Consider the following 57,671-nt stretch of genomic DNA (forward strand, 5'->3'; position numbering starts at 1 on the left):
GCGCGGCGGCGGGGACGACGACGGGCGCGTCCCGGGTGGTGACCCGGGACGCGCCCGTCGCGGTGCTGCTCAGCCCTCGAACGGCTTCGCGGCGACGATCGTCACCTCGATCTCGCGCCCGTTCGGCGCGGCGTAGCTCGTCGTGTCGCCCACGGACTTGCCGTGGATCGACGCACCGAGCGGCGAGGTGGGGGAGAAGACCTGGATGCCCGTCGTGCCGGCCATCTCGCGCGAGCCCAGGAGGAAGACCTCCTCGTCGCCCGCGACCACGGCCGTCACGACCATGCCCGGCTCGACGACGCCGTCGTCGGGCGGCGTGCCGATCTGCACGGTGCGGAGCTTCGCCTCGAGCTCGCGGATGCGGGCCTCGTTCTTCGCCTGCTCCTCGCGCGCGGCGTGATAGCCGCCGTTCTCCTTGAGGTCGCCCTCGTCACGCGCCGCGGCGATGCGCTGCGTGATCTCGTCCCGGCGGGGGCCCTTGAGGTCCTCGAGCTCGGCGCTCAGGCGGTCGTAGGCCTCCTGCGTCAGCCAAGTGGCCGCGGTCGTGTCGGTCACGATCGCTCCTTCCTGCTTCCTGGTGCGTCCCGTCGGCGGCCCTCCGTGACCCCACGGCTCGAGGCCGCAGGCATCACCGGTCGGCGGTGTCTGGGGCGGGGTGTCGCCGTTCCGTCCGGTCGCGTCGACCGTCCGGTCCCGGTTCGTCGTGCCGTGCCGCGCTGGGAGCGGGCCGGACGCGACGAGGCGTGGGCGGCGTGCGAAACGCCCAGGATAGCAAGCGGTCGCGTCAGGGGGCGCCCGGCGCGTCCTCGACGGGGTCGCACGTCTGCACGCTCGCGCTCACGGCGAGCTCCGCGGTGGGGATGACGACGGTGACGCGCTGGGTGCGGGCGCCCGGGCCGATCTGCACGTCCTTGACGCCGACCTCGGCGTACGACTGCGACAGCGCACGCACACGGCACGACGCGGTGCTCTCCGGGTCCTTGGTGACCTCGAACGTCAGGTCGACCGTGTCCGCGCCGTGCACCGAGAACCCGATGGTCTTCCACTGCACGGGGTCGCGCAGCGCGCTGATGCCGATCCAGCCCACCACGACCGCGCCGACGAGGGCGGCGAGCACGACCGTGACGAGCCACGGGACGCGCGAGCGCTCGTCGGGGTCGTCGCCGTAGCGTCCCGCGGGCGGCGTGGGGCTCGCGGCGGGCGTGCTGGCCACGGGGGTTCCTCCTGTGTGGTCGGCGGACCGGTTCCGGGTTCGTGGGTGCCGTGCGCGATCATTGTCCCGTGCCCGAGCTGCCCGCCGAACCACGGCGCCCCCAGAACGTGACCGACACCTCGTCCCCGAGCGCTCCCGCCGGGTCGGCGTTCGTGCGCCGCACCGACGCCGCGGGTGAGCCGCTGCGCCTGATGGCGGTGCACGCGCACCCGGACGACGAGTCGAGCAAGGGTGCGGCGACCACCGCACGGTACGCCGCCGAGGGCGTCGAGGTGCTCGTCGTGACGTGCACCGGCGGCGAGCGCGGCGACGTGCTCAACGAGCGCTACGGCGAGGTGCCGGGCGGCATCGAGGGCATGCGTGAGGTGCGCCGGCACGAGATGGCCGCGGCCGCGGCCGCGCTCGGTGTGCAGCAGCGCTGGCTCGGCTTCGTCGACTCGGGGCTGCCCGAGGGGGACCCGCTGCCGCCGCTGCCCGAGGGGTGCTTCGCGCTCGTGGGCCTCGAGGACGCGAGCGCGCCGCTGGTCGAGGTGGTGCGCGAGTTCCGGCCGCACGTGATGACGACGTACGACCCGACGGGTGGCTACCCCCACCCCGACCACGTGATGTGCCACCGGGTCGCCGCCGAGGCGTTCGCGGCCGCGGGCGACCCCGAGCGCTACCGGGGCCACGGCGAGCCCTGGGCGCCGCTCAAGCTGTACTACAACCACGGTTTCTCGCTCGCGCGTCTGCGCGCGATGCACGAGGCGATCCTCGAGGCGGGCGGCGAGTCCCCGTTCGGGGACTGGATCGAGTCCCGCCAGGCGCGGGAGATCCCCGAGCGCGAGGTGACGACGCGCATCGAGTGCGCGGCGTACTTCGACCGGCGGGACGCGGCGCTGCGCGCCCACGCCACGCAGATCGACCCCGAGGGCTTCTTCTTCGCGGTCCCGCGCGAGGTCGAGCTCGCGCACTGGACGACCGAGGAGTACGAGCTCGCGGAGTCGCGCGTGCCGGTCACGCTCCCCGAGCACGACCTGTTCGCGGGGATCGCGGTGCAGCCGCTCGGCTCGCTCGCGCCGGCCGACGAGACGACGGGGACGGATCGATGAACGCGCTGGCGCTGGTCCTGGCCGCCACGCCCGCACCGAGCCCCAGCCCCACCGTCACGGCGGCCACCGGGGGCTCGCCGGGCTTCCTGGGCTTCGTGTTCACGTTCGGGCTCGCGGCGGTCGCGGTGCTGCTGTTCCTGTCCCTCACCCGCCACCTGCGGGTCGTCGACCGGCGCGCCAAGCAGCTCGAGGCCGACGAGGCCGCCGAGGCCGAGGCGCAGGAGCGCGGTGCGGACGGCGCGAGCGAGCCGGACGACGCGACCGACGGCACGCGGTGAGCGAGCGCCCCGAACCGCCGCGGCGGCCCGCGGTCCGTGTGACGATCGCCCAGGTCGCGGCGTCGGCGGACGCGGCGGCGAACGTCGTGGTCCTGCGTGACGCGTTCGCGCAGGCGCACCACGTCCGGGCCGACGTGCTGGTGCTGCCCGAGTACGCCTCGGCGTTCGACCCGGGCGGCGTGGGCGCCGAGCACGCCCAGCCACTCGACGGCCCGTACGTGACCACGCTGCGGGAGCGGGCGGCAGCCACGGGCGTCGCGGCGCTCGCGGGCGTGACGGTCCCGGGCGACGACGAGGACCCGCGCGCGGCGAACGTCGTCGTCGCGGTGGACGGCACGGGCGCGCTCGTCGGGACGTACCGCAAGGTGCACCTGTACGACGCGTTCGGCAGCCGCGAGTCCGACCGGCTGCGGCCGGGCCCGGCGGACGCGCCCCCGCTCGTCCTCGACGTCGCGGGCGTGCGGTTCGGCGTGCTGACGTGCTACGACCTGCGGTTCCCGGAGTCGGCCCGGCGGGTGGTGGACGCGGGTGCGGACGTGCTCGTCGTGCCCGCGGCGTGGGCGGACGGTGCGCTCAAGGCGATGCACTGGCGCACGCTCGCGACGGCGCGTGCGATCGAGAACACGGCCGCGGTCGTCGCGGTGGGCATGGCGGGCAAGGGCGTCGTCGGGCGCTCGCTCGTCGTGGGGCCGGACGGCGTGGTGGGCCTCGAGCTCGACGACGAGCCGTCGATCCGCACGGTCGACCTCGACCCGGTCGAGCTGCGCGGCGTGCGCGAGGCGAACCCGTCGCTCGCCAACCGGCGGTACGCGGTGGTGCCGGCGGGTCAGCGCAGCGAGTAGCTCGCGATCGACACGGCGATGTAGTGGCACGCGAAGCCGATGACGGTCAGCGCGTGGAAGATCTCGTGGAACCCGAAGTACCGCGGGCTGGGGTTGGGGCGCTTGGTGCCGTAGACGACCGCCCCCACGGTGTAGGCCAGGCCGCCGGCGGCGATGAGCCACAGGATCGCCGCGCCGCCCTCGCGGTAGAACTGCGGCAGGAACGCGACCGCGACCCATCCGAGGATCACGTACACCGGCACGTAGACCCATCGGGGTGCGGAGAGCCAGAACACGCGGGCGAGCAGCCCGACGAGCGCGCCGGCCCAGACGGCGATGAGCAGGTTCCGGGCGGTCGTGGCGGGCAGCAGGAGCACGGCCAGGGGCGTGTAGGTGCCCGCGATGATGAGGAAGATGTTGGTGTGGTCGAGGCGGCGCAGCACGCCCGCGACGCGCGGCGACCAGGTGCCGCGGTGGTAGACCGCGCTGGTGCCGAACAGCATGACGGCCGACAGGCCGAAGACCGCGGTGGACCACCGCGCGGCGGGCGTGGGGGAGAGCGCGACGAGCACGATCGACGCGGCGAGCACGAACGGTGAGACGCCGGCGTGGATCCAGCCCCGCAGGAGCGGCTTGACGCTCGCGGCGACCTGCTCGACCGCGCGTACGACGCCCGAGGTGCCGCTGGGGGCGGGGGTGCTGGCCATGGTGCCTCGCGTTCGTCGTCGGGAACCTACGACCCCGTAGGTTACGGCACCGTAGGTAGCGGTGTCGACCGCCTGCGCCGCACGGACGATCCTGCCTCACGCACATCGGCGGACGAGTACGGTTGACCGCGCCGGCACACCACGCCGCACCCGCCGGGCGCGAGCCCGGCCGGTACCGATCGCGACAGGAGAGCGCGTGCGCCTGCCCCATCCGCTGTACGGGCTGTACGAGCGCCGCCTCGCCGCGTCGCTGCCCTCGGACCGGATGCCGCGGCACGTCGGCGTGATCCTCGACGGCAACCGCCGCTGGGCGCGGTCCACCGGCAAGTCCACGCACGGCGGGTACCGCGCGGGCGCGGACAAGATCAGCGAGGTGCTCGCCTGGAGCGAGGACGTCGGCGTCGAGGTCGTCACGCTGTGGATGCTGTCCACCGACAACCTCAACCGCCCCGCCGACGAGCTCGAGGGCCTGCTCGTCGTGATCGACGACGCGGTGCGCGAGCTCGCCGCGACCCGCCGCTGGCGCGTGCAAGCGGTCGGCTCGCTCGAGCTGCTGCCCGAGCACACGGCCCAGGCGCTGCGCGACGCGCAGGAGGCGACGCGCGACGTCGTCGGGCTGCACGTCAACGTGGCCGTGGGCTACGGGGGCCGCCGCGAGATCGCCGACGCGGTGCGCGCCTACCTGCGGGACGCGGCCGACAAGGGCCTCGGGCTCGACGAGATGGCGGAGTCGTTCGACGTCGAGCACATCGCCGCGCACCTGTACACCAAAGGGCAGCCGGACCCGGACCTCGTCATCCGCACCTCGGGCGAGCAGCGGCTCGGCGGTTTCCTGCTGTGGCAGTCGGCGCACTCGGAGTTCTACTTCTGCGAGGCGTACTGGCCGGACTTCCGGCGCGTGGACTTCCTGCGCGCGGTGCGCGACTACGCCGTCCGGGAACGGCGGCTCGGGCGCTGACGCGCGCTCGCGGTTGCCCCGGACGACCCGCCACGAGCGGACCTCCCGCGGCGCCGTCACCCCGCCGGGTGGACGCCCGGCGAGGTGCAGGTGAACTTCGTGTTTCGGACGGCGCGTCGAGCCTGCGACCCGCGCGCGGCCGGGGTTAGCGTCACCACAAGGACGTCGCCCCGGCGTCCCCGGGAGGCCTAGCCCATGGAGCATCCGCTCCGGGAGGAGGGCCGGACCCGGCCCTTCGCAGGGTCGGACCGCCCTCGTCCCGCCGCCGCGAGCCGGCCCCCGCACCCCCGCGTGCGGGACACCGGAGCGCGACGCCTTCTGCGGCGCACGTAGCGCCGGAGGGAGCACGCCGTGGTCAGCAGCGCAGCTCAGCAGGGCCCCACCGGACCCGAGCCGGCCGGGCAGGACGACGCCCGCCGGACCCACGTCCTCGACACGTCCGTCCTGCTGTCCGACCCCAGGGCGATGTACCGCTTCGCGGAGCACGACGTGGTCCTGCCGGTCGTCGTCATCACCGAGCTCGAGGGCAAGCGGCACCACGCGGAGCTCGGGTACTTCGCCCGCTCGGCGCTGCGCCTGCTCGACGACCTGCGCGTCCAGCACGGCCGCCTCGACGAGCCGCTGCCCATCGGCGACCTCGGCGGGACGCTGCGCGTCGAGCTCAACCACACCGACCCGACGGTGCTGCCCGCGGGCTTCCGGCTCGGCGACAACGACACGCGGATCCTCGCGGTCGCGGCGAACCTCGCCGCCGAGGGTCGAGACGTGACCGTGGTCTCCAAGGACCTGCCCATGCGGGTGAAGGCCTCCGCGGTGGGGCTGCGCGCCGAGGAGTACCGGCACGAGCTCGCGGTCGAGTCCGGCTGGACGGGGATGGACGCGCTCGACCTCACCGAGCAGCAGATGGCCCAGCTGTGGGAGCACGAGTCGCTCCCGCTCGCGGACGTCGTCCCCTCCTCGTCGGAGCCGGGGTTCGGCACGGCCGCCCCGGGGGACCTGCCGTGCCACACCGGCCTCGTGCTGCACTCGCCCCGGGGGTCCGCGCTCGGGCGCGTGACCGCGGACAAGCACGTCGCGCTCGTGCGCGGCGACCGGGACGTGTTCGGCGTGCACGGCCGCTCCGCCGAGCAGCGCATCGCGATCGACCTGCTGCTCGACGAGGAGATCGGGATCGTCTCGCTCGGCGGTCGCGCCGGGACGGGCAAGTCCGCGCTCGCGCTGTGCGCGGGGCTCGAGGCCGTCCTCGAGCGCCGGCAGCACCGCAAGGTCATGGTGTTCCGACCGCTGTACGCCGTCGGCGGTCAGGAGCTCGGCTACCTGCCCGGCTCCGAGGCCGAGAAGATGAACCCCTGGGCGCAGGCGGTGTTCGACACGCTCGGCGCGCTCGTCTCGCGCGAGGTCGTCGAGGAGGTCATGGACCGCGACCTGCTCGAGGTCCTGCCGCTCACGCACATCCGCGGCCGGTCGCTGCACGACGCGTTCGTGATCGTGGACGAGGCGCAGTCGCTCGAGCGCAACGTGCTGCTCACCGTCCTGTCGCGCATCGGGCAGAGCTCGCGCGTGGTCCTGACGCACGACGTCGCGCAGCGCGACAACCTGCGCGTGGGCCGGCACGACGGTGTCGCGGCGGTCATCGAGGCGCTCAAGGGCCACCCGCTGTTCGCGCACGTGACGCTCACCCGCTCGGAGCGGTCGCCCGTCGCGGCGCTGGTCACGGAGCTGCTCGAGGGCATCGAGGTCTGAGCCCGGCGCCCGACCCCGGGCGCAGACCTGTGCTCAGTCCTGTGCTCAGACCTGTGCTCAGACCTGTGCTCAGTCCTGCGTGAGCACGCCGTCCTGCAGGCGCACGACCCGGTCGGCCAGCGACATCATGACCGGGTCGTGCGTCGCGACGAGGGCCGTGGTGCGCTCGTGCTCGACGACCGCGCGCAGCAGCCCCATGATCGCGACGCCCGTGGCCGAGTCGAGCTGGCCGGTGGGCTCGTCCGCGACGAGCAGGCGCGGCGAGTTCGCGAGCGCACGCGCGATCGCGACGCGCTGCTGCTGACCACCCGACAGCTCCCCGGGCCGCTGGTTGGCGTGCCCGCCGAGCCCGACGAGGTCGAGCAGCAGCGCCACGCGCTCGTCGCGGACCTTCGGCGGGACCTTGCGCAGCCGCAGGGGGACGCCGACGTTCTCGGCCGCCGACAGCACGGGCACGAGCCCGAACGTCTGGAACACGAACGACACGACGTCGCGCCGCAGCGCGACGAGCCCGCGCTCACCGAGCCGGGACACCTCTCGGCCGTCGACGACGACACGGCCCTCGTCGGGGCGGTCGAGCCCGCCGACGACGTTCAGCAGCGTCGTCTTGCCCGAGCCGGAGCGTCCGACGAGCACCACGAGCTCACCGGGGGAGATCGACAGCGAGACGTCCCGCAGCGCGTGCACCGCGGCGTCCCCGCTGCCGTACGTGCGCGAGACGTGGTCGACCAGCACCATCGGCTCGGACGTGCTCGCGGCGTGCTTGCCCTGCTGCGCGGTCTCGACGCTCATCGGTGGGGTCCTCCCTCGTGCGTGCCGTCCTGGGGCGCGGCGGTGGGCTGCGTGGGGGCCACGCGCGGGCGGTCGGGCCACACGGACACGTGCGACGCCTCGAGCGCGAGCCGCACGCGGCCCGACAGCTCGAGGGCCTCGCGGTACTCGGCGGGCAGCTGGACCCGCCCCGCGCGGTCGAGCACGGCGAACTCCTCGGCCACCACGTGCTCGGTGCCGTCGTCGCGCAGGTGCGTGCGGCGGACCGTCTCCGACGACGTGCGCCCGTCGCGGATGGCGACCGTGCGCTGCACGTGCTCGCTCACGCCCGGGTCGTGCGTCACGACGACGACCGTGGTGCCGAGCTCGCGGTTGACCATCCGCAGGCTCTCGAGCACCAGGTCGGACGTCGCGGAGTCGAGCTCGCCGGTCGGCTCGTCGGCGAACACCACCTGCGGCGAGGTGGCGAGCGCGACGCCGATCGCGACGCGCTGCTGCTCGCCGCCCGACAGCTGGCCGGGCCTGCGGTCCGCGCAGTAGCCCACGCCGAGCAGCTCGAGGAGCTCGGCCGCGCGGGCCTCGCGCTCGCGCCGGCCGCTGCCCGCGAGCGCGAGGGGCAGCGTCACGTTCTCGGTCGCGCTGAGGTACGGCACGAGGTTGCGGGCCGTCTGCTGCCACACGAACCCGACCATCTGGCGGCGGTACGCCACACGCTGCGCGGAGGTCATGGCCATGAGGTCCCAGTCGCCGACGCGCACCCGCCCGGCGGTCGGCACGTCGAGGCCCGACAGGACGGCGAGCAGCGTCGACTTCCCGGAGCCGGACGCGCCGACGATCGCGACGAGCTCGCCGGGCTCGACGAGCAGGTCGAGGCCCTGCAGCGCCTGCACCTCGATGCCCTCGGACTGGTAGATGCGCACGAGCGAGTCGCACACGATGAGCGCGTCCCGCCCGAACGCCGGGGCGCCGGCCTCCTGCGTGAGCCGGTCGAGCGTCGTCGTCATCGCGCCTCCTTCGTCGTGGTCATCGTTCCGCCTCCCGGATGCCGAGGGCCAGGTCGTCGTCGCGCCGCGTGCGGGCCTCGACCTCGACCGCGACCGCGAGGCCCAGCGCGAGCGCCCCCGCCGCGAGCACGAACGGGACCCAGGTCGTCGCGACGCGCGTGCCGTCGGGCTCGCCCGTGAGCGTCGACAGGCCGAGCGCGCCGGTGAGCAGCCACGGCACCGCGACGCCGATCGCGCAGCCCGCGAGCAGGCCGGCGACGGCGACGGGCGCGGCCTCGCCCGCGGACAGCCGGCGTGCGGTGCCCGCGTCGAGCCCGAGCGTGCGCAGGACGTGCAGCGTGCGTCGCCGGTCGCGCGCGGTCGCCACGACGGTCAGGACGAGCGCGACGACGGCGAGCACCGCGAGCGCGCCCTGCGCGACGCGCAGCAGCGTGCGCAGCCCCGTGGTCAGCGGCGAGGTGTTCCACGCGTCGAGCCAGTCGGTGCGGCTCAGCACGCGCACGTTCGGCAGGCCCTCGACGGCCGTCGCGGTGACGGCGGCGTCGGCTCCGGGCCCCAGCAGCCACGTCGTCTCGGCGGGGATCTCGACCCCCATCGCGGCGGCGAGCGCGGCGCGGTCGACGACGACGGTCGGCGCACCGTCGACCCGCAGGTCGGTGGTGCCGCGCGGGTCCAGCGCGACGAACGACTCGGTGACCCAGACCTGCGGGTCGGTGGTCTCGGCGATGGGCTCCAGGTCCGCCGTCACGAGCGCGGGCACCCCGGTCCCCGGCGCGCCGTCCGCCAGCCGCGCGAGGCCCGCGTCGCTCTCGCCGCGGGCGGCGCGCAGCGCCTCGAACGGTGCCGTGTCGACGGCGAGCAGTGTGACGTCCACGCCCGAGCCCACGCCGAACGTGCGGCTCACCCACGTGCGCGAGCCCGTGACGCTCGTCAGGCCGTCCTGCTCGCGCAGCGCGGCCAACGCGTCGTCCCCGACCGGCCCGTCGATCCGCACGTCGCCGCCCACCACGAGGTCCGCGGCACGCACCTGCCCGCGGTCCACGGTGGCGACCATGATGCCGCTGAACACCATGAGCGCCACCGCGACCGTCACGCTGAGCAGCGGGATCGCGGTGCGGCTCGCGCGCTCGGCACGTGCCGTGGCGACCAGCCCGGCGAGCGCGGGGCCGCGCGAGGCGACGGCCCGCAGCCGGCGCAGCACGGGCGGCAGGGCGTGCGCGGTCAGGACGGTCGCGGCGCCGGCCAGCAGCACGGGGGTCGCCGCGAGGAGCCAGTCGACGTCGCCGACGCTGCTCGACAGCAGACCGCGCGCGCGGACGGACAGCAGCGCGCCGGTGGCGACCGCGAGCAGCGTGAGCTCCGCGACGAGCCGTCGCGTGCGGCGACGTGACGCGAGCCGGTCGCGGTCGGCGCGGTTGGCGGGCACGCGTCGGCCGGTCCACGACCGTCGGACCAGGGCCCCCGCGAGCAGCGCGGGCGCGACCACGCCCACGGTCGCGACCGCGACGCCCGGCCACCACGCGCCCTGCGGCGGCATGACGAGCAGGAGCGCGGCGACCGCGAGCGCCGTCGCGGCGAGCGTGACGGGCACGGACTCGAGCAGCGCGCGCCAGCCCACGGACGTGACCGACGCCCCGCGTGCGCGCTCGAGCGTGAGGCCGCTGGAGCGGCGCTCGACCATGAGCCGCGCGGCGAGCAGGACGGTGAGGCCTCCGACCGCGACGATCCCCATGAGCAGGACGCTCGCCTGCGCGGTCGCACCGGCCAGGCGGTCGCGGTAGGCGAGCAGCTCGTCGTCGAGCGACGTCAGGAGCGTGGGCTGGCGCGCGTCGAGCAGCTGGAGCGGGCGCGGGTCGGTGCGCAGCGCCGCGACCTCGGCGGCGATGACCCGTGCCCGCGCCGCCGTGATGCGGTCGGGGACCGAGACGAAGCGCACGTCGGTGGTCACCGCCGACGGCTGGACGGCGACGAGCAGGTCGGGCAGCGACGCGTCCGTCACGAGCAGCCCGACGGCGGCGAGGTCCGCGGACCCGCCCGGGGCGGGCATGGCCCGGACGAGCTCGGGCAGCGTGGTCCACACCGGGTCGTCGGCGTCGGTCACCTCGTACGTGCCGACGACGACGGCGGTCAGCCGGGACACCATCGCGGTGGTCACGCGCACCTCGTCGCCCGGCTCGAGGCCGAGCGCTCGGGCGCCGTCGACGCTCACGCCCACCTCGACGCGGCGCTCGACGTTCGCGAGCGACTGGTCCTCGGTGACGACCACGTCGTCGAGCTGCTCGGGTGCGCGGCCGGTGACCCAGCGGACCGGGTCGGCGCCGTCCGCGGGCAGGACGTAGCCCGCGCGTGCGACGAACTGGCCGCTGGGGAGGTTCCCGGTCCACGCGGACGTGAACGTCGACAGCGACGGTCCCGCGAGGTCGCGGAGCATCGCGGCGGGCACGCCGGCGGCGACCGTCTTCGCCGCACTGCGCTGGTCGTCGGGTGCGTGGTCCGGGCGGACGCCCGCCTTGGGCGGTACGGCGCCGGAGACGCGTGCGACGACGTCGGTGGCCGGACGGCCCCGCTCGACGACGTCGCGCGCGCCCTCGTCGGCGACGCTCGTGACCAGCCGCGGCGCGAGGAGCGCGACGAGCACGAGCGCGGCGACGAGCGCACCCGTGAGCGCGAGCAGGCCCGCATCGGTGCGCGCGCGGCGGCGCACGAGCAGCGGGGCGCCCCCGACGACCGTCCGCACGCGAGTCGAGACGTTCATCCCTCGTCCCCCAGTCGCAGGAGCGCGCCGGAGGTGCGGCGCAGGAGTGCGCGCGTGGTCACGACCACCGCGAGCGTGGCACCGAGGCCGATCATCGTGACGACCGCCGCGAGCGCGGGCCACGGCCACTGCACGAGCACGCCCGGCACGGGTGCCAGACCGCGCGGCGAGACCGTCACGAGCGGGCCGACGACGCGCACGAGGGCGGCGCCCACGAGCACGCCCGCCACGGTGCCGAGCAGCCCCAGCAGCGCGTACTCGCCGAGCACCGCGCGGGACAGCGCGCCGCGCGACGCGCCGAGCGCCTGCAGGCGGGCCAGCTCGAGCCGTCGTGTGCGCACCGCGACGGTCGCGCTGAGCGCGACGCCGGTGACCGCGAGCGCGACGGCGGCGAGCGTGACGCTCCACAGCGCGGCGGGGATCCCGACCCGCAGGGGACCGTCGGTCGCCTCGACGACGGCTGCCGCGCGCGTGCTGGCGGTCCCGAGCTCCGAGCGGGCGACCGCCGCGGCGGCGGCCGGTGCGGCCGCGTCGTCGACCATGGCCCACCACTCGTCGGCGAGCGCGTCCCGACCGCCGGCGACGAGGGTCGCGCGGGTGAGCGCGTCCCGGTCCACGAGCAGGGCGTCTCCGTCGGGCACCGACGGCAGGTAGGGCACGACGGCGTCGACGCGCACCTGCACGTCGATCCCGTCGACCTGGACGACGAGCGTCTCGTCCGGCTCGGCGGTGAGCGTGCTCAGCAGGCCGGGCGTGACGATCGCGTGCACGATCGGCTCGCGCTCGAACGCGGTGGTGTACAGCGCGCTGTACCCCTGCAGCACCAGCCCCATGTTGGTCGCGGCGGTCACGTGCAGCGCGCCGGCCTCGACCCACGTGGCGCCCAGGCGGTTGCCCTCCGCGAGCGGGTTCCACGTCGACGGGGACGTCGTGCGCCACTGCGCGCGTGCCAGGTCGACGGGCGTCGGCTCGCCGTCCGCGTCGAGCGCCTGCATGCGCGACACGATGCCGTGGACCGTGACCTCCCAGTTCTCGGGCGTGAGGAGGTCGACCGCGAGCGGGTCGAGGCGGATGTCCATGGTGACGCCGAGGAGCTGCAGGGCTCCGACGCCCTCGGGCACGTCGAGCGTGAACGTCGTGGGGACGGCCTCCTCGACGGGACGCCCCGACGTGGGCTCGAGCATGCCGACGTCCAGCGTGGTGCGCAGGCCGCGCTCGTCGGCGAGGAGGACCGACACGCGCAGTTCGGCGCCCTTGATGCGCTTGGCGAGCCAGCCCTGCACGTCGAACGAGATCGACCGCGTGCCCGCGGGGAGCGGTGCCCCGCGGACGACGGACGCGGGCGCGAGGTCCCGCGTCACCGCGGGCCACCCGCCGTCGAGCCGGCCGCGCAGCAGGTCGCCCGCGTGCCGCGTGTCGAGCGCGACGAGCGTGGCCGGGACCCCGGTGCTCAGCGCGCTCGCACCGGTCGCGATGCCGACCTGCGCCTGGCGCCGGGCGACGGGTGACGTGATGGGCACCTCGGGCAGCCCCGCGAGCAGCGCCGACTGCTCGAGCGGGGAGCCGCCGAGCTCGTCGACGCGCAGGTCGGTGCCCACCACGAGCTCGGCCTGCTCACGCTGCGAGAGGTGCCACGTCGCGAGCCAGCCCTGCGCGAACGTGCCGACCGCGACCGCGAGCGTGACGAGCAGGACGGCGCCCGCGGCCCGGTGCGGGCGACGGCTGACCTGCCAGGCGGCCAGCGGGGCGACGAGCGACCGGCTGTGTCGCGCGACGTCCTCGCCCGTGCGTGCCACGACGGGCAGGACGCGGCCCGCGAGCACGCCGCCGGCGAGCAGGACGAGCGCGGGGGCGGCGACGAGCAGGGGGTCCAGACCGCGCGAGCCCGCGAGACCCGTGGCGCCGTGCCGGACGAGCTGCCACAGCGCGACGCCGGCGACGACCACGACCGCCAGGTCGACGCCCGAGCGGGCGAACATCTGGCGACGGTCCTGGCGGACCTCCTGCTGCTCGGAGTCGACCGCCGAGACCCGTCGCCGGAGCGTGGGCGCGAGCAGCACGGCGGCGAGCAGCGTGGCGGCGACCGCGCACGTGAGCCAGAGCGTCGTCGGTGTGCCGGGGTCGGTCGCCAGCCCCGCGTCGCGCAGCAGGCGGGCGCGCGTGAGGGCGCCGTACGCGAGACGTGCGAGCCACGGGGCGAGCAGCGCGGCGGCCAGCGCGACGCCGAGCGCCTCGAGCGCGGCGAGGCCGACGAGCTGCGGTGCGGACGCCCCGCGTGAGGTGAGCAGCGTCTGCTCCGCGGTCCGCCGCTCGGCGAGCAGGCGCGCGGCGATGAGCAGGACCGTGACGGCGACGACGAGCAGCAGGAGCCCGACGACGACCACGCCCGCCCGCGTGACCGCGAGCGTGGCCGCGATCTCGTCGAGCGTGCGGTCGAGCGTCGTGCTGACCTGCACGCTCGCGGCCGGGATGGACGCGTACGCGTCGGTCTGGGCGGTCTCGAGCCGGTCGCGCAGCCCGGCGCGCTGCGCGGGTGTCGCAGACCCGAGGTCGGGCCTGGCGACGAGCGTGAGGGTGCCCGGGACGATCGCGTCCACGTCGTGCGCGACGACGATCGGGCCCCACGCCTCGGTGACGACCGAGCCGAACGAGCCGGGCACCGGGAAGTACGGCTCGTGGCCGCGGCCCGAGAGCAGGTCGCGCTGCCACAGCGCGCGCGGGGGCTCGGCGCGGAACACGCCGACGACCCGCATGCGCAGGTCGGCGCCGAGCTCGACGCCCTCGAGCGCGACCTCGTCGCCGAGCTCCCAGCCGTAGCGCGCGGCCGCGTCCTGCGGCACGGCGACGGGGATGGCGTACGAGCCGGGTACGGACGCGGTCGTCGGCCACTCGCCGGCGAGCAGGGTCGTGTGCTCGGGCACGACGGGGTAGTCGGCGAGGTACACGATCGGGTCCACCGGGTCCGCGGTGCCGGGTACGGACAGCCACGGCGACGACGCCCACACGTCCCGCTCCTGCGCGACGTCGCCGACGATGGCGTCCATCGCGGCGTGCGCGGCGGCGGCCACGCTTGTCCCGTCCTTGCCGCCGACGACCGAGCGCAGGTCGATCGTCGTGTCCCCCGGGTCGACCCGCTCGAGGGCGACCTGCGGCGCCCGCGTCTCGCTCGCCGTGAGCAGCAGCGCGAACGTGCCGAGCAGCGTCGTCGCCACGAGGGTCACGGTCAGCACCGCGAGCAGCAGGGTGCCCTGCGCCGTCGCCCGGCGCAGCAGCAGCCGTGACCTCCAGCCCACGCGTCGACCTCCCGACCTCGTCGTCACCGGTCCGCAGCGGGCCGGGCGGGGCGACAGTAACCCAGCGCGCAGGGGCCCCGGGAGCGGTCCCACGAACGCCGCGAGGGTTCTGTCCGGGTGAGTGCGGGGTACCGGGGAGTTCTGTCGGGTTCCCACAGCAACTTCCTCGGGTTGTCACCCGTTCGGGTGGCTCTGGCGGTCGCGCGCATGTGTGGGTCCTTGGTCCTACGCTCGACGACGGGCCCCGACGAGCGCGCGTCGCCGCCCCGAGCGTCGTCCACCGTCCGCGCGCTGTCCGAGAGGCCCCCATGACGCACGACCCCAGCCCCGCGCGGCCCACCGCCGCGCCGGCCCCCGGCCAGGTCGACCTGCACGGGCGCTCCCCGTGGAGCGTGCTGCCCGCGCTGTGCCTCGGGTTCTTCATGATCATGCTCGACACGACCATCGTGAACATCGCGGTGCCCACGCTCGGGCGCGAGCTGGACGCGAGCATCACGCAGGTCGGCTGGGTGAACAGCGCCTACCTGCTCTCGTTCGCGGTGCTCCTGCTGGTCACGGGGCGGCTCGGGGACCGGTTCGGGCCGCGGCCGGTGTTCATCGCCGGGCTCGTCCTGTTCACCGTGACGTCGGCGGTCTGCGGGCTCGCCGACTCGGTCGCCCTGCTCGTCGCCGCGCGCGCGGTGCAGGGCGTCGGGGCGGCGCTCATGACGCCGCAGACCATGTCGATGATCACGCGCGTGTTCCCCCCCGAGCGGCGCGGCGCCGCGATGGGCGTGTGGGGTGCGGTCGCGGGCGTCGCCACGATCACCGGCCCGGTGCTCGGCGGCGTGCTCGTCGAGACCGTGGGCTGGGAGTACATCTTCTTCATCAACATCCCGGTCGGCGTCGTGGCGCTGTGGTTCGCGGTGCGGACGCTGCCGTCGCTGCCGACGCACGCGCGCTCGTTCGACGTCGTCGGCGTCCTGCTCTCCGTGGTCGGCATGTTCCTGCTGGTGTTCGGGCTGCAGGAGGGCGAGTCCTACGACTGGGGCACCATCCGGGGGCCCGTCTCGGTGTGGCTGGTGATCGGTGCGGGAGTGCTGGTCCTCGCGGCGTTCGTCTGGTGGCAGAACCGGATCGGCGACCGCGCGCTGCTGCCGCTGCGGCTCTTCCACGTGCGCAACTTCTCGCTCGCGAACGTGTCCGGCGCCGCCGTGACGTTCTCGATGACCGGCATCTTCTTCCCGTTCATCATCTACCTGCAGCTCGTGCTGGGGCTCTCGCCGCTGCGGGCCGCGCTCGTCGGGGCGGGCGGCTCGCTCGTGTCCGGCGTCGTCGCGCCGCTCGCGGGACGGCTGTCCGACCGGGTGCCGGCGAAGTGGGTGGTCGCGGCCGGGTTCGCGACCCTCGCCGTGGTCGTCGCGTGGCTGGCCGCCGCGGTGCGGCCGGACGCGCCGGTCTGGACGCTGGTCGTGCCCATGACGGTGTTCGGCATCGGCACCGGCCTGGTGTTCTCGCCGCTGGCGGCGGCCGCGACCGCGGGGCTCGACCAGCGCACCGCGGGTGCGGGAGCGGGCGCCTTCAACACCACGCGGCAGATGGGCGGCGTGGTCGGCTCGGCGGCCGTCGTCGCGATGCTCACGTCACGCCTGTCGGTCGAGGTCCCCGCCGCGGCCGCCGACGCCGCCCGGGACCTCCCCGAGGCGGTGCGTGCGCCCTTCCTCGAGGGGTTCGCGCGGCTCGACCCGTCCGCGCTCTCGAACGGCGCGGCCGGGTTCGCCCCGCCCGACGGGGTCCCGGCCGCGCTCGCCGAGCAGGTGCGCGTGGCCGCGCTCGACGCGGTCCACACGGGCTTCGCCGCCGCGACCGCGCAGACGCTCCTGCTCACCGCGGGCGCGCTCGTGCTCGGGCTCGTGGCCGCGCTCGGGATGCACGCGGTGCGACCCCACGCGCGGCCGGTGACGACGGACACCGCTCGGGAGGTGTCCGGCGCGCGTTGACGAGGACCGACGGGGGCCGGCCCCCGTCGACGCGGGGTGGGTCGCGCCAGGGCGAGCGTCAGCCCTGCGGCGGGCGCGTCATGCTCAGCACGTCGAGCGCCGCGTCGAGCTGCGCCTCGGTGACCTCGCCGCGCTCGACGTAGCCGAGGTCCACGACGGCCTGGCGGATCGTGAGCCCCCGCTTGACCGCGTGCTTCGCGATGGCCGCCGCGGCCTCGTAGCCGATGACGCGGTTGAGCGGCGTGACGATCGACGGCGAGGACTCGGCGTACGCCCGCGCGCGGTCGGCGTTCGCGACGAGACCCGCCACGGTCTTGTCGGCCAGCACCCGGCTCGCGTTGGCGAGCAGGCGGATCGACTCCAGGACCGCCGACGCGATGACCGGGATCTGCACGTTGAGCTCGAACGACCCGGACGCGCCGGCCCACGCGACCGTCGCGTCGTTCCCGACGACGCGCGCCGCGACCATGAGCACCGCCTCGGGCACCACGGGGTTCACCTTGCCCGGCATGATCGACGAGCCCGGCTGCAGGTCGGGGATCGCGATCTCGGACAGGCCGGTGTTCGGGCCGGAGCCCATCCAGCGCAGGTCGTTGCAGATCTTGGTGAGCGACACCGCGATCGTGCGCAGCGCGCCCGAGAGCTCGACCAGCCCGTCGCGCGAGGACTGCGCCTCGAAGTGGTCGCGCGCCTCGGTCAGCGGCAGGCCGGTGTCCTCGCGCAGCAGCTCGATGACGCGCTGCGGGAAGCCGGCGGGCGTGTTGATGCCCGTGCCCACGGCCGTGCCCCCGAGCGGGACCTCCGCCGCGCGGGGGAGGGCCGCCTGCAGGCGCTCGACGCCGTAGCGCACCGCGGCGGCGTACCCGCCGAACTCCTGGCCGAGCGTCACGGGCGTGGCGTCCATGAGGTGCGTGCGCCCGGACTTCACGACCCCGGCCCACTCGTCGGCCTTCGCGCCGAGCGCGCCCGCGAGGTGCTCGAGCGCGGGGACCAGGTCGCGCACGACGCCCGCGGTGGCGGCCACGTGCACGCTCGTCGGGAACACGTCGTTGGACGACTGCGACGCGTTGACGTGGTCGTTGGGGTGCACGGGAGCGCCGAGCGCGAGGGTCGCGAGCGTCGCGAGCACCTCGTTGGTGTTCATGTTCGACGACGTGCCCGAGCCCGTCTGGTAGACGTCGACCGGGAAGTGCGCGTCGTGCAGGCCGGAGGCGACCTCGTCGGCGGCCGCGGCGATCGCCTCGGCGACGTCGCCGGGCAGCACACCGAGCTCGGCGTTGGCCCGCGCGGCGGCCTTCTTGATGCGCGCGAGGGCCTCGATGTGCCCGCGCTCGAGCCGCGAGCCCGAGATCGGGAAGTTCTCGACCGCGCGCTGCGTCTGGGCGCGGTACAGGGCGGTGGCCGGGACCCGGACCTCGCCCATCGTGTCGTGCTCGATCCGGTACTCGACCGCGTCGTCGGGAAGCGCAGAAGTCATGCGCCCATCCTGCCGCACGCGGGACCGGCCGCGGCGCTCCCCGGGCCCGCTCGAGGCGCCCGGGAGCGCGCGGCGCTCAGAGCTCGCCGACGTCGCCGACGACCTCGGCGACCCGCACGCGGCCGTCCGTGAGCGTGTACTCCAGGCCGATGATCGCGCACCGGCCCTGCTCGACGGCGTCCGCGAGCGAGACGGAGTACCCCTGCAGCATGCGCACGGTGTGCTTGACGTGCTCGTGGCCCAGCGTGGCGGCGTCGAGCGACTCGGCGCCCTCGCCCCGGCGCGTGAGGCCGACGACGCTGGGGATCACCCGGTCGACGACCGCCCGCACGAACCCGGGGGGCAGCGTGCCGTCGTTGAGCGCGGACGTCGCGGCGGCCACCGCACCGCAGGAGTCGTGGCCCAGCACGACGACGAGCGGGGTGCCCAGGACCTCGACGCCGTACTCGATCGAGCCGATCACGGTGGTGTCGAGCACGTGCCCGGCGGTGCGCACCACGAACAGGTCGCCGAGCCCGCGGTCGAAGATGATCTCGGCGGCGACGCGCGAGTCGGAGCAGCCGAACAGCACCGCGAACGGGTGCTGGGACTGCGTCACCTCGGCGCGTCGGTCGACGCCTTGCGAGGGGTGCAGCATCTCGCCTGCCACGAACCGGTTGTTGCCGTCCTTGAGCGCGGACCAGGCCTCGGCGGGAGTCATCCGTGTCGTCACGGCGGTCATCGTCGCAAAACCGCGCGGTCCCCGCTCGCCGGTCTCACGCCCGGGCGGTCAGCCGATCATCGCGAGCGTCAGCAGCTTGCCGAGCATCGCGCCCGCGTCGCGGGGCGACTCGCCGTTGTCGACCAGCCGCTCGCGAGCCCGCTTGAGAACCCGCCCGTACGAGGGACGCACCGCGGGGTGCTCGACGGACTCGTGGCCGCGCTCCGCGAGGCGCATGAGGTGCTCGGTCGACATCTCCACCGCCATCCCCGCATGCTCCGCGACGCCGAGGCCCAGGGCCGAGGGGCCCGCGGGGACGTCCGACGGCGACCCGTGCACGGGCAGCTCGGTCTTCGCCTCGGGTCCGAGCGGGCCGCCGAGGTCCGCGAGCCGCTGCGCGACCAGGTCGGGTGCGAGCGTCTTGTCGGGTCGGTCGTACGGCATCGCGGCGAGCTGGGTGTCCATGAGCGCGAGCAGCCCCGCCATGACGTTCTCGCCCTGGCCGCGCAGGCGTGCGCGGTCGCGGCGCTCGCGCGGCGGCAGGCCGTCGACGCGCTGGTGGCCGAGCGCGGCGAGCGCGACCTGGTGCAGGGGCCGCAGACCGGTCATCGACAGCGCGATGGAGTTGCCGGCGCCGTGGATGCCGTTGCGGAAGCCGCAGTAGAGCAGCTCGCTCGCGTCGGCCCACCGGGGGTCGCCGCCGGTGGCGCGGATGCCCTTGGCGGCCTGCGCACGCATGGCCCCGAGCTGCACCGCGCGCTGGTTGGTCTGCTCGAACATCTGGCGCTCGGTGCGCCACTTCCAGTTCCCCTTGTAGATCTCGGCGCCCACGCCGTTGATGGTGATCGCACCGCGCCGGACGGTGCTCAGCGGCGAGAGGGTGTCGTAGAAGCCGAGCGTCGTGGAGGCGAGCAGCGCGAGCGGCGCGCCGGCGTCCTGCGACGGGGTGCTCCTGAGACGCGGCGCGTTCAGGCGCAGCCGGTAGTGCTCCGCGATCGGCGCGACCGCGCGCGCGTCCAGGTCGTGGCTGCCCGAGCCGCCGCGCGTGTGCACGGCGAGCCGGTGCGCGGCGCCGCCGTGCACCGCACCGCCCAGGAGCACGCGCGAGTCGTACCCGCCGGACAGCATGAGACGCACGTCGAGGTCGTCGCGCAGCGCGAGCGTGGTCATCGTGCGGGCGACGAAGGTCGCGACGCCCCGCATCGTCTCGACGGGGTCGAGGTCGACGTCGACGACCCGCGACGCGAGCAGCGGACCGTCCGGCTCGGCGCGCAGCGTACGCAGCGGGATGCGCACCCCCCGCCCGGCGGCGGCGTACGCGACCTCGACGACGTGCGTCTCCTCGCTGATCTGCTGCGAGGCGAAGTTGTTCGGGAACGTGCGCGCGAGCAGCACCTCGGTGCGTTGGGTGACGCCCTGGCCCAACCAGCGCCGCAGGTCGACGAGCACGAGCAGCGAGTCGCTCACCGCGGCGAACCCGTCGCCCGTCGTCGAGGCGAGCGCGACCGAGCCGAGCACGTCGCGACGGGCCACGACGGCGTCGTCGTCCCACTCCAGCAGCACGAACTCGCCCGAGACGCCGTGCGGGTCGGCGTGCGCGCCCGCGGGCATGGCCTGCCAGCCGGCGAGCCCGAAGCCGATCGCGCCGTGCTCGGGCGAGACGGCGGTGCCGCGGAAGAACCGGCCGGGGGCGAGGCTCGCGCCGAGGTCCCGGCTCACCAGGAGCAGGACCGTGCGCTCGTCGAGGTCGACGAACCGGTGCTCGGACCCCACGGACCCGCGGACCGTGAGCCACTCGCGGACGCGGGGGACGACGTCACGGCGCAGCACTGCGCCGAGGTAGTTCGACACAGCAGGACGGTAGCGCTCGCGCCGGGCGCACCGGGCGGAACGCGCACAGCGCGACGAACGTGCACAAGACGTCCACGAACCCTCCCGCGCGCTCTCGACGTGCGGCGGCCCCGCGCGGGGTGTACCCAGGACCCAGCACGACGAGGCGCAACGGACGGAGGCCACCGTGGGTCGACGCACCCGCCACCTCGCGGCGGTCGCCGCGGTCGCGGTCGCACTGCCCCTCGCGGCGTGCGCGGCCGAGTCCGGGCCACCGACGCTCACGTGGTACATCAACCCGGACAACGGCGGCCAGGTCGAGATCGCGGCGCGCTGCACCCAGGAGGCGGACGGCAGGTACCGGCTGGCGACGGAGGTCCTGCCGCGCGACGCGGCGTCGCAGCGGGAGCAGCTCGCGCGGCGGCTCGCGGCGAAGGACTCGTCGATCGACATCATGAGCCTCGACCCGCCGTTCATCCCCGAGCTCGCGGAGCCCGGGTTCCTCGCGCCGATCCCGAAGGACGTGGCCCAGAAGGTCACGACCGACGTGGTGCAGGGTGCGCTGGACGGCGCGACGTGGAAGGACGAGCTCGTCGCGATCCCGTTCTGGGCGAACACGCAGCTGCTCTGGTACCGCAAGTCGGTCGCCGAGGCCGCGGGGCTGGACCCCGCCAAGGAGCCGGTGACGTGGCAGCAGATCATGGACGCCGCCAAGGAGCAGGGGAAGGTCCTCGGTGTGCAGGGCGCGAAGGCCGAGTCGCTCACGGTGTGGGTGAACGCGCTGGTCGAGTCCGCGGGCGGGCACGTGCTGGAGAACCCCGAGGCCCCGGCCGACGAGCTGCGCCTCGGGCTCGAGTCCGACGCGGGCCGCGCCGCGGCCGAGATCATCGGCACGATCGGGCGCGAAGGGCTGGGCGGTGCGGGCCTGCCCACCGCCGACGAGAACGCGACCATGACGGTCTTCCAGCGGGACAGCGGCTCGTTCATGGTGAACTGGCCGTTCGTGTGGTCGGCGACCAACGCCGCGGTCGAGGACGGCACGCTGGACGCGTCGCTCGTCGACGACATCGGCTGGGCGCTGTACCCGCGCGTCGACGCGGACACCGAGTCCCGCCCGCCGTACGGCGGCATCAGCCTGGGCATCGGCGCGTTCAGCGAGCACGTCGACCTCGCGCTCGAGGCGGCGCAGTGCATCGTCACTCCCGAGAACCAGGCCGAGTACTTCGCGACGAACGGCAACCCGCCCGCGTCGACGAAGGCGTACGACGACCCCGCGGTCCGCAAGGCGTTCCCCATGGCGGACGTCATCCGCGAGTCGCTCGAGCAGGCCGCGCCGCGGCCGCAGACGCCGTACTACAACGAGGTGTCCACCGGCCTGCAGGAGACGTGGCACCCGCCGGCCGACGTGGACCCCGACACCACACCGCGCCGGTCCACCGACTTCATCACCGCCGTCCTGCGAGGGGAGGCGCTGCTGTGACCACGTCCATCCCGCCGGGGGCCGGAGCGGACGCCCGGTCCCGGACCACCCCCGAACCGGACCCGGACCCGGGCACGGGCACGACCAGGCGCGGGCGGCCGCGCCTGAGCGACCGTGCGCGCGACGAGGCGCGGCTCGGCTGGTGGCTCGCCGGCCCCGCGTTCGTCGTGATGGTCGCGGTGACCATCTACCCGATCCTGCAGGCGTTCTACGACTCGCTGTTCTCCTACCGGCTGACCGCACCCGACGAGCGTGCGTTCAACGGCGGTGAGAACTACGTCGTCGTGCTGAGCGACCCGGTGTGGTGGCAGGCGTTCGCGGTGACCGCGCTCATCACGGTCGTCACCGTGCTCGTCGAGCTCGTGCTGGGCTTCCTGCTCGCGCTCGTCATGCACCGCGCGATCCAGCGGCTGCGCGGCGTCCTGCGCACCGCGATCCTCGTGCCCTACGGGATCATCACGGTCGTCTCCGCGTTCGCGTGGTTCTACGCGTTCGACATCAGCTCCGGGTTCGTCAACCACTGGTTCGACTGGGTGCCGGGCGTCGACCCGGACCTCAACTGGTTCGCCCACCAGGGCACGAGCCTGGCCGTCATCATGGCGTCCGAGATCTGGAAGACCACGCCGTTCATCTCGCTCCTGCTGCTCGCGGGGCTCTCGCAGGTCCCCGGTGAGCTCGAGGAGGCGGCGGAGGTCGACGGCGCGACGTGGGCGCAGCGGCTGCAGCGCGTGGTCCTGCCGAACATGAAGGCCGCGATCATGGTCGCGGTCCTGTTCCGGGCGCTGGACGCGTTCCGCATCTTCGACAACGTCTTCATCATGACGAACGGCGCGAACGGCACGACGGTGCTGTCCCTGCTGGCCTACCGCACGTCGATCGGGCGCCTCGAGATCGGCCTCGGCTCCGCGATCTCCGTGCTGCTGTTCTTCTGCGTCATCGGGATCTGCTTCATCGCGATCAAGCTGTTCAAGGTGGACCTGGCCAGCGCGAGGGGGGAGGGCTGATGCGCACGCTCACGACCCGCATGAAGGTCGGGTGGGCCGTCATCACCGTCGTCGTCATGGTGTGGGCGCTCCTGCCCGTCGTGTCGATCATCGCGACCTCGTTCAAGCTGCCCAGCCAGCTCAACCTCGGCACGTTCTGGCCCAAGACGTGGACGACGACGAACTACGAGCAGATCTTCGTCGGCTCCGCGAAGGACCTGTTCCTGCCCGCGCTGCGCAACTCCATCGGCATCTCGCTGATCGCCACGTTCGTCGCCGTGGTCCTCGCGACCCTGGCGGCGTACGCGATCGCGCGGCTCGACTTCCGCGGCAAGCGGCTCATCCTCACCACCGCGCTCGGCGTCTCGATCTTCCCCGTCATCTCGATCGTCACGCCGCTGTTCAACCTGTGGCGCAGCATCGGCCTGTACGACACGTGGCTGGGCCTGATCATCCCGTACCTGTCGCTCACGCTGCCGATCTCCATCTGGACCCTCGCCGCGTTCTTCCGGCAGATCCCGTGGGAGCTCGAGCAGGCCGCGCAGGTGGACGGCGCGACGCCGTGGCAGGCGTTCCGCAAGGCGATCGTGCCGCTCGCCGCGCCCGGGGTGTTCACGACCGCGCTCATCGCGTTCTTCATCGCGTGGAACGACTTCGTCTACGGCATCTCGCTGACCTCGACGTCCGCCGCGCGGCCGGTCCCCGCCGCGCTCGCGTTCTTCACCGGCGCGTCGCAGTTCGAGGAGCCGACGGGCGCGATCTCCGCCGCCGCGGTCGTCGTGACCGTCCCCGTCGTCATCCTGGTGCTGCTGTTCCAGCGCCAGATCGTGTCCGGCCTGACCCAGGGCGCCGTCAAGGGCTGAACAAGGAGACTTCCGATGGCCGCCATCACCCTCAAGGACATCGTCAAGCGCTACGGCGACGGGTTCCTCGCCGTCAAGGGCGTGAGCCTCGACATCGCGGACGGCGAGTTCGTGATCCTCGTCGGGCCGTCCGGCTGCGGGAAGTCCACGCTGCTGCGCATGATCGTCGGGCTCGAGGACATCACGTCCGGCGAGCTGCGCATCGGCGACGAGGTCGTCAACGACAAGGCGCCCCGCGAGCGGCACCTCGCGATGGTGTTCCAGAACTACGCGCTGTACCCGCACCTGACGGTGTTCGAGAACATCGCGTTCCCGCTGCGCCTCACCAAGGGCCAGTTCACCGAGGACGAGATCCGCGCGAAGGTCGAGCACGCCGCGTCCACCCTCGAGCTCCAGGACCACCTGCAGCGCAAGCCCGCGAACCTCTCGGGCGGCCAGCGGCAGCGCGTCGCGATGGGCCGGGCGATCGTGCGTGACGCGAACGCGTTCCTGTTCGACGAGCCGCTGTCGAACCTCGACGCGAAGCTGCGCGGCCAGATGCGCACCGAGATCGCCCGCATGCAACGCCGGCTCGGCACGACGACCGTGTACGTCACGCACGACCAGACCGAGGCCATGACCCTCGGCGACCGCGTCGCGGTGCTGCGCAAGGGCGAGCTCCAGCAGGTCGCGTCACCGCGCGGGCTGTACGAGCAGCCCGTGAACCTGTTCGTCGCCGGGTTCATCGGCTCGCCGCCCATGAACTTCCTGCCGGGCGAGGTCGTCGACGGCGAGCTGCGCCTGCCGTTCGCGCAGGTCCCGCTGTCCGACGACCTGCGCTCGCGGATCGGTGAGCGGGGCGTCGTCATCGTCGGGCTGCGCCCCGAGCACTTCGCGGACGCCGCGCTGCTCGAGGACGGCAAGCGCGACGCCGGCCACACGTTCGACACCGAGGTCGACGTCACCGAGTGGCTCGGCTCCGACCTGTACGCCTACGTGCCGTTCGAGACGAGCCACGAGGTCGCGGGCACGCTCGAGGAGCTCGACCGCGACCTCGACGGCGAGGGGCTGCGCACGCAGCTCGTCGTCGCGCTCGACTCGGAGTCCCGGATCCGGGACGGCGACACCGCGACGCTGTGGTTCGACCCCGCCAAGCTCCTCGTCTTCGACCCGGAGACCGGCGAGAACCTCACGTTCGACGCCGACCGTGCGCGCGAGATCGACGAGCAGAACGAGGCCGACCGCAAGGCGTCGCTCGAGCGGGCGCAGGCACGCGAGAAGAAGGAGAGCGCCGCGGCCGGTCGGTGACCTCGGGTCAGTCCAGCTCGTGCGCGCGCGGCGGGTTGGCGCCCGCACGCGAGACCGTGACCGCCGCGATGCGCGCGCACCGTCGCAGCACCGCCTCGACGGTCGGTGCCGCGACGTCCCGCAGCGCGGCGCGCCGGTCGGCACCCAGCAGGCCCGCCGACCACAGCCCGTCGACCAGTCCGCCCATGAACGAGTCGCCCGCACCCACGGTGTCGACGACCGTCACGTGCGGGGCCGCGACGCGCAGGCGCGCCCCCGCGGCGGTGGCCGCGAACGCACCGTCCCCGCCGTGGGTCACGACGACGAGCGCGGGCCCCCGCTGCGCCCACTCCTCGGCGATCTCCGCGGGCGCGACGCCCGGGTGCAGCCACGCGAGGTCCTCGTCGCTGACCTTCACGACGTCGGACAGCGCGACCATCGCCTCGACGTACGGCAGCGCGTGCTGCGGCGTCCCCATGAGCGCGGGCCGCAGGTTCGGGTCGTACGTGACCGTGGAGGTGGGGCGCAGCCGCGTCACCTCGTGCGCGACGCGCGCCGCGCCCGGCTCCAGCACGGCCGCGATCGACCCCGTGTGCACCACGAGCGGCGGGACGTCGTCACCGTCCCACGCGTGCGGCAGGTCCCACTCGAGCTCGAACTCGTAGGTCGCGACCCCCGCGGCGTCCAGGTGCGCGGTCGCGAGCGGCGTGCGCACCGCACCGCGGTCCCCGCGCAGGACGCGCACGCCCGACGCGGCCAGGTGGCGGCGCACCAGGTCGCCCTCGGCGTCCACCCCGAGCCACGTGAGCAGGTCGACCGCGCGGCCCAGGCGGCCGAGCCCGAGCGCCACGTTCGCGGGGCTGCCGCCCGGGTGCTCCTCGCGCGTGCCGTCGGCGCGCGCCACGACGTCGATCAGCGCCTCGCCGACGACGAGCGCGCGCTCGTGCGGCGTGCCCGGGCCCACGGGCTGCGCGCTCACGCCTCCCCCTCCTCGTCGTTCGTCCCGCGCGCGGCGGCGAGGCGCTCCCGCGCCCCGTCGAGCCACTGCTGGCACCGCGCCGCGAGCGCCTCGCCGCGCTCCCACAGCGCGAGCGACTCCTCGAGCGACTCGGCGCCGCTCTCGAGCCGCGTCACCACCGCGACGAGCTCGTCGCGCGCCTGCTCGTAGGTCAGCCCGGGGACGTCGTCGTTCGCGGCCTGCGCCGCGGGCGCGGGTGAGGTCTGCTTCGGCACGTCCGCCAGTCAACCAGACCCCGCCCACGCCCGGACCATGGCCCGGCCCGTGCGCCCGGTCTCAGGTGTGCGTGACCTGCGCCGCGAGCTCACCGCGCGCGACCCGCACGCGCAGCGCGTCGCCCACCGCGACCTCGTCGGGGTCCCGCACGACCGCGCCGTCCGCGCGCTGCACCACCGCGTACCCGCGGTCGAGCGTCGCCGCGGGGGACAACGCCCGCACGTGGCCCGCGAGGCCCCGCACCTCGGTCTGCGCCCGGTCGAGCAGGTGCTCGAGCGTGCGCCGGGCCGACTCGCGCAGCGCGAGCACGCGGGTCTCGTGCGCGTCGACGAGCGTGCCGGGCCGCGCGAGCGCGGGGCGGCTGCGCCAGTGCTCGAGCGCCGTCTGCTCCCGGGCCAGGCGCTGCGTGAGCGCCGCGCGGGACCGCAGCCGGGCCTGCGCGATCCGCGCGCGCTCCTCGGCCACGTCCGGCACGACGCGCTTGGCCGCGTCCGTCGGGGTCGACGCGCGCAGGTCGGCGACGAGGTCGAGCAGCGGTGCGTCGAGGTGGTGCCCGATCGCGCTGACCAGCGGGGTCCGGCACGCCGCGGCCGCACGCACGAGCGCCTCGTTGCTGAACGGGAGCAGGTCCTCGAACGAGCCGCCGCCGCGGGCGACCACGATCACCTCGACCTCGGGCCGCGCGTCGAGCTCCGCGATCGCGGCGCTCACCTCCGGTACCGCGCGCGGACCCTGCACCGTCACGCGGCGGATCTCGAAGCGCACCGCGGGCCACCGGCCGCGCGCGTTCGACACGACGTCGTGCTCCGCGTCGCCCTGCTGCGCGCACACCAGCCCCACGACGGCCGGCAGGAACGGCAGCCGCTTCTTGCGCGACTCGTCGAACAGCCCTTCGGCACCCAGCACGCGCCGCAGGTGCTCGATGCGCTCCAGCAGCTCCCCGAGCCCGACGAGCCGTACGTCGTCCGCCGCGAACGACAGGCTCCCGCGCTTGAGGTGGTACGTGGGCCGCGCGTGCACGACGAGGTGCGCACCGTCACCGACCCCCTTGCCGAGGCGCGCCACGCTCGCCGCGCTCGTCGTCACCGAGATCGACATGTCGACGTCGGTGTCCCGCAGCGTGAGGAAGCACGTGGTGTTCCAGCGCTTGAGGTCGAGCACCTGCCCCTCGATCCAGACCGGCGGCATGCGCTGCACGTAGTCGGCGATCTTGGGCGCGAGGTGGCGCACGGGCCACGGCCGGTCCGGCGTCGTGTCCGCCGCCCGCAGGGGCAGCGGCTCGCGTGGTGTCGTCTCGCTCACGCCCCCAGCCTGCCGCACGCGGCCCACACACCCTCGTCCCGGGCGCGTCCGACGTGCCCACCTGCGGCCCCGGCGCGCCGGGGTGACGACGCGCCGGTCGGGCGTTCCCCCGCACGGGGCGAGCGGTTATGGTCTGCGCGTGCATCGCCGACGGACCCGCCACCCAGCGCGTCATCTGGCGGTCATCTCGGTCCTGGTGCTCGCCGTCCTGCTCGGCGGTGCGACCGCGACGACGTCCGTCGCGCGCGCCCAGGCCGCCTCCGCGGCCCTCTCGCAGGGCGAGTCCGCGGCCCGCCGCGTGAGCGCGTTCTCCGCCGAGCGGCTCTCGCTGCTCGCGGCGCGCAAGGCCCACGAGCTCGAGGTCGCGATCGAGCGTGACCGGGTGCGCCGGCAGATCGAGCTCGACCGGATGGTCGCGGCCTCGCGCCCGCAGCGCTCGGGCGAGGTCGTCGCGACGTTCTCCGGCAACCGGGTCGACGTCGCCCGCACGCCGCCCGAGAGCGGCTCGCCGCCCATGCAGGTGCTGCGCCGCAGCACCGTCGAGGTCGCGATCGCGTCGGCCGGCGAGAAGCGCCTCGTCACGCTCCAGGTCCCGTCCGTCCTGCGCCCCGGACCAGGGTCCAACCGGCAGGTCATGGGGCAGTGGCGCGTCGTGTGCGCGCCGGGCGAGGGCGAGCCCGGCCGCGTCGTCACGAGCGAGGCCGACGACGGCGACGCGACGAGCTCGAAGAGCACCACGCGCAACCTCCTGGCGTGGGACGCGTCGACCGTGACCGTGCGCTCGCTGTTCACGTTCACGCTCCCCGGGACGTACGCGTGCCACGGCAGCTGGGGCGCGCGCAGCTCCGTCGCGGTGCAGGACGACCGCGTCACGCAGATCAGCGCGCAGCCCGGCACGCTCACCGTCTCCGACGTGCTGAACGACGACGTCGACGCCAAGCAGTGCTTCTGGACCCCCCGGTTCGGCACGTCCGGGGCGCTGCCGACGAGCTGCGCGTACAGCTCGCCCCTCCAGGGCGACCAGGCGCGCCTCGTGCCCGGCGGTCCGTCCGCGCACGTCAACCGGATGACCGCGTTCGTCGCGGCCCCCACCGACACCGAGCCCGGCCGGTGGATGCGTGCCTCGGCCACGATCCACGTGACCAGCTGCGCCGCCGAGCAGTACCGCGGCACCTGCCGCCCCGAGGACCGCAAGAAGGGCACGTTCACCCGGTTCCTCGGCAAGCTCCTGCTGCGCGACGCGAACGGCGACCCGTACCCCGCCTCGTGCGTGCAGCTCGCGGGCGGTGTCCGGGGGTGGCAGAAGCTCGACGTGTCGGGCAAGGTCCACCACGACCAGCTGCAGTTCGACCTGCGTTTCCGCGTGCTGCCCGGGTGCTCGCCCGAGGTCCTGCTGCTCTCGACGGTGAGCGCGCAGAAGATGAAGGGCGCGACCGCCGGCGAGGTCCACGACCTGTCCTCCCAGATCCTGGTCGTCGTCGACGAGCACGTAGGATCGGGCAGGTGACCAACCGACGCGTGCTCCTCGCCGCCCCCCGCGGCTACTGCGCGGGCGTCGACCGCGCCGTCATCGCGGTGGAGAAGGCGCTCGAGCACTACGGCGCCCCCGTGTACGTGCGCAAGGAGATCGTCCACAACAAGTACGTCGTGGAGACGCTCGCCGCGCGCGGCGCGGTGTTCGTGGACGAGACCGACGAGGTGCCGCAGGGCGCGCGGGTCGTGTTCTCGGCCCACGGTGTCTCGCCCGCCGTGCACGCGGCTGCGGCGGCACGCTCGCTGCAGACCATCGACGCGACGTGCCCGCTGGTGACGAAGGTGCACAAGGAGGCCGTCCGCTTCGCCTCCGACGACTACGACATCCTGCTCATCGGCCACACCGGCCACGAGGAGGTCGAGGGCACGCAGGGTGAGGCGCCGGAGCACATCCAGGTCGTGAACTCCCCGGACGACGTGGACGACGTCGTGGTGCGCGACCCCGCCAAGGTCGTGTGGATCTCGCAGACCACCCTGTCGGTCGACGAGACCATGGAGACGGTGCGCCGGCTGCGTGAGCGGTTCCCGTCGCTCCAGGACCCGCCCAGCGACGACATCTGCTACGCGACGCAGAACCGCCAGGTCGCGGTGAAGAAGATCGCGCCGCACTGCGACGTGGTCGTCACGGTCGGCTCGGCGAACTCGTCGAACTCCGTGCGGCTGGTCGAGGTGGCGCTCGAGAACGGGGCGCGCGCGTCCTACCGGATCGACCAGGCGTCCGAGATGGACCCGGAGTGGTTCGTGGGCGCGACGACCGTGGGCGTCACCTCGGGCGCGTCCGTGCCGGAGATCCTCGTGCGCGACGTGCTCGACCGGCTCGCGTCGTTCGGGTTCGCGGACGTCGAGGAGGTCCGCACGGCGACCGAGGACCTCATGTTCTCGCTGCCGCGCGAGCTGCGCGCCGACCTCAAGGCGTCCGGCAACGCGCCGGCCCGCCCGCGCCGCGGCACGCGTCGCTCGCTCGACGTCACGCCGGCCTGACCGACGCCTCGCCCGGCTCGTCCTCGCCCCGCGTGCGGGGCGCCTGATCGGCGAGCGCCCGCTCGTCGCGCTGGGCGCTCGTGTCGAAGCCGTCGACGTCGTCGACCTCGTCGGGCCGACCACCGGCCCGGTCGCTGCCGTCGAGCCCGTCGAGGCTCACGAGCTGGTCGCTCGCGGACGCCAGCAGCTCGGGGGCGCTGAGCGCCGACAGGCGCGGGTCCGCCGGGGGCGGGCTCACCAGGTCCTCGCTCACCACCCCGAGCTCGGCGAACCGCCGCGCGCTCACCAGGACGCGCGTCTCGAGCGAGCCGACCGTCTTGTTGTAGGCCTCGGCCGCGGCGTCGATCGAGCGCCCCAGGCGCGTCAGGTGCCCGCCGAGCGTGGCGATCCGGCCGTGCAGCTCCTTGCCGAGCGACAGCACCCGCTGGGCGTTCGCGGCGAGCGCGTCCTGGCGCCACGCGTACGCGACCGTGCGCAGCAGCGCGAGCAACGTGGCGGGCGTCGCGACGACGACGTTGCGGTCCGCCGCGTACTCCCACAGCGTCGGGTCCTCCTCGACAGCGGCGTGCCAGAACGCCTCGGTGGGGACGAACATCACGACGAACTCGGGCGCGGGCGCGAACTGGTCCCAGTACCGCTTCGCCGCCAGCGAGTCGACGTGCGCGCGCATGTGCCGTGCGTGCGCCGCGAGCCGCTGGGCCCGCACGCCCTCGTCGGTCGCCTCGTGCGCCTCGAGGAAGCCGAGGAACGCGACCTTCGCGTCCACGACGAGGTGCTTGCCGCCCGCCAGGTGCACCACCATGTCCGGGCGCTGCAGGCCCTCGTCCGTGCGCACCTGCTCCTGCTCGACGAAGTCGACGTGCGCGAGCATCCCGGCGGACTCGACGACCCGGCGCAGCTGCGTCTCGCCCCAGCGCCCGCGGACCTGCGAGGACCGCAGCGCGGTGACGAGCTGCGCGGTCTCGGTGCGCACGCGCTCGGACGCCACCCGCATCGTCTCGACCTGCTCCCGCAGCGCGGCGTCGCTGGCCGCGCGCGCCCGGTCCGCCGCGGCGACCTGGCCCCGCACCTCGTCGAGCGTGCGGGTCAGCGGCTCCACGAGCTCGCGGACCGCCTGCTCGCGCTGCGCGAGCTCGCCCACCTGCGTCTGCCGGTCGGCGGCGAACCGCTGCGACGCGAGCGCGAGGAACTGCTCGGAGGACTGCGCGAGCGCGTCGGACGCGAGCGCGCGGAACTGCTCGGCCGAGCGCGCGGACGCCTCGATCGCGGCGGCCCGCTCCGACTCGAGGCGCGCGCCCGCCGCCGCGGCGGCGACCTCCGCGCGCCGCACCGCGGCCTCGGACCGGCGCGACGCGCCCGCCCACGCCACGGCGCCCCCGGCGACCACGCCGACGACCAGCCCCACGAGCACCCCGAGCAGCAGCTGTCCCATGCGCCGAACCGTGCCAGACACCACCGACACGCGCCCCGGCCGCAGGTCAGCGGCCCCGTGCGGGACCACGGACCGCCGACGGTGTCGGCGCACGTCCGTATGCTGACCGCGTGCCCGACGACGTGACGACCTCGCCACCCGCCTCACAGCCCGCCTCTCAGCCCGCATCCCCGTCCCAGTCCCCGTCCCCGTCCGCCGGGACCGGCGTGCCGACGGCGCGGACCGGTGTGCCCGCGCTCGAGCTACGCGGGCTCTGGCGCCGGTTCGGCGAGAAGGTCGCGGTCGCGGGCATCGACCTCGTCGTGCCGGCCGGGTCGTTCTACGGCCTCGTCGGCCCCAACGGCGCGGGCAAGACGACGACGCTGTCGATGGCCACGGGCCTGCTCGTCCCGGACGCGGGGCAGGTGCTCGTGCACGGCCAGGACCTGTGGGCCGACCCGGTCGCCGGCAAGGCGCTCATCGGGATCCTGCCCGACGGCGTGAAGCTCTTCGACCGGCTCACGGGCGAGCAGCTCATCACGTACGCGGGCCTGCTGCGCGGGCTCGACCGGGACACGGTCACGCAGCGCGCCCGCGACCTGCTCGTCGCGATGGACCTCGTCGCGGACGCACGCACGCTCGTCGTCGACTACTCGGCGGGCATGACCAAGAAGGTCGCGCTGGCGTGCGCGATGGTGCACGCCCCGCGCCTGCTCGTCCTCGACGAGCCGTTCGAGGCGGTCGACCCGGTGTCCGCCGCGAACATCCGCGACATCCTCGCGCAGTACGTCGCCTCGGGCGGGACGGTCATCGTCTCGTCGCACGTCATGGACCTCGTGCAGCGCATGTGCGACCACGTGGCGGTCGTCGCGGGCGGGCACGTGCTCGCGGCGGGGACGGTCGACGAGGTGCGCGGCGGCATGAGCCTGGAGGACCGGTTCGTCGAGCTCGTCGGCGGGCGCGTCGCGGGGGAGGGGCTCGCGTGGTTGCGCACCTCGTCCGACTGAAGCTCGCGCTCGTCGCGAACGGTCTGCGGCGCAGCGTCTGGCAGGTCGTGGGGTTCGCGTTCGCCGTGCTGTACGGGCTGGGCATCCTCGCGATCGTCGTCGCGGGGATGGTCGCGGTCGGCACGCAGGACGTCGCGCTGCAGCGGACCGTCACCGTGCTGGTCGGCTCCGCGCTGGTGATCGGCTGGTGGTTCATCCCGCTGCTCGCGTTCGGCGTCGACGCCACGCTCGACCCGGAGCGGTTCGCGACGTTCGCGATCCCGCGGCGCGTGCTCGTCGTCGGGCTCGCGGTCGCGGCGCTCGTGGGCGTGCCGGGTGTGCTCAGCGCGGTCGCGGCGCTGTCGACCAGCCTCGCGTGGTTCCGGCACCCGGGTGCGCTCCTCGTCGGGGTCGTCGCCGCGGTGCTGGGCCTGGCGGTCGCGGTCGTCGGCGGGCGCGCGGTGGTCGCGCTCGCGGCGCCGCTGGTCGCGCGCCGCCGCGCGCGTGAGCTGACGGCGGTCGTGACGCTGCTGCTCGTCGTGAGCATCGGGCCGACGCTCGGCACGCTCACCAACGGCCGTGAGATCAGCCGCGAGACGTTCGACGACCTGGTCGGCGTGCTCGCATGGACGCCGTTCGGTGCCGCGTGGGCGGCGCCCGCCGACGTCGCCGCGGGGGACCCGGCGCTCGCCGTGGCCCGGCTCGCGATCGCGGGTGTGACGCTCGCGATCGCGCTGCGGCTCTGGGAGGGCGCGCTCGCGCGCACGCTCGTGCAGCCCGTGCACGCCGGCTCCGGCGGCGCACGGCCCGCGGGGCTCGGGGTGCTCAGCCGCGTGCCCGCGACGCCGCTCGGCGCGGTCGTCGGCCGCTGCCTCGTCTACTGGTTCCGCGACCCGCGCTACGCGATGGCCCTCGCGATCGTGCCGTTCACGCCCGTGATCCTGTGGGTCGTCGGGCGTGGCGGCAACGCGGACCTGGTGCTGGCCTCGGGTGTGCTCGCGGCGTTCGTGTGCGGGTGGGGCGTCAGCTCCGACGTGTCGTACGACGGCTCCGCGTTCTGGATGCACGTGAGCGCGGGCGTGCGCGGCGTGGTCGACCGGCTGGGGCGCGTCGTCGCGTCGGGCATCATCGCGGTCCCGCTCGTCACGACGATCGTCGTCGTGACCGCCGCGGTCACGGACCGCCTCGACGCGGTGCCCGCGCTGCTCGGCGCCGCCGCGGGCGTCATGCTCACGTCCTACGGCGGCGCGAGCATCGTCTCGGCGCTGTTCGTGCAGCCCGTGCAGCAGCCGGGCGAGAACCCGTTCCAGACCCGCCAGGGCGCGTCGATGGCCACGGTGCTCTCGCAGACCGCCGGGTGGGCGCTCGTGCTCGTCGCCGCGTCGCCGCCCGCGCTGCTCGCGTGGTTCGCGGTGTCCCGCTCGTCGGCCGCGCTCGGCTGGGCGACGCTCGCCCTGGGGGTCGTGCTCGGCGCGGTGTGGCTGACGGTCGGGGTGCGCGTCGGTGGGCGGCTGCTCGACCGCCGTGCGCCCGTCCTGCTGCAGCGCGTCATCGCGTTCGAGTAGCGCCCGGTCGGGCGGGCGCGGGTACCCCCGTAGACTTGCCGCCCGTGGCACTCACCATCGGCATCGTCGGCCTGCCCAACGTCGGCAAGTCCACCCTCTTCAACGCCCTGACCCGCGCGCAGGTGCTCGCCGCGAACTATCCGTTCGCGACGATCGAGCCCAACGTCGGCGTCGTGCCGCTCCCGGACGAGCGCCTCACGAAGCTCGCCGAGGTGTTCGGCTCGGAGCGGATCGTGCCCGCCACGGTGTCGTTCGTCGACATCGCGGGCATCGTCAAGGGCGCGTCCGAGGGTGAGGGCCTGGGCAACAAGTTCCTCGCGAACATCCGCGAGGCCGACGCGATCTGCCAGGTCACGCGCGCGTTCGCGGACCCCGACGTCGTGCACGTCTCCGGTCAGGTGAACCCGAAGGACGACATCGAGATCATCTCGACCGAGCTGATCCTCGCGGACCTGCAGACGCTCGAGAACGCGATCCCGCGGCTCGAGAAGGAGGTCCGCGGCAAGAAGACGGACCCCGAGGTGCTCGCCGCGGCGCAGCGCGCCAAGGAGGTCCTCGAGACCGGCACCACGCTGTTCGCCGCGGGTCTGCGCGACGACGAGCACGTGCGCGCGCTGCAGCTCATGACCTCGAAGCCGTTCATCTACGTCTTCAACACCGACGACGAGGGCCTCGCGGACACCGCGATGCAGGACGAGCTGCGCGCGCTCGTCGCGCCCGCCGACGCGATCTTCCTCGACGCGAAGTTCGAGTCGGAGCTCGTCGAGCTCGACGAGGCCGAGGCGCGCGAGATGCTCGAGGCGAACGGCCAGGACGAGGCGGGCCTCGACCAGCTCGCCCGTGTCGGGTTCCACACGCTCGGCCTGCAGACCTACCTCACGGCCGGCCCCAAGGAGGCCCGCGCCTGGACGATCCGCCAGGGCTGGACCGCCCCGCAGGCGGCCGGCGTGATCCACACGGACTTCCAGAAGGGCTTCATCAAGGCCGAGGTCATCTCGTTCGAGGACCTCGTCGAGGCCGGCTCCGTCGCGGCGGCTCGCTCGGCGGGCAAGGCCCGTGTCGAGGGCAAGGACTACGTCATGGTCGACGGCGACGTCGTGGAGTTCCGCCACAGTTAGCCATCAGGGCCTCCACTGACCGGGCTGGGAAGCGCGCGCTGGAGCGGTTGGCTCGTCGATACGGCCCTGCAAGATCGGCTCGCTGTTCTAGCCTGTGCCGCATGGCGCTGCCGTCCGCATACCTCACGTCATTCAAGAACACCCCGGACATCTTCCGTGCGATCCAGGGCGCTCAGGCTCCCGAGCGGTTCACTCAGAAGTTCTTGGAGGGCCTCGGCTTCCCCAGCAGCAATGACCGCACCATGATCAACGTCCTTAAGGCGCTGGGCTTCCTGGACGACTCTGGCGTGCCCCAGCGCCGGTACCACGAGTTCTTGGACCAGACGCGCTCGGCTGTCGTGCTCGCCGAGGGCATGCGCGCGGCGTATGCGGATCTGTTCAAGGTCAACAAGAACGCCCACACCATGACGACCGCCGAAGTCAAGAACAAGATGAAGACCCTCTCCGAGGGTGCCTTCACCGAACGTGTGCTGTCGCAGATGGCCGGTACGTTCACGACCCTCGCGAAGGAGGCCGACTTCAGCGCGGCGCCGGTTGATCGCGGTGGCGACGCAGACCCAGGCGACACGGACGACACGTCGACAGAGGAGCCTGTCCGCGACGAGCCCGTCGCTCGCGGCGGTGGACTGCGGTTCGGCTCGCTTGCCTACAACATCAACATCGTCCTGCCCGAGTCTCGCGATCCGGCCGTGTACGACGCACTCTTCCGGGCCTTGCGGGAACACCTGCAGTGAAGCGACCACTCGTCGACTCGGCGATCTACGAGTTCGTCTTTCGCGGCCAACTCACGGAGGTCGCGCTCGACGCGGCGGGCCGGGTGCGCCGGTTCCAGGACCTTGACTCCGTCGACGAGATCGCAGCTGCGCTCTCCTTGGAGCTCCTGGACGCCGAGGAAGTCACCGCCTCCCGCGGTATGGCTGTCGTATACACGGCGATTGCGGCCTTTGAGATGTCTGTGCGCCGCTACGTGAAGCGCGTCCTTGTGGACGCCTACGGCGAAGACTGGTGGGAGAAGGGCGTCTCCCAGAACATCCGTAGGTTCGCTGAGGCTCGGCGCGAAGATGAGGAGAAGACCCGGTGGCACGGTGTCCGGGGTGAGGACTTGCTGAGCTACACCGAGCTGGGTCACCTGCCTCAGATCATCCAGCAGAACTGGCAGCAATTCGAGCCGATGGTGCGCCGCATTGACTGGGCCACGGCCATCTTCGGGACGCTCGAGCGCTCGCGGAACGTGATTATGCACAGTGGGGTGCTGGCGATGCCCGACGTCGAGCGCGTTGGCATGAACATGCGCGACTGGATCAAGCAGGTCGGTGTCTAGGTCCACATGCGGTCCGGTCGGGCGGTTGGCCCCTGGAAGCCCGGCGCCTCGGCCCGGCTCCGAGGGGTAGGTCCTTCCCAGGGGCGTGAGCACGCCGGATCACCGTTATCGGTCGACATCTCGATTTGACGCTAGTGTTCGTAGTGCCGGGCGCGAGCCGGGCTTAGCGGGGCCGGAACACCCCGCCGGACCTACAGCGTCGAGCACTTCCTCTCCGATGAGAGGGCGTAGGGCATAGCGGTCCACCGCCTACCCGCCCCGTTCCGGGGGCGCTGGCCTCCAGGTCGAGCTGAGGCGTGATGTAGGGGAGCCAGGACCAGTACCTCCAGTGGAGGTTGCTGTGCCTGACCCGGTTCTCTCCGCCCGTGGGCGTCTCGCCTACGCGTCTCGCCAAGGTGGCGACCCCGACCAGCGTGATGCCGCGGGCCGCATCTGATCGCTGCCAAGTTGGAGCGGCACATCCAGCGCGCTCTGGCAGCTGCCCCGCCCCTCACGGATGAGCAGCGCGAGCGGTTGGCCGCTCTGCTGCGCGCACCGAAGGGCGGTGCGCGCGCATGAGCCGAAAGAGGAGTCGCCGCCCCGGCGAGGGAGCGGCGACCAGCAGCTTGGCATCTGCTACCCGAACGGTACCGTCCACAAGGCCGGGCGCCGCGTTCGTGCCGCCCGCCTTGCAGTGTCCGGACTGCGGCGCGATCGCCGTGGGGTCGCAGATGGCCCACGCCGACACCTGCCCGCTGAACCGCGGCGTGAACCGGGTGCTGGACGAGGACCGCGAGTGGTTCGAGGCGCACCCCGAGGTGTCCGTCCGTATCCGGCCGGTGACGCCTCCCGAGGTCGCGGACCTCCTGGCCGCTGGCGCCGCCCGCCCCACGGGCGACGTCATCGTGCTGAACCTGGCGCCCGGCCTCCGGATGCGGCGGTTCACGTTCGCCGGGGGTGCCCGATGAGCGCGCAGCTGCTGGACATCGCTACCGCGGCACGGGCCGGGGCCAAGACGTGGAAGCGCGGGCGGACCACCTGGGACGAGGTCTGCTCCTGGGCTGCCGAGCCGCGCGACGGCGGCAAGGACGGTCCGGGCTACGTGCTCGGCAAGCTGTCGTCGCCGCGCCGCACGAAGGAGACCATCGTGTCTCGCGGCGTGCTGACGCTCGACGCCGATCACCTGACGCCCGCGACCCGGGATGCCCTGCTCGTGCGGGTGCGCGCGCTGGGGTGCGCGGTCGTGGTGCACAGCACCTACCGCAGCACGCCGCAGGCACCGCGGCTCCGGCTGCTCGTGCTGGCGTCGCGACCGGTCACGCCGGAGGAGTACCGGGCGCTCGTCCGGTGGCTCATGGAGCAGCTGGGCGCAGACCACCCTGGACCTCATGCGTGAGGACGGCGCCACGGGTGGGTTCCTGATGAACTCCGCCGCTGCCGACACCGTGTTCGGGCCGGGCATCCGCCGGGTGCCGTCGCTGGCCGTGCCCGCGGGGACGGCTCTCCTGGCCGACTGGTCGCAGGTGCGTCTCCGTGTCCGCGAGGACGCCCAGACGCTCGCCTTCCACCAGAGCGGCGAGCTGTTCAAGTACAACCTCGTGCAGCTGCGGACCGAGGGCCGCTACGGCATCGAGATCCGCAGGCCCCAGGCGTTCGCGGTCGTGGACCTGACCGCCTGACCCTGCGGTGCACCGCGCCCGCCCTGTCTTCCTCTCCGGGGCGAGCGCGGGAGCGGGCCGAAGGGCTTGGTGGCACCGGAGGCCTGCGCCGCACCGCTCACCGTTCGCCCCCGTTCCCCGTCCTGCTGCCGGGGAGCGGGGGCGAACGAGTGCCAGAAGACGATCACGGTGTCGCAGGGCGCTCGTAGACTCCGCCGCATGGCGAACCTCAACGCGGACATCCGCACCGTTCAGTCGCCGGTGAACCAGTACGGACTGGACGATTCCACGTTCTGGTTGGCGGCCACCTGCCCGCACTGCGGTCCGTCGTCGTTCCTTATGGTGGCCGCGACGGTCTCGTCGGGGTCGCCCCAGAAGCCCAACGGACATGTGCAGTACCTCCGGTGTGTCGCGTGCCGTCGCGGCGCTGTGATGAACAACGGAGTCCTGTCGCCAGGCACGACGCCCCTTCCGGCTGTCGACGGGTGCCCGGACGACGTCGACGTTGCGTGGACGGAGGTCCGTTCCGACCTCTCCGCGGGCGCCGCGACCTCGGCGGTCATGATGTGCCGGAAGCTGCTCTTCCACATTGCCGTGGAGCAGGGACTCGCCCCCGAGAACGACAAGGGGCGCGCACCGACGTTCGAGCAGTGCCTCGCCCAGCTCCGCGAGAAGGGTCTCCTGACGCCCCCGCTGGAGCCGTGGGTTCAGCACATCAAGGACGTCGGCAACAAGGCCAACCATGATCTCTCGGTCATCACGCCCGAGGACGCGCTGCGGGTGGCGACCTTCACCAGGCAGCTGTTGGTTACCACGTATGAGATGCCCTTCCGAATGCGGGAGGCGCTGGGCGAGCCGGAGGAGCCTCTCGACGGCGCAACCACCATCTCCGTGTAGCTGTCACTCGGGTGCTATCCGGCCCGCCAGTCAAGGATGACGGTGGCGGGATCGAGGTTGCGCGAGCCGCGCCGCCCTGGAAGCAGCGTCACTCTGACGAGGGCGTCGATGACCTGGCGACGGATGGCGAGCGGTGCGGCATCGAATGCGGCAACGGGGTTGTCCGCGCTGAGCACAGCGTCAGGCGCAGAGTTACCCATCACCTGCGCCTGCCGCGACCGCACCTCCTGAAGGCGTGCCTGTGTCTTCTCGGTCGCGGACCGGAGGCGACGGCCGTCGATAAGGCCGTCGTCGTAGTCGGCCTCGAACTTCTTCAGGCGCAGCCGGAGGTCCTTCTGCTCGTCCGCGAGTTGCGCGAGTTCGGCCTCATCCGCCGGTGCCACGAGGAGGCCCCGGAGGTCCGGCATTGCGAGGCGGCCACGGATCACGCCAACCACGTACTCGTCTATCGGTCGGGCGCTCCGGTAGTGGCACGCGTTCCTGCAGGTGTACCGGTTGAGCCCGTTGCCCATGCCTGAACTCGACCGGACCCTCAAGCCGCACGAGCAGTAGTAGAGGCCCGAGCCAAGGTGCTTGCGAGCGGTGTCCTCGCCGCGCGTCTTCCGTCGAGGGTCGTCAAGGCGCGACTGCACGGCGGCGAACTGCGCCTCGCTGACCAAGGGGAGCCAGGTGCCCGTGCCGACATCCTGGCCCTTGTAGATGGACCGGCCCGCGTAGCGGGCGTTGCGCAGGATGGAGGCCACGGAGGACGAACTCCACTGTCCGCCGCGGCGCGTGACGACGCCTTCCGCCGAGAGATCAGCCGCGATGCCTTTGAGGGTGTCGCCTGCGGTGAAGCGGTCGAAGATCCGCCTCACGATGGCTGCCTCGTCCTCGATGACGTCGCCCGCAAGCGTGTACCCCGTTGGCCTGATCCCCTTCGGCGGGCGCCCCTTCTCGGCGCGCTGCAGCTGCGCCCGGCTTTGGCGCTCGCCCTTCCTTCTGACCTCGAACCGGGCGAGCGCGGCGAACATGGTCGCGCGGAACTCGCCGTCCGCCGTAGTCAGGTCGATCTCGCCGTCCACGGTGATGACGCTGAGGCCGTGGTCGATCAGGGTGTTCAGGTCTCGCGTCGCACGCAGGAGGCGGTCGATGTCAACCGCGACGACCACGTCGACCTTGCCCGCCGTCGCGTCGGCGAGGAGCTTTGCCCACGCCGTGCCGTCACCTCGCGGCTTGGACGCCGTGATGTCGTCGTCCACGTATGCACCGGCGTCCACCCAGCCGCGCGCTGCGAGCAGTGCACGTGTGCGCTCGTCCTGGCGGTCCACGCCTTCAAGGTCAGACCTGCTCTGCCGGAGGTATCTCGCCGCGCGACGTGTGCTCACGAGCGAACAGTACGCCTATATGAGACTAGATGCGGTGAAGTTCCGCTTCAACGTCTGAGCAAGGCGGTCGCGCGGCAGGCCGGTTGCCGGCAGGGCCGGCATCTGGGCGTGCGGGGAACCCGGTCGGGCCGCCGGGCGTCAGTTCGTGCGCTGCTCGTCGCCGACGGGGTCGTCGGCGCGCTCGTCGGGCGCCGGTGTCGCGGACGCGGGCGTGCCGCCCAGCCGCCGGGTCGTGAGGAAGCCGACGACGAGGGCGACGACCCCGACCCATGCCGCGACGGAGACGCCCTGCGTGAGTGCCTGGCGGGCGGCGTCCGCGACGAACGCCGTGGCCGGGTCCTGCGAGAGCGGTGCGATGAGGGCACCCGCGGAGTGGGACACGGCGTCGACGAGGCCGCCGATGCCCGGGTCGGCCGCGATCTGGTCGCTCAGGCGGGACTCGGTGCTCGCGCGCAGGGTCGTGAACAGCGCGGTGCCGAGGATGGCGATGCCGAGCGCGGAGCCGACCTGCCAGGCGGTGGACTGCGTGGACGACGCCTGGCCGGACTTCTCGACCGGGATGTCGGCCAGGATCAGCTGCGTGAGCTGTGCGGTCGCGAAGCCCACGCCCATGCCGTAGACGAACAGCGGCACGCCCGTGACCCACGTCGACGAGCCGGGTCGGATGAGCAGCGCCAGGGACGCGAGGGCCGCGATCTCGAGGCCGAGGCCGAGCCGGACGATCTGGACCGGCGACATGCGCTGGGACAGCGAGTGCACGCCGCCGCTGGCGAGGAACGAGCTGATGGCGAGGGGCAGGAGCGCGAGGCCCGCGTCCAGCGCGTCCATGCCGCGCACGTTCTGGAACCTCAGCGGCAGGGACAGGATCAGGCCGGACTCGCCGAGCGAGACGGTGAGGGCGGTGATGTTGCCGTTGGCGAACGAGCGGGTGCGGAACAGGGCGACGTCGAGACTTCCAGCCCGCGCTCCTCGAGCCGGGCGACGAGTCCGTCGAACGTCATCGCGGGCTTGACGTAAGTCAGCGTGCCCCGCGGTCGTATGTCCCTGCGAGGCAAGTGGACGCCCCGGACGGCAGAGAAAAATCCCCCAAGTGCGCTTCTGCGAGAGGCGTGGGGGATCTAGTGCAGCGAGGCTGGCACGGGCGGCCAGCCCTGCGGGACCGGTGCGCGGCTATCGTCGGTGGGTGACCGTCGGAGGAGCGAGATGAGTGGCGATCGGGTGTTCCGGATGACGTTCGCGAGCATCTACCCGCTGTACGTGACGAAAGTCGAGCGCAAGGGGCGCACGGTCGAGGAGCTGCGCACGGTTCTCACCTGGCTCACGGGCTACGACGAGGCAGCCCTGCACCGGGCCGTCGACTCCGGGGTGGACCTCGCGACGTTCTTCGCGCTGGCACCCGCGATGAACCCGGACGCGCGCCTCATCACGGGCGTGGTCTGCGGGCACCGGGTCGAGGAGATCGCCGACCCGCTCATGCAGCAGGTTCGCTGGATGGACAAGCTCGTCGACGAGCTGGCGCGCGGCAAGCGGCTGACGTCGGTCCTGCGCACGGAGAAGGTCGGCTGACGTGTGTCCGCGGGCGCCCCGCCAGGTCGGCCGGGGCTCCCGTGGTGGTCAGCCCGCCGCGCGCTGGAGCAGGTCCGCGACCCGCGCCTCGACGTCGGGTGTCAGGGCGGTGATCGCGAACGTCGTCGCCCACATCGGGCCGTCGTCGAGGGCGGCGGGGTCGTTGAACCCGAGCGTCCCGTAGCGCGCCTTGAACTTGGACGCGGGCTGGTAGAACGCGAGCACCTTGCCGCCCTTGGCGTACGCGGGCATCCCGTACCAGGTGCGTGCGGTGAGCTCCGGCGCGTTCTCCCGGACGAGCCGGTGGATCGCCTCGGCGATCGCACGGTCGTCGTCGGGGAGCTCGGCGATCTTCGCGAGCACCTCTGCCTCGGCCTGCTCGGGGGTCATCTTCTTCGCGGCGCGCGCCTCCTTGGCGCGTTCCTTCACCGCGGCTTTCTCCTCGTCGGTGAAGCCCGTGCCCTGCTCGTCGCGTCCGGCCATCGTGCCGTCCTCCCTCGTCGCTGGTCCGTGGTGTCGCCTCCAGGCTAGGGACGACGAGGGAGGCGGGGCTTCTCGAATCCTGACCGGTTCCCGGGGCGGCGTCAGGCGACGCCGTAGACGTGGGCTCGGTGCGCCGCGAACCGTCGCCGTCCGACGAGGCGCCACAGCACGCGCGCGGGGAGCGGCAGGTTGGCCCGCAGCCAGCCCGCGCGCTCGTCGGCGGGCACGACCTCGAGGATCCAGCCGAGCTGCAGCAGGAGGCGCTCGCGCGGCACGGCGGCCATGCCGCGCTCGTGCAGCGCGCCCCACTCGCGCTGGGTCATCACGGTCGACGCGGTCGGCAGGACCGCGGTCTCCTCGTCGCCGAGGTGCGTCAGCAGCGTGTCGCGCACGGCCTCCAGGTGCTCGGCGAGGCGGTCACGGTCGGCGGCGCTCGCGGACGACCGCCACGCGGGGACCGCGGCGTGCAGCGCGTGCAGCTGCTCGGCGGTCGCGGCGTGCTGCGCGCGCATGCGTCCCACGTGCAGCGCGCACGCGGGCGCGCGCTGCTCGAGCCTGTCCCACAGGAGCTCGTCCTCGCCGGTGTGGTGGTGGTGCAGCGCGTCCGCGACCTCGAGAGCGTGCGCGGCGACGGTCGTGGCACGCGCGGTGTCACCGTCGTCGACGCCGCGGACGAGGCCGGGCAGGTCGGTGAACGCGCGTCGGAACAGTGCGTGGATCGTCAGCATGTCGGACGTGTCGCAGCCGGGTCGCTCCGCGTGCGGTCGGGGGTCGCGGTCGGTCGTCGCGCTCGTCGTCGGGGGCGTCATGGCAGGCTCCTTGCATCACCAGTCAACATTGGACAGTGGTGACGACTATCGTGTCGACCGTGCCTGACGTCAACACCCTCGAGCAGTGGATCACCCTCGGCGTCGAGCCCGGCGTCGCCCCCGGCCCCCTCGAGCGCGTCCGGGCGCTGCTCAACACCGACGACCGGTTCCACGGCGTCGACCGCCTGGCGGACGCCCCCGCCGCCTGGCGAGCACTGCGCGACGCCCTGCGCGCGTTCGTCGTCGAGGGGTCCGCGCGTGCGCTCGACGACGAGTCCGCGCGGCACCCGCTCGTCGTCCGGGTGGGACCCGACGGACCCTGGCTCGCGCCCGCCGACGAGCACGACGAGGTCGCCGCCGTGCTCGCGACCGTCCTCGAGGAGCACCGCGCCGGCCGGCTGCAGCGGCTCAAGGCGTGCGCCAACCCCGACTGCCAGTGGGTCTACCACGACGCCTCCCGCAACCGCTCCGGCCGCTGGTGCTCCATGGGCGAGTGCGGGGACGTGATGAAGGCGCGCGCCTACCGCGCCCGCGCCCGCGCCTGACCAGCGCGTCCGGCCCACCCGCTGCGCGTGTCGTACCCCGGGGTCAGCATGGGGCCATGGACAAGCTCACCGGACAGCAGATCGCCGACGCCGGCCTGACGGGCTGGGTGTACCTGCCCGGCGGGCTGCACACCCGGATCGCCACGGGAGACTTCGCCGCGGGGCTCGCGCTCGTGGACCGGATCGGCGCGGCCGCGCAGGAGCAGGACCACCACCCGGACCTCGACCTGCGCTACGCGTTCGTCGACGTGCGTCTCACGAGCCACGACGCGGGCGGCGTCACGGACGCGGACGTGCGGCTCGCGCGCGACATCAGCCGCTTCGCGGCGGACGCCGGCCACCAGCTGCGCGGCGCCGAGCGCAGCCTCGTCGAGCTGGCGCTCGACAGCCCCGACCACGCCGAGGTGCGCGGCTTCTACACCGCCGCGCTCGCGTACACGGGCGAGGACGACCTGAGCGACCCCGCGGGCGCGCTCCCCACGGTGTGGTTCCAGTGGTCGGGCACGCAGGAGCCGCGCCAGCGGTGGCACCTGGACGTGTGGGTGGACCCCGGCGAGGTGCAGCCACGCATCGACGCGGCGCTCGCGGCCGGCGGGCGGCTCGTCGACGACTCGCACGCGCCCAGCTTCTGGGTGCTCGCGGACGCGCAGGGCAACCGCCTGTGCCTGTGCACGTGGCAGGAGCGGTAGCTCACGCCCGGAGCCGGCCCGGCCGGCGCGCGCCGCTCAGCCGACGAGCCGCTGCTTGAGCTCGTCGTCGTCCGCGACGAACCACACGTGGCGGCCCCGGTTGGACTCGTGCACGTAGCCCGCGAGCGCCTCGCTCGACGCCACGTGCCCGCTGACGTCACCCACCACGACGAGGTGCAGGTGGTAGTTCACGAGCTTCTGCGCGATCTCGCCGGCGACTCGCGTGCTCAGCCGGAAGAAGTCGGGGTCGAGCCGCTGCGCGGGGACCGCCACGACCGACGCGTCGAACCCCCAGGCGTCGCCGACGAGATCCGTCGCCTGTGCCGCACCGATCGCGGGACCCTCCGCGGGCAGCATGAGCACCCGACGGTCGCCGATGACCCGAACCTGCATGGCGTCACCGTAGCCGGTGGAACCGGTTCCGGCGACGTCCGTCACCACCTCGTGACCCGCCCGTGACCCGCCTGACGTCCAGGCGGGTCACGAACGGGCCGTGAACCGGACATCGCGTCACGCGGTGATGGTGAACCCCGCGACGAGCTGCTGCTCGCGCACCGAGGACGGCCCGACGCGCAGCTCGAACGCACCCGGCTCGACGACGCGGCGCGCCTGGGCGTCGACGATCGAGCACGCGGACGCCGGCAGCGTGAGCTCGACGACGACGCTCTGGCCGGGCGCGACCTCCACCTGGCGGTACGCCTTGAGCTCGCTCTCGGCCCACATCGTCGTGGTGACGAGGTCGGACACGTAGACCTGGACGGTCTCGAGCGCGGGGCGCGTGCCGGTGTTGCGGAGGGTGACCCGCGCGTGCACCTCGTCGGCCGCCGTGACCGACGGCGTGAGCACCTCGAGGTCGGCGTACTCGATCGTGGTGTAGCTCAGCCCGGCGCCGAACGCGAACGCCGGACGCTGCGTGAGGTCCGCGTACCGGGTGCCGTGCTGGCCGCGGAGCTGGTTGTAGAACGTCGGCTGCTGCCCCACGTGCCGTGCGAACGTGATGGGCAGCCGCCCCGACGGCTCGACCAGGCCGAGCAGGATCTCCGCGACCGCCTGCCCGCCGCGCATGCCGGGGTTGGCGGCCCACACGACGGCCGCCGCGTCGAGCGCCGAGTCCGGCAGCACGTGCGGCTTGGAGGCGACCACGACGACGACGAGCGGCGTGCCGGTCGCGGCGAGCGCGTCGAGCAGCGCGACCTGACCGCCGATGAGCTCGAGCGTCGCGGTCGAGCGTCCCTCGCCGACGAGCTCGATGCGGTCGCCCACCACGGCGACGACGTAGTCGGCGTCCCGCGCCGCGGCGACGGCCTCGGCGATGAGCTCCGGGTCGGGCTCGCACGGCGCCACGACCTGCGGGCGCGGCTGGCCGTCGGGGAAGTACTCGCCCTCGGGGTCCGGCGTCAGCGTGAGGATGTCGGCGCCGCGCGCGTACGTGACCTCCCAGCCCTCGGGCGAGCGGCGGCGCAGGCCGTCGAGCACGGTCTCGATCATGTGGCGCGGGTGGCCGTCGGGCAGCCAGTCCACCTGGCCCGAGCGGCCGGCCCAGTCGCCCAGCTGCGCGTCGGTGTCGTCGGCGTTCGGGCCGACGACGAGCACGCGCCGGCGCTCGGCGCCCGCGGGGGCGACGGCGCGCTCGTCGTCGCCCGCCGTGCAGCCGCCGGCCAGCGGCAGGACGCCCTCGTTGCGCAGCAGGACGATCGAGCGGCGCGTGAGCTCCAGGTTGAGCGCCTCGTGCTCGGGGGTGCCGAGCACCTGCGCGATGCGCGCGTCGTCGGGGCGGCGCGGGTCCTCGAACAGCCCGAGCTCGAACTTCAGGGTGAGGATGCGGGACACCGCGGCGTCGATCGCGGCCTCGTCGAGCATGCCGGCCGCGACGGCCTCCTGGGCGCCGTCGAAGAACTGCGGCGTCGTCATGATGACGTCGTTGCCCGCCTTCACGGCGGCTGCGGCCGCGTGCGCGTGGTCGGGCTGGATCTGCTGCTCCCAGACCATGCGGCCGACGTTGTCCCAGTCCGTGACGAGCGTGCCGGTGTAGCCCCACTCGCCGCGCAGGACGTCGGTCAGCAGCCAGTCGTTCACGGTGATCGGCGTGCCGTCCATCGACTGGTAGCCGAGCATGAACGTCGCGCAGCCCTCGCGGGCGACGCGCTCGAACGGCGGCAGGAACCAGGCGGTGAGCTTGCGGCGCGAGATGTCCGCCTCGGTCGCGTCCCGCCCGCCCTGCGTCTCGGAGTAGCCGGCGAAGTGCTTGGCGGTCGCGAGGATCGCCGTCGGGTCGGTCAGGCCGTCGCCCTGGTAGCCCTTGACCATCGCGGACGCGAGCTCGCCGATGAGGAACGGGTCCTCGCCGAACGTCTCGGAGACCCGGCCCCAGCGCAGGTCGCGTGCGATGCACAGCACGGGGGAGAAGGTCCAGTGGATGCCGGTCGCGGCGACCTCGACGGCCGTGACGCGCGCGGCGCGCTCGACCAGGCCGGGGTTCCACGAGGCGGCCATGCCGAGCTGCGTGGGGAAGATCGTCGCGCCCTCGAAGAACGAGTGGCCGTGGATGCAGTCCTCGGCGATGAGCAGCGGGATGCGCAGCCGCGTGCCGGCGGTGATCTCGTGCGCCTCGCGCACCAGGGCGGGGGAGGTGTGCAGGATCGAGCCGACGTGCTGGTCCTCGATGAGGCCGCGCACGGAGCCGCGCGAGTCGAGCTGCATCATCTGCCCGACCTTCTCCGCCAGCGTCATGCGGCCGACGAGGTCGGCGACGCGCTCGGCGACGGGGAGCGTCGCGTCGAGGTAGGGCGCCGTGCCCGTCTCGGTGCGGCCGGCGGTCTCGAGGGGTGGGGTCACGACAGGTCCTTTACGACGGGGATCACGACGGCGGCGGCGCGAGCCGGTGGGTCCCGTAGCCGCACGACGAGCGTGCGGGAGCGATCCCACGCGGGCGAGCCTAACCGAAAAGACTTACCGCGTGGTAGGTGTGCGCACGCCTACCGGACGGGCTCGAGGACGAACAGGTGCAGGTCGCGGCCGGCGCGCTGCTCGTACGCCTCGTAGCCCGGCCAGGTCTCCCGCAGGCGGGGCAGGAGCACCCGTGACTCGGCAGGCGTGGCGAGACGCGCGGCCACCTCGTGCGTGGCCCCCTCGACGGTGACCCGGGCCCGCGGGTCGGCCAGCAGGTTGAGCGCCCACGCGGGGTGGTGGGCCTGGCCCCAGTTGGAGCCGAGCACCACCCAGGCGTCCTCGTGCCGCACGTGGAGCAGCACCACCTCGCGCGGCTCGCCCGAGCGGCGGCCGGTGGTCGTGAGCACGAGCTGCGGCAGGCGCGCGCGGCCGAGGACCGTCCACCGCCCGCCGGTCGCCCGCTGCAGGCGTCGGTCGAGCCGCGACGTCGCGCGGCCGAGCCGCGCGAACCAGCGGGTGCGTCCCGCGCGGCGGGCGAGGTCGGTGAGGTCCACGCCCGCATTGTGCCGTCCTGCCGAGGCGTCGGCGGTCGGTCGTGTTGCCGGGACGTGTCCGGCAGGTGGCCGGTGTGTAACGGGGCTTTAACACATCGCGCGTGGGACCGTCGCCGATTTGACGGATGGTGGACAGCCTTCCCGCTGGAGAGAGGTGATTTTTCGGCATGAATCGCCGCCGCTGTCTCGAAAGTTGAGACGTACTGGTCAGTATCAATCGGGTAACGATCAGGGGTCGGCCGGGTCCCAGCCCGCTTTGCCCGAAAACGCTTGACTAACGTTGCGCCAAACCCTGGCGGTCTGCCTCACAGCCGTACCTCGTACGAGCGGTCCTGCGGACCTCCACCTTCCCTGGAGGAACATTGAAGATCAGGCGATCCCTGGCCGGTGTCGCGGCTCTCGCGACCACCGCGCTCGTGCTCACCGCGTGCTCCAACGCGCCTGGCGACTCGGACGACGACGCCACCGGCGCTCCGTCGGCCTCCGAGGCGGCCACCACCGGCGGCACGCTCACCGTTGCCGAGACGAACCAGTTCTTCTCGTTCAACCCGAACACGAGCAACGGCAACACGGACATCAACGCGAAGGTCACGACCTACCCGACGCGCGCGTGGTTCAACTACGTCGACGGGTCGAGCTTCGCCGCGGGCAACCCCGGTGTCGCCAAGGACGAGTCGTTCGGCACGTACGAGGTCGTCTCCGAGGACCCGCTGACCGTCAAGTACACGATCAACGAGGGTGTCGTCTGGTCGGACGGCGAGCCCGTCGACGCGGACGACCTGCTCCTGTCGTGGGCGGTCGACTCGGGCCACTACAACTCGGCCGACGGCAAGGTCTCCTACTTCGACTACGCCGGTGACACGGGCACGCTCGCGCTGACCGACTTCCCGGAGCTGGGTGAGGACGGTCGCTCGATGACCCTCACCTTCTCCGAGCCGGCCGCCGACTGGGAGTACGCGCTCGCCGCCGAGGCGCCCGCGCACGTCGTCGCCAAGAAGGCCGGCCTCGCGGACGGTCAGGCGCTGATCGACCTGTTCACCAAGCTCGCGCCGACCGCCAAGGACGCGACGGCCGACGACCCGGAGCTGCGCAAGGTCGCGGACTTCTGGAACACCGGCTTCGACTCCACGGTCCTCCCGAGCGACCCGGAGCTGTACCTCTCGTCCGGCCCGTACATCGTCTCCGAGGTCGTCGAGAACCAGTCCGTCACGCTCGTCCCGAACGAGAAGTACTCGGGCGACCTGACGCCGAAGCTGGACTCGATCGTCATGCGCACCATCCCGGACGCCACGGCGGCCGTGCAGGCGCTCAAGAACGGCGAGGTGGACGTCATCTCCCCGCAGCCGTCCGCTGACACGCTCGCGGCGCTCGAGGGCATCGACGGCATCACGGTCCACGAGGGCGACCAGCTCGCGTACGACCACGTCGACCTGACCTTCAACAACGGTGGTCCGTTCGACCCCGCGACCTACGGTGGCGACGAGGCCAAGGCCCTCAAGGTCCGCCAGGCGTTCCTCAAGGTCATCCCGCGCCAGGCGATCCTCGAGGCGATCGTCACGCCGCTCAAGGCGGACGCGTCGATCCTCAACTCGCAGCTCTTCGTCCCGGCCCAGGCCTCGTACGAGGACTCGGTCGCGAACAACGGCTCGGCCGACTTCCCGGGTGAGCCCGACGTCGCCGGCGCCAAGGCGCTGCTCGAGGAGGTCGGTGTCACGCCGACCGTGCGCATCCTCTACAACATCAACAACCCGAACCGCGTCAACGCCTACACGCTGATCGCGGCGCAGGCCACGGCCGCCGGCTTCAAGGTCGACGACCAGGGTGACGCCGAGTGGGGCTCGCGCCTCGCCGACGGCTCGTACGACGTCGCCATCTTCGGCTGGATCAACTCGGGTGTCGGCGTCTCCGGCGTCCCGCAGATCTTCTCCAGCACCGGTGGTGGCAACTACAACGGCTACAAGAACGCCGAGGTCGACCAGCTCGCCGCGACGCTCGTGAAGACGCTGGACCTCGACGAGCAGGCGAACATCCAGGAGCAGATCGACCCGCTCCTGTTCGCCGACGCGTACGGCCTGCCCCTGTTCCAGTCGGTCGGCATCGACGCGGTCGCCGACCGCGTGGGTGGCATCGAGGCCTACAACCCGAGCCAGTCGGGTGTCTGGTGGAACGTGTGGGACTGGACGGTCACCGACTGAGTCGGCTGACCTCCCCGGTATGACAGCCACCGGTGCCGGGACCCGGTCGTTCGGGTCCCGGCACCGGTGCGTCCCGGGGTCGTCGACGCACCGTCGACGACGGACCGGCGCGCGACGCGCGCTAGAGTCCCTCCTCAGAACGTCGTACTGACCAGTACGGCGGACCCGCCTTGAACGCGTCGCCCACGAGGCGCGGCGTTCCCGACCTTTGCGTCGCGACAGCGCGACGCCGACGCGGAGGCGTGCACCTCACCCGCGCACGCTCCCCACGCCCGAGAAGCGAGAATTGATGGCTTCCTACGTCTTGCGACGCCTCGGTGTGTCGCTGCTCATCCTGCTCGGGGCGTCGTTCCTCGTGTACCAGCTGGTCGCCGTGTCCGGTGACCCGCTGAGGGAGTACCGCGAGTCGAACCGCCCCAACAAAGAGGCCCTGATGCAGGCCCGCATCGACCTGCTCGACCTCGACACCCCCGCACCCCTGCGCTACTTCTCGTGGCTCAGCGGAGCCGTCAAGTGCGTGATCCCCGGTCAGTGCGACCTCGGCAAGACGCTCCAGGGCCAGGAGGTCACCGACGCGCTGAGCGCCGCGATCCCCTCGACGATCCAGCTGGTGCTCACCGCGACGATCCTCGCGGTCGTCATCGGCATCACGATCGGCATCGTCGTCGCGCTGCGCCAGTACTCGGTGCTCGACTACAGCGTCACGTTCATGACGTTCCTGTTCTTCTCGCTGCCGGTGTTCTGGGTCGCGGTGCTCCTCAAGGAGTTCGGCGCGATCGGCTTCAACGACTTCCTCCGGGACCCCTCGGTGAGCGTGACCGTCGCTCTCGCCGTCGGGCTGGTCGCCGGTGTCATCTGGACGGTCCTCATCGGCGGCTCGTGGAAGCGCCGCGGCATCGTGTTCGCGGGGTCCACGCTCCTCACCGCCGGCATCCTGTGGTACCTCGGCTGGTCGCAGTGGTTCAGCTACCCGGGTCTCGGGCCGGGCATCGTCGCCGGGCTCGGCGTCGGCATCGCGTTCGCGCTCACCGCGCTGCTCGCGGGCCTGCGCAACCGCAAGGCGCTGTACTCCGCGCTCATCATGGTCGGGCTCGCCGTCGTCGCGATGTTCGCGCTGCAGCCGCTGCTCGAGGACCCGTCGGTCTGGCTCGTCATCCTCCTCGGCATCGCCGCGGTCGGCGGCGGCCTGCTCGTCGGGCGCCTCATGGGCGGCTACGACCGCGGCCAGTCGATGAAGGTCGCGGCCCTCACCTCGTTCCTCGTCGCGGGCCTCGTGCTGCTCGACGGGTTCATGCAGGCGTGGCCCGAGTACTTCAAGCTCACGCGCGGCCGCCCGATCGCGACGATCGGCTCGGAGACGCCGAACCTCAACGGCGACTTCTGGATCACGGGCGTCGACAAGTACACGCACCTCGTCCTCCCGACGATCTCGCTCATCCTCATCTCGCTCGCCTCGTACACGCGCTACTCGCGTGCGTCGATGCTCGAGGTGATGGGTCAGGACTACGTCCGCACCGGCCGCGCCAAGGGCCTGCCGGAGCGCACGGTCGTCGTCCGGCACGCGTTCCGCAACGCGCTGATCCCGCTCGCGACGATCGTCGCGTTCGACATCGGCGGCCTGCTGGGTGGCGCCGTCATCACCGAGAACGTGTTCTCGTTCAAGGGCATGGGCCAGCTCTTCATCCAAGGCCTCGACCACCAGGACCCGAACCCCGTCATGGGCGTGTTCCTCGTCGTCGGCGTCACCGCGGTGACGTTCAACCTGGTCGCGGACCTCCTGTACTCCGCACTCGACCCGCGCGTGAGGGTGAAGGCATGACCGAGCAGACCACGGAGCGGATGACCGACTCCCTCGACTCCGGCGAGGTCGCGGCCGACCTCAAGGGCAAGAGCCAGGGCGCGCTGGTCCGCAAGCGCTTCTTCGGCCACACGGGCGCGATCGTCTCGCTCGTCGTCCTCGCGCTCGTCGTGATCCTCGCGCTCACCTCGGTGGGCATCGGCGGCTGGCACGGCTGGTGGAAGTTCCGCTGGACGGACACCCCGCCGCTGCAGAACGGCGGGCGACCCACGCTGAGCCTGTTCCCGTTCTCCCTGGGTGAGCACCCGTTCGGGCAGGACTCGGTCGGGCGCGACTACTTCGCGATGACGATGCGCGGCACCCAGATCTCGCTGCTCGTGACGTTCGTCGTCGGCGTCATCGCCGCGTTCGTCGGCGTCGTGTTCGGCGCGCTGTCGGGGTACTTCCGCGGCTGGGTCGAGGCGGTGCTCATGCGCCTGACCGACATGGTGATCATCATCCCGGTGCTGCTCATCGGCGCCGTGATCGGCTACAACACCAAGTCCGGTGTCGTCGTGCTCGGCCTGCTGCTCGGCCTGACGTACTGGACCGGCATGGCGCGGCTCGTCCGCGGTGACTTCCTGTCGCTGCGCGAGCGCGAGTTCGTCGACGCGGCCCGCCTCGCGGGCGCGTCCGACAAGCGGATCATCTTCAAGCACATCCTGCCGAACGCGGTCGGCGTCATCACGGTCAACACGACCCTGCTGATGTCCTCGGCGATCCTGCTGGAGACGTCGCTGTCCTACCTGAACATGGGCGTCAAGGCGCCGGACACGTCCCTGGGCCTGCTCATCAGCCAGAACCAGGCCGCGTTCGCCACGCGCCCCTGGCTGTTCTGGTGGCCCGGCCTGTTCATCGTCCTCATCTGCCTCTGCATCAACTTCATCGGCGACGGCCTGCGCGACGCGTTCGACCCGCGCCAGCGCAAGATCTCCCTGCGTCGCATGAAGGAGACGCCGCGCGAGGAGATCGACAACCGCCTCGAGGGCAGCCTGCTCGCGGCGAACGTCGCGACGCTCGACGGCGCACGCAGCGGCTGGGAGGACGGCGCACCGGGCGTCGGGCACGACCCGGACCCCCGGGACGAGACCAAGTGACGCCCCGCACGCACGCGCGGTCGGCGCGGTGCTCAGCCGACGAGCTGCAGCACCGCGCCCAGCGCGACGAGCGCGCCCACCGCGGCCAGGGCGGCCGTGTGCACCTCGCGGCGCACCGGGACCTCGTCCGCGACACCGAGCTCGAGCGCACCGTCCTCGACGAGGCGCTCCCAGCGGCGGCGCGCCTCGGTCGCGACGACCGCGGACGGCGAGTGCCCGATCTCGCCGATGCTCACGGAGCGGGCGGGGTCGAAGGCCCCCGCCTGCACGTGGCGCAGGTCGACGGACACCGCACGCGTCGCGGCGTGCCGGCCCGGGCCCGGGGCGGCGAACGCCTCGACGCTGCGGCCGGGCGTCACGAACGTGCACGTGAAGCGCGTCCGGATCTCGATGAGCGCGGTCCACGGCACGTGGTGCGTCACGAAGGGGTTCACCACGTGGACGCCCTCGTCGTCGAGCCGCACGTGCGGCCGGTAGGCCACCAGCCAGGTGAGCAGCACGGCCGCCGCGGTGAACGGCACCGCGGTGAGCAGCGTCCGCGCACCCCCCTCGGCGACCGCGGCACCCGCGAAGCCCGCGACCACGAGCCACGTACCCCCCGTGATCCACGCCGCGCTGCGGGGCCGGAAGGTCCAGGTCTCGTCGTCGTCTCGCACGACCCCATGATCCCAGGAGCTCTGTCATGACCACGCCCACCACGACCCGCGAGCCCGTGCTGGAGGTGCGCGACCTGTCGGTCGACTTCGCGGTCGACCGCACGTGGGTGCCCGCGGCGATCAAGCTCAACTACTCCGTCGCCCCCGGCGAGGTCCTCGCGATCGTCGGCGAGTCCGGCTCGGGCAAGTCCGTGTCCTCGATGGCGATCCTCGACCTGCTGCCGCGCAACGCGCGCATCTCGGGCTCGATCAAGCTGCGTGGCACCGAGCTGCGCGGGCTGCCGAGCAAGCGCATGCGCGCGATCCGCGGCAACGACGTCGCGATGATCTTCCAGGAGCCGATGACCGCGCTGAACCCGGCGTACACGGTCGGCTCGCAGATCATCGAGACGCTGCGCCTGCACAGCGAGATGTCGCCCGCGCAGGCCCGCGAGCGCGCGCTCGAGCTGCTGTCGATGGTCGAGCTGCCGGACCCGGACAAGGCGTTCCGGTCGTACCCGCACCAGCTCTCGGGCGGCCAGCGCCAGCGCGCGATGATCGCGCAGTCGCTGTCCTGCGACCCGGCCCTGCTCATCGCCGACGAGCCGACGACCGCGCTCGACGTCACGGTGCAGGCCGAGATCCTCGACCTCATGCGCAACCTGCGCGACCGCCTCGACTCCGCGGTCATCCTCATCACGCACGACATGGGCGTGGTCGCGGACCTCGCGGACCGCATCGCCGTCATGCGGCGCGGCGTGATCGTCGAGATGGGCACGTCCGAGCAGATCTTCTCCGACCCGCAGCACCAGTACACGCAGGAGCTGCTCGCCGCGGTCCCGCACCTCGGCGGCCCGGAGATCGACCTGACGGCCGCGCTCGCGAGCGCGACCCACGCGGAGGACCTCGTCGTCGACGTGTCGCGCGAGGAGCTCGCGCGCCGCGAGGCCGAGAACGCGGCCAAGCTCGAGGCCGCGCGTCGCGAGGAGCGCGCCCGCGAGATGGCCGGCACCGAGCCGATCCTGCAGCTCAAGGACGTCGCGATCGAGTACCCCAAGCAGGGGCGCATGCCGGCGTTCCGCGCGGTCGAGGGCGCGAACCTCGTCGTGCGGCCCGGTGAGGTCGTGGGCCTCGTCGGCGAGTCCGGTTCCGGCAAGACCACGATCGGCCGCGCCGCGGTCGGCCTGCTGCCGGTGGCCGAGGGCACGCTCACGGTCGGCGACATCGACGTCTCGTCGAACGACCGCAAGACGATCGCGCGCCTGCGCCGCAAGGTCGGCATGGTGTTCCAGGACCCGTCGTCGAGCCTCAACCCGCGCCTGCCGATCGGTGAGTCGATCGGTGAGCCGCTGTACCTCGCGAAGATCGCCAAGGGTGGCGAGCTGCAGCGTCGCATCGAGGAGCTGCTCGACCAGGTCGAGCTGCCCCGCGCGTACCGCAACCGCTACCCGCACGAGCTGTCGGGCGGTCAGAAGCAGCGCGTCGGCATCGCGCGTGCGCTCGCGCTGTCGCCCGAGCTGCTCGTGGCCGACGAGCCGACGTCCGCGCTGGACGTGTCGGTGCAGGCCCACGTGCTCGAGCTGCTGCAGGAGCTGCAGGAGCGCCTGAAGTTCGCGTGCCTGTTCGTCACGCACGACCTCGCGGTGGTGGACCTGCTCGCGGACCGCATCGTCGTGATGCAGCGCGGCCGGATCGTCGAGCAGGGCTCGCGCGACGCGATCCTGCGCAACCCGCAGGACCCGTACACGCAGCGCCTCATCGCGGCCGTGCCGCTGCCCAACCCGGAGAAGCAGCGCGAGCGTCGCGAGCTGCGGGCGCTGCTGATCGACCGCACGTGACCCACGCGGCGCAGGGGCGTGCGGCCGGTCGCCGTGGAGGCGGCCGCCGCACGCTCCTCGCTGCGCTCCTGGGTGGCACGGTCGCGCTCGTGCCGCTCGCGTGCTCGTCGTCGCCCGAGCCGGGCCCGGACCGGTCGCGGGACGTGGTGGTGAGCGTCGGCGCGCCGTTCGGCTCGCTGAACGCCGGGACGTCGCAGGGCCGGCTGCCCGGGTCGGTGCTCGTCCGCGGGCTCGTGCAGGACGGCTTCGTCTCGCTCGACGCCGCGGGCGTCGCGGTCCCGGACGCCGCGTTCGGCACGGTCGAGAAGACGGCCGACGACCCGCTGACCGTCCGCTACACGATCGGCCCGGACGCCCGCTGGTCCGACGGGACGCCCGTGACGGCGGCTGACCTGCTGCTCGAGTGGGCCGCGCGTTCGGGTGCGCTCGACGAGGTCGCGCCCGAGCTGGGCGACGACGGCGAGATCGTCAACGGGGACGCGCTCGACGCGGGCGTGGCGTTCGCCGCGACCTCGCGGGCACTCGTGCACGTTCAGGCCGTCCCAGCCGTCGACGACGAGGGTCGCGTCACGCTCGTGTACGCGCAGCCGGTCGCGGACTGGCAGGTCGCGCTCGACGTCAACCTGCCCGCGCACGTGCTGGGCCGCACGGCGCTGGGTGTGGAGGACGCGCAGGAGGCGGCCGCGGCGGTCGTCGCGGCCGTGACCGCACCCGCCGGGCATCACGACGACCTGGTGGCGGTCTCCCGCGCGTGGCGTACCGGCTTCGACACGGACGCGTTGGCGGCGAGCACCGCCGACGCCGTCACGACCGGGCCGTACGCGCTCGCGTCGGTGACGGCCTCGGCCGTGGAGCTGGTGCGCAACGAGCGGTACGCGGGCTCGCGGCCCGCGCGCTTCGACTCGGTGCGCGTGCGCACCGACCAGCACCCGCTGGACCAGGTCTCCTCGCTCGAGGCCGGCGACGTCGACGTCGTCGCGCCCGTCGCGACGCCGGACGTGCGTGACGCGCTCGTCGATGCCGAGGCGCGGGTGGTGACGGGCGGTGACGCCGCGTGGCAGCTCGTCGCGCGGGCGGGCGGCACGGGTCCGTTCGCGGGTGACGACGCGCCGACGGTGCGGGGCGCGCTGTGGTCGACGGTGCCGCGCGAGCAGGTGGTCGACGAGGTCGTCGCGCCGCTGTGGCCCGAGGCGGTCGTGGACACCGCGGTGCTCGCGACGGTCGGGGACGGTGCGGGCGGCCCGGTCGCGACCGCGCAGCCCGACGCGCCCGCCGCGGCCGCGCGGCTCGCCGACGCGGGGGTGCGCACACCGGTGGCCGTGCGTGTGCTCGTCTCCACCACCGACCCGCTGCGCGAGCAGACGCTCGCGCTGCTCACGGACTCCGCCCGCACGGCCGGCTTCGAGGTCACGGCCTCGACGGCCGACCCGGCGACCGCGCTGTGGGCCGAGCCCGACGCGTGGGACGTCGCGCTGGTCCCGACCGTCCAGGACGAGCTCCCCGTCGCGTCGCTCGTCGGCCGGTGGGGGACCGACGGGACCGCGAACGTGACCGCGTGGTCCGACGCGGCGACCGACGCGGCGCTCGCGGCGCTCGCCGCCCAGACCGACCCCGCGCGCCTCGCCGCCGGGCAGGCGACGCTCGCCGCGAGGCTCGTCGAGGCCGGTGCCGTGCTGCCGCTGGTGCACGCCCCCGCGCTCACGGCCACGCGCTCCGCGCCCGTCGCGCGCACGCCGCAGGTGGGCGAGGTTCCGCTGCTGCGGCTCTCGCGCGCCGACCTCACCGACTGGTGGTCCTGGGCCGCACAGGGCTGAGCCCGGGCGTGGGCCCGAGTCGTGCGGGCGGCCCGGCGCGGCGCAGGTCACGTGTGGCGAGGGCCACGCGGCCACCGGTGATTGGCCCGGACCGGGTAAGATCGACCGGCGCCGCCGTCGGCGTCACCCCCCTTTCCTCCACTCGAGAAGAGCTCG

51 protein-coding genes are annotated in these 57,671 nt (G+C 73.4%); 29 read left to right on the forward strand and 22 right to left on the reverse strand.

The features are described from left to right. Nucleotides 1-69 precede the first annotated feature (69 nt). Nucleotides 70-555, reverse strand: coding sequence for a transcription elongation factor GreA (greA, locus tag CUD01_RS01365; RefSeq protein ID WP_141318077.1), 486 nt, complete (start codon nt 553-555; stop codon nt 70-72). 229 nt (nt 556-784) lie between these two features. Next, on the reverse strand, nt 785-1,213 hold the full coding sequence (locus CUD01_RS01370) for a DUF4307 domain-containing protein (protein WP_141318079.1): 429 nt from the start codon (nt 1,211-1,213) through the stop codon (nt 785-787). A gap of 191 nt (nt 1,214-1,404) precedes the next feature. Here CUD01_RS01370 and mca point away from each other — a divergent pair, with 191 nt between their 5' ends. From mca to CUD01_RS01385, 3 genes are read left to right on the forward strand one after another with little or no spacing between them, the layout of a single operon-like run. Further along, entirely contained in the window at nt 1,405-2,304 is a 900-nt protein-coding gene (gene mca / locus CUD01_RS01375; RefSeq protein ID WP_141318199.1) for a mycothiol conjugate amidase Mca, read from the forward strand. Then, nucleotides 2,301-2,582 (forward strand): hypothetical protein, encoded by a 282-nt coding sequence (locus CUD01_RS01380; RefSeq protein ID WP_141318081.1) that lies wholly within the window; start codon nt 2,301-2,303, stop codon nt 2,580-2,582. The genes mca and CUD01_RS01380 overlap by 4 nt, the downstream gene beginning before the upstream one ends. A 38-nt stretch (nt 2,583-2,620) precedes the next feature. Then, complete coding sequence (locus CUD01_RS01385) at nt 2,621-3,424, forward strand: nitrilase-related carbon-nitrogen hydrolase (RefSeq protein WP_307722657.1); 804 nt, start codon at nt 2,621-2,623, stop codon at nt 3,422-3,424. Here CUD01_RS01385 and trhA read toward each other — a convergent pair. Then, entirely contained in the window at nt 3,409-4,110 is a 702-nt protein-coding gene (trhA, locus tag CUD01_RS01390) for a PAQR family membrane homeostasis protein TrhA (protein WP_141318085.1), read from the reverse strand. The genes CUD01_RS01385 and trhA overlap by 16 nt on opposite strands. A 196-nt stretch (nt 4,111-4,306) precedes the next feature. Here trhA and CUD01_RS01395 point away from each other — a divergent pair, with 196 nt between their 5' ends. Beyond that, the gene (locus tag CUD01_RS01395; RefSeq protein WP_094179314.1) at nt 4,307-5,068 is read left to right on the forward strand and encodes an isoprenyl transferase; all 762 of its coding nucleotides are present in this window, start codon (nt 4,307-4,309) and stop codon (nt 5,066-5,068) included. A gap of 351 nt (nt 5,069-5,419) precedes the next feature. Continuing rightward, nucleotides 5,420-6,811, forward strand: coding sequence for an RNA 5'-3' helicase PhoH2 (gene phoH2, locus CUD01_RS01400; protein ID WP_141318087.1), 1,392 nt, complete (start codon nt 5,420-5,422; stop codon nt 6,809-6,811). 69 nt (nt 6,812-6,880) lie between these two features. On the opposite strand, the gene CUD01_RS01405 is transcribed toward phoH2, so the two are convergent. The 4 genes from CUD01_RS01405 to CUD01_RS01420 are packed head-to-tail and all read right to left on the reverse strand — an operon-like array spanning nt 6,881 to nt 14,634. Further along, a complete protein-coding gene (locus CUD01_RS01405) occupies nt 6,881-7,603 on the reverse strand; it encodes an ABC transporter ATP-binding protein (protein WP_141318089.1) in 723 nt (240 codons plus the stop codon). Next, complete coding sequence (locus CUD01_RS01410; RefSeq protein ID WP_094179317.1) at nt 7,600-8,586, reverse strand: ABC transporter ATP-binding protein; 987 nt, start codon at nt 8,584-8,586, stop codon at nt 7,600-7,602. The genes CUD01_RS01405 and CUD01_RS01410 overlap by 4 nt, the downstream gene beginning before the upstream one ends. A gap of 19 nt (nt 8,587-8,605) precedes the next feature. Next, complete coding sequence (locus tag CUD01_RS01415) at nt 8,606-11,341, reverse strand: FtsX-like permease family protein (protein ID WP_141318091.1); 2,736 nt, start codon at nt 11,339-11,341, stop codon at nt 8,606-8,608. Beyond that, entirely contained in the window at nt 11,338-14,634 is a 3,297-nt protein-coding gene (locus CUD01_RS01420) for an ABC transporter permease (RefSeq protein WP_141318093.1), read from the reverse strand. Before CUD01_RS01420 ends, CUD01_RS01415 begins: the two co-directional genes overlap by 4 nt. Nucleotides 14,635-14,942: 308 nt before the next feature. Here CUD01_RS01420 and CUD01_RS01425 point away from each other — a divergent pair, with 308 nt between their 5' ends. Then, nucleotides 14,943-16,613, forward strand: coding sequence for a DHA2 family efflux MFS transporter permease subunit (locus CUD01_RS01425; RefSeq protein ID WP_141318095.1), 1,671 nt, complete (start codon nt 14,943-14,945; stop codon nt 16,611-16,613). A gap of 58 nt (nt 16,614-16,671) precedes the next feature. Here CUD01_RS01425 and CUD01_RS01430 read toward each other — a convergent pair whose 3' ends face one another. The 3 genes from CUD01_RS01430 to CUD01_RS01440 form a co-directional block, all read right to left on the reverse strand. After that, complete coding sequence (locus tag CUD01_RS01430; protein WP_141318097.1) at nt 16,672-18,090, reverse strand: class II fumarate hydratase; 1,419 nt, start codon at nt 18,088-18,090, stop codon at nt 16,672-16,674. Nucleotides 18,091-18,166: 76 nt separating this feature from the next. Next, nucleotides 18,167-18,811, reverse strand: a complete 645-nt coding sequence (locus CUD01_RS01435) for a carbonic anhydrase (RefSeq protein WP_141318099.1) — start codon at nt 18,809-18,811, stop codon at nt 18,167-18,169. A gap of 48 nt (nt 18,812-18,859) precedes the next feature. Continuing rightward, nucleotides 18,860-20,641: a hypothetical protein gene (locus tag CUD01_RS01440; RefSeq protein ID WP_141318101.1), complete on the reverse strand. Its 1,782-nt coding sequence runs from the start codon at nt 20,639-20,641 to the stop codon at nt 18,860-18,862. A 166-nt stretch (nt 20,642-20,807) separates the two neighbouring features. Between CUD01_RS01440 and CUD01_RS01445 the strand changes: the two genes are divergently transcribed. From CUD01_RS01445 to CUD01_RS01460, 4 genes are all read left to right on the forward strand, one after another. Then, nucleotides 20,808-22,100, forward strand: coding sequence for an extracellular solute-binding protein (locus CUD01_RS01445; RefSeq protein ID WP_141318103.1), 1,293 nt, complete (start codon nt 20,808-20,810; stop codon nt 22,098-22,100). Nucleotides 22,101-22,204: 104 nt separating this feature from the next. After that, a complete protein-coding gene (locus CUD01_RS01450) occupies nt 22,205-23,104 on the forward strand; it encodes a carbohydrate ABC transporter permease (RefSeq protein ID WP_208405599.1) in 900 nt (299 codons plus the stop codon). Then, nucleotides 23,104-23,946: a carbohydrate ABC transporter permease gene (locus tag CUD01_RS01455; protein WP_141318105.1), complete on the forward strand. Its 843-nt coding sequence runs from the start codon at nt 23,104-23,106 to the stop codon at nt 23,944-23,946. Before CUD01_RS01450 ends, CUD01_RS01455 begins: the two co-directional genes overlap by 1 nt. Before the next feature lie 15 nt (nt 23,947-23,961). Beyond that, nucleotides 23,962-25,233, forward strand: a complete 1,272-nt coding sequence (locus tag CUD01_RS01460) for an ABC transporter ATP-binding protein (RefSeq protein ID WP_141318107.1) — start codon at nt 23,962-23,964, stop codon at nt 25,231-25,233. Between the two features lie 7 nt (nt 25,234-25,240). Here CUD01_RS01460 and CUD01_RS01465 read toward each other — a convergent pair whose 3' ends face one another. The 3 genes from CUD01_RS01465 to xseA form a co-directional block, all read right to left on the reverse strand. Continuing rightward, nucleotides 25,241-26,191: a carbohydrate kinase family protein gene (locus CUD01_RS01465; protein ID WP_218023825.1), complete on the reverse strand. Its 951-nt coding sequence runs from the start codon at nt 26,189-26,191 to the stop codon at nt 25,241-25,243. Beyond that, nucleotides 26,188-26,445, reverse strand: coding sequence for an exodeoxyribonuclease VII small subunit (locus CUD01_RS01470; protein WP_141318109.1), 258 nt, complete (start codon nt 26,443-26,445; stop codon nt 26,188-26,190). The genes CUD01_RS01465 and CUD01_RS01470 overlap by 4 nt, the downstream gene beginning before the upstream one ends. A gap of 61 nt (nt 26,446-26,506) precedes the next feature. Continuing rightward, nucleotides 26,507-27,748 carry an exodeoxyribonuclease VII large subunit gene (gene xseA / locus CUD01_RS01475; RefSeq protein WP_141318111.1) on the reverse strand — a complete coding sequence of 414 codons (1,242 nt, stop codon included), beginning with the start codon at nt 27,746-27,748 and terminating at the stop codon, nt 26,507-26,509. 139 nt (nt 27,749-27,887) lie between these two features. Here xseA and CUD01_RS01480 point away from each other — a divergent pair, with 139 nt between their 5' ends. Together CUD01_RS01480 and CUD01_RS01485 are read left to right on the forward strand one after the other, a co-directional pair. Beyond that, nucleotides 27,888-29,255 (forward strand): hypothetical protein, encoded by a 1,368-nt coding sequence (locus CUD01_RS01480; protein WP_141318113.1) that lies wholly within the window; start codon nt 27,888-27,890, stop codon nt 29,253-29,255. Further along, a complete protein-coding gene (locus CUD01_RS01485) occupies nt 29,243-30,262 on the forward strand; it encodes a 4-hydroxy-3-methylbut-2-enyl diphosphate reductase (RefSeq protein ID WP_141318206.1) in 1,020 nt (339 codons plus the stop codon). Before CUD01_RS01480 ends, CUD01_RS01485 begins: the two co-directional genes overlap by 13 nt. On the opposite strand, the gene CUD01_RS01490 is transcribed toward CUD01_RS01485, so the two are convergent. After that, entirely contained in the window at nt 30,249-31,694 is a 1,446-nt protein-coding gene (locus tag CUD01_RS01490) for a DNA recombination protein RmuC (protein ID WP_141318115.1), read from the reverse strand. The genes CUD01_RS01485 and CUD01_RS01490 overlap by 14 nt on opposite strands. A gap of 122 nt (nt 31,695-31,816) precedes the next feature. Between CUD01_RS01490 and CUD01_RS01495 the strand changes: the two genes are divergently transcribed. From CUD01_RS01495 to CUD01_RS01530, 9 genes are all read left to right on the forward strand, one after another. Further along, entirely contained in the window at nt 31,817-32,680 is an 864-nt protein-coding gene (locus CUD01_RS01495) for an ABC transporter ATP-binding protein (protein ID WP_371860741.1), read from the forward strand. Further along, nucleotides 32,656-34,224 carry a hypothetical protein gene (locus CUD01_RS01500; protein ID WP_141318119.1) on the forward strand — a complete coding sequence of 523 codons (1,569 nt, stop codon included), beginning with the start codon at nt 32,656-32,658 and terminating at the stop codon, nt 34,222-34,224. Before CUD01_RS01495 ends, CUD01_RS01500 begins: the two co-directional genes overlap by 25 nt. A 44-nt stretch (nt 34,225-34,268) precedes the next feature. Continuing rightward, nucleotides 34,269-35,342 (forward strand): redox-regulated ATPase YchF, encoded by a 1,074-nt coding sequence (ychF, locus tag CUD01_RS01505; RefSeq protein ID WP_141318121.1) that lies wholly within the window; start codon nt 34,269-34,271, stop codon nt 35,340-35,342. A gap of 101 nt (nt 35,343-35,443) precedes the next feature. Then, a complete protein-coding gene (locus CUD01_RS01510; RefSeq protein WP_141318123.1) occupies nt 35,444-36,076 on the forward strand; it encodes a DUF5343 domain-containing protein in 633 nt (210 codons plus the stop codon). After that, the gene (locus CUD01_RS01515) at nt 36,073-36,663 is read left to right on the forward strand and encodes a Swt1 family HEPN domain-containing protein (protein WP_208405549.1); all 591 of its coding nucleotides are present in this window, start codon (nt 36,073-36,075) and stop codon (nt 36,661-36,663) included. The genes CUD01_RS01510 and CUD01_RS01515 overlap by 4 nt, the downstream gene beginning before the upstream one ends. A gap of 710 nt (nt 36,664-37,373) precedes the next feature. Then, nucleotides 37,374-37,610 (forward strand): hypothetical protein, encoded by a 237-nt coding sequence (locus CUD01_RS01520; protein WP_141318125.1) that lies wholly within the window; start codon nt 37,374-37,376, stop codon nt 37,608-37,610. Beyond that, complete coding sequence (locus CUD01_RS16370) at nt 37,607-38,038, forward strand: hypothetical protein (protein ID WP_166772143.1); 432 nt, start codon at nt 37,607-37,609, stop codon at nt 38,036-38,038. Before CUD01_RS01520 ends, CUD01_RS16370 begins: the two co-directional genes overlap by 4 nt. Continuing rightward, nucleotides 38,031-38,321: a phage major capsid family protein gene (locus CUD01_RS16375; protein ID WP_166772142.1), complete on the forward strand. Its 291-nt coding sequence runs from the start codon at nt 38,031-38,033 to the stop codon at nt 38,319-38,321. The genes CUD01_RS16370 and CUD01_RS16375 overlap by 8 nt, the downstream gene beginning before the upstream one ends. 198 nt (nt 38,322-38,519) lie before the next feature. Next, a complete protein-coding gene (locus tag CUD01_RS01530; protein WP_141318128.1) occupies nt 38,520-39,197 on the forward strand; it encodes a DUF4145 domain-containing protein in 678 nt (225 codons plus the stop codon). Between the two features lie 14 nt (nt 39,198-39,211). On the opposite strand, the gene CUD01_RS01535 is transcribed toward CUD01_RS01530, so the two are convergent. Further along, the gene (locus tag CUD01_RS01535; protein ID WP_141318130.1) at nt 39,212-40,564 is read right to left on the reverse strand and encodes a recombinase family protein; all 1,353 of its coding nucleotides are present in this window, start codon (nt 40,562-40,564) and stop codon (nt 39,212-39,214) included. A 138-nt stretch (nt 40,565-40,702) separates the two neighbouring features. Further along, entirely contained in the window at nt 40,703-41,713 is a 1,011-nt protein-coding gene (locus CUD01_RS01540) for an MFS transporter (RefSeq protein WP_141318132.1), read from the reverse strand. A gap of 54 nt (nt 41,714-41,767) precedes the next feature. On the opposite strand from CUD01_RS01540, the gene CUD01_RS01545 reads away from it, so the two are divergent. Continuing rightward, a complete protein-coding gene (locus tag CUD01_RS01545; protein ID WP_141318134.1) occupies nt 41,768-42,130 on the forward strand; it encodes a DUF2200 domain-containing protein in 363 nt (120 codons plus the stop codon). 48 nt (nt 42,131-42,178) lie between these two features. Here the strand turns inward: CUD01_RS01545 and CUD01_RS01550 are convergent, their stop codons facing one another. Beyond that, nucleotides 42,179-42,613, reverse strand: a complete 435-nt coding sequence (locus CUD01_RS01550) for an iron chaperone (protein WP_141318136.1) — start codon at nt 42,611-42,613, stop codon at nt 42,179-42,181. Between the two features lie 101 nt (nt 42,614-42,714). After that, a complete protein-coding gene (locus CUD01_RS01555) occupies nt 42,715-43,422 on the reverse strand; it encodes a hemerythrin domain-containing protein (protein WP_141318138.1) in 708 nt (235 codons plus the stop codon). A gap of 59 nt (nt 43,423-43,481) precedes the next feature. Between CUD01_RS01555 and CUD01_RS01560 the strand changes: the two genes are divergently transcribed. After that, nucleotides 43,482-43,967: a CGNR zinc finger domain-containing protein gene (locus tag CUD01_RS01560; RefSeq protein WP_208405548.1), complete on the forward strand. Its 486-nt coding sequence runs from the start codon at nt 43,482-43,484 to the stop codon at nt 43,965-43,967. Between the two features lie 56 nt (nt 43,968-44,023). Further along, entirely contained in the window at nt 44,024-44,656 is a 633-nt protein-coding gene (locus tag CUD01_RS01565; protein ID WP_141318140.1) for a 4a-hydroxytetrahydrobiopterin dehydratase, read from the forward strand. Between the two features lie 36 nt (nt 44,657-44,692). On the opposite strand, the gene CUD01_RS01570 is transcribed toward CUD01_RS01565, so the two are convergent. The 3 genes from CUD01_RS01570 to CUD01_RS01580 form a co-directional block, all read right to left on the reverse strand. Then, nucleotides 44,693-45,049 carry a DUF4180 domain-containing protein gene (locus tag CUD01_RS01570; RefSeq protein WP_094182017.1) on the reverse strand — a complete coding sequence of 119 codons (357 nt, stop codon included), beginning with the start codon at nt 45,047-45,049 and terminating at the stop codon, nt 44,693-44,695. Nucleotides 45,050-45,166: 117 nt separating this feature from the next. Continuing rightward, nucleotides 45,167-47,491, reverse strand: coding sequence for an exo-beta-d-1,3/1,6-glucosidase (locus CUD01_RS01575; RefSeq protein ID WP_141318142.1), 2,325 nt, complete (start codon nt 47,489-47,491; stop codon nt 45,167-45,169). Between the two features lie 140 nt (nt 47,492-47,631). Then, the gene (locus tag CUD01_RS01580) at nt 47,632-48,099 is read right to left on the reverse strand and encodes a nitroreductase family deazaflavin-dependent oxidoreductase (protein WP_141318144.1); all 468 of its coding nucleotides are present in this window, start codon (nt 48,097-48,099) and stop codon (nt 47,632-47,634) included. Between the two features lie 362 nt (nt 48,100-48,461). On the opposite strand from CUD01_RS01580, the gene CUD01_RS01585 reads away from it, so the two are divergent. From CUD01_RS01585 to CUD01_RS01595, 3 genes are all read left to right on the forward strand, one after another. Beyond that, nucleotides 48,462-50,294 carry an ABC transporter family substrate-binding protein gene (locus tag CUD01_RS01585; RefSeq protein WP_094179338.1) on the forward strand — a complete coding sequence of 611 codons (1,833 nt, stop codon included), beginning with the start codon at nt 48,462-48,464 and terminating at the stop codon, nt 50,292-50,294. Nucleotides 50,295-50,583: 289 nt separating this feature from the next. Then, nucleotides 50,584-52,113: an ABC transporter permease gene (locus tag CUD01_RS01590; RefSeq protein WP_094179339.1), complete on the forward strand. Its 1,530-nt coding sequence runs from the start codon at nt 50,584-50,586 to the stop codon at nt 52,111-52,113. Beyond that, complete coding sequence (locus CUD01_RS01595; protein ID WP_141318146.1) at nt 52,110-53,228, forward strand: ABC transporter permease; 1,119 nt, start codon at nt 52,110-52,112, stop codon at nt 53,226-53,228. The genes CUD01_RS01590 and CUD01_RS01595 overlap by 4 nt, the downstream gene beginning before the upstream one ends. Nucleotides 53,229-53,260: 32 nt before the next feature. On the opposite strand, the gene CUD01_RS01600 is transcribed toward CUD01_RS01595, so the two are convergent. Beyond that, entirely contained in the window at nt 53,261-53,884 is a 624-nt protein-coding gene (locus CUD01_RS01600) for a PH domain-containing protein (protein WP_141318148.1), read from the reverse strand. Between the two features lie 26 nt (nt 53,885-53,910). Here CUD01_RS01600 and CUD01_RS01605 point away from each other — a divergent pair, with 26 nt between their 5' ends. Both CUD01_RS01605 and CUD01_RS01610 read left to right on the forward strand, forming a co-directional pair. Then, nucleotides 53,911-55,701 (forward strand): ABC transporter ATP-binding protein, encoded by a 1,791-nt coding sequence (locus tag CUD01_RS01605; RefSeq protein ID WP_141318150.1) that lies wholly within the window; start codon nt 53,911-53,913, stop codon nt 55,699-55,701. After that, nucleotides 55,698-57,515 (forward strand): ABC transporter substrate-binding protein, encoded by a 1,818-nt coding sequence (locus CUD01_RS01610; protein WP_141318152.1) that lies wholly within the window; start codon nt 55,698-55,700, stop codon nt 57,513-57,515. The genes CUD01_RS01605 and CUD01_RS01610 overlap by 4 nt, the downstream gene beginning before the upstream one ends. Nucleotides 57,516-57,671: the final 156 nt, after the last annotated feature.

The organism is Cellulomonas uda (assembly GCF_006538705.1).
GTDB classification, from domain to species: Bacteria; Actinomycetota; Actinomycetes; order Actinomycetales; family Cellulomonadaceae; genus Cellulomonas; species Cellulomonas uda.

Excerpts from the sequence above, each read along its gene's own strand:
- CUD01_RS01380 (WP_141318081.1), top strand. The coding sequence starts at position 2,301 with ATGAACGCGCTGGCGCTGGTCCTGGCCGCCACGCCCGCACCGAGCCCC.
- CUD01_RS01410 (WP_094179317.1), bottom strand. The coding sequence starts at position 8,586 with ATGACGACGACGCTCGACCGGCTCACGCAGGAGGCCGGCGCCCCGGCG.
- CUD01_RS01555 (WP_141318138.1), bottom strand. The coding sequence starts at position 43,422 with ATGACGCCCCCGACGACGAGCGCGACGACCGACCGCGACCCCCGACCG.
- CUD01_RS01425 (WP_141318095.1), top strand. The coding sequence starts at position 14,943 with ATGACGCACGACCCCAGCCCCGCGCGGCCCACCGCCGCGCCGGCCCCC.
- CUD01_RS01550 (WP_141318136.1), bottom strand. The coding sequence starts at position 42,613 with ATGGCCGGACGCGACGAGCAGGGCACGGGCTTCACCGACGAGGAGAAA.
- mca (WP_141318199.1), top strand. The coding sequence starts at position 1,405 with ATGGCGGTGCACGCGCACCCGGACGACGAGTCGAGCAAGGGTGCGGCG.
- CUD01_RS16375 (WP_166772142.1), top strand. The coding sequence starts at position 38,031 with ATGCGTGAGGACGGCGCCACGGGTGGGTTCCTGATGAACTCCGCCGCT.
- CUD01_RS01405 (WP_141318089.1), bottom strand. The coding sequence starts at position 7,603 with ATGAGCGTCGAGACCGCGCAGCAGGGCAAGCACGCCGCGAGCACGTCC.
- CUD01_RS01570 (WP_094182017.1), bottom strand. The coding sequence starts at position 45,049 with ATGCAGGTTCGGGTCATCGGCGACCGTCGGGTGCTCATGCTGCCCGCG.
- CUD01_RS01590 (WP_094179339.1), top strand. The coding sequence starts at position 50,584 with ATGGCTTCCTACGTCTTGCGACGCCTCGGTGTGTCGCTGCTCATCCTG.
- trhA (WP_141318085.1), bottom strand. The coding sequence starts at position 4,110 with ATGGCCAGCACCCCCGCCCCCAGCGGCACCTCGGGCGTCGTACGCGCG.
- CUD01_RS01430 (WP_141318097.1), bottom strand. The coding sequence starts at position 18,090 with ATGACTTCTGCGCTTCCCGACGACGCGGTCGAGTACCGGATCGAGCAC.
- CUD01_RS01605 (WP_141318150.1), top strand. The coding sequence starts at position 53,911 with ATGACCACGCCCACCACGACCCGCGAGCCCGTGCTGGAGGTGCGCGAC.
- CUD01_RS01490 (WP_141318115.1), bottom strand. The coding sequence starts at position 31,694 with ATGGGACAGCTGCTGCTCGGGGTGCTCGTGGGGCTGGTCGTCGGCGTG.
- CUD01_RS16370 (WP_166772143.1), top strand. The coding sequence starts at position 37,607 with ATGAGCGCGCAGCTGCTGGACATCGCTACCGCGGCACGGGCCGGGGCC.
- CUD01_RS01565 (WP_141318140.1), top strand. The coding sequence starts at position 44,024 with ATGGACAAGCTCACCGGACAGCAGATCGCCGACGCCGGCCTGACGGGC.
- CUD01_RS01520 (WP_141318125.1), top strand. The coding sequence starts at position 37,374 with ATGGCCCACGCCGACACCTGCCCGCTGAACCGCGGCGTGAACCGGGTG.
- CUD01_RS01415 (WP_141318091.1), bottom strand. The coding sequence starts at position 11,341 with ATGAACGTCTCGACTCGCGTGCGGACGGTCGTCGGGGGCGCCCCGCTG.
- CUD01_RS01435 (WP_141318099.1), bottom strand. The coding sequence starts at position 18,811 with ATGACCGCCGTGACGACACGGATGACTCCCGCCGAGGCCTGGTCCGCG.
- CUD01_RS01460 (WP_141318107.1), top strand. The coding sequence starts at position 23,962 with ATGGCCGCCATCACCCTCAAGGACATCGTCAAGCGCTACGGCGACGGG.
- CUD01_RS01510 (WP_141318123.1), top strand. The coding sequence starts at position 35,444 with ATGGCGCTGCCGTCCGCATACCTCACGTCATTCAAGAACACCCCGGAC.
- CUD01_RS01455 (WP_141318105.1), top strand. The coding sequence starts at position 23,104 with ATGCGCACGCTCACGACCCGCATGAAGGTCGGGTGGGCCGTCATCACC.
- CUD01_RS01545 (WP_141318134.1), top strand. The coding sequence starts at position 41,768 with ATGAGTGGCGATCGGGTGTTCCGGATGACGTTCGCGAGCATCTACCCG.
- CUD01_RS01530 (WP_141318128.1), top strand. The coding sequence starts at position 38,520 with ATGGCGAACCTCAACGCGGACATCCGCACCGTTCAGTCGCCGGTGAAC.
- CUD01_RS01595 (WP_141318146.1), top strand. The coding sequence starts at position 52,110 with ATGACCGAGCAGACCACGGAGCGGATGACCGACTCCCTCGACTCCGGC.